47 protein-coding genes (1 of these 47 running past the window's edge) are annotated in these 57671 nt (G+C 44.1%); 21 read left to right on the top strand and 26 right to left on the bottom strand.

Annotated elements, in window-relative coordinates; translation table 11 throughout:
• From QUA13_RS00935 to QUA13_RS00895, 9 genes are all read right to left on the bottom strand, one after another.
• Nucleotides 1–2018, bottom strand: partial view of an ATP-binding protein gene (locus tag QUA13_RS00935; RefSeq protein ID WP_333195913.1) — the 5' portion only. It extends 313 nt beyond the left edge of the window; the window shows 2018 of its 2331 coding nt (coding positions 1–2018); its start codon is at nt 2016–2018; its stop codon lies beyond the left edge, outside the window.
• Between the two features lie 698 nt (nt 2019–2716).
• Complete coding sequence (locus tag QUA13_RS00930; protein WP_333195912.1) at nt 2717–3520, bottom strand: hypothetical protein; 804 nt, start codon at nt 3518–3520, stop codon at nt 2717–2719.
• Nucleotides 3521–3629: 109 nt separating this feature from the next.
• Nucleotides 3630–5660, bottom strand: coding sequence for a hypothetical protein (locus QUA13_RS00925; protein ID WP_333195910.1), 2031 nt, complete (start codon nt 5658–5660; stop codon nt 3630–3632).
• Between the two features lie 173 nt (nt 5661–5833).
• A complete protein-coding gene (locus QUA13_RS00920; protein WP_333195909.1) occupies nt 5834–6547 on the bottom strand; it encodes a hypothetical protein in 714 nt (237 codons plus the stop codon).
• Nucleotides 6548–6604: 57 nt separating this feature from the next.
• Complete coding sequence (locus QUA13_RS00915; protein ID WP_333195908.1) at nt 6605–7690, bottom strand: hypothetical protein; 1086 nt, start codon at nt 7688–7690, stop codon at nt 6605–6607.
• A 23-nt stretch (nt 7691–7713) separates the two neighbouring features.
• Entirely contained in the window at nt 7714–8709 is a 996-nt protein-coding gene (locus QUA13_RS00910) for a hypothetical protein (RefSeq protein WP_333195907.1), read from the bottom strand.
• Nucleotides 8710–8723: 14 nt separating this feature from the next.
• Nucleotides 8724–11927, bottom strand: coding sequence for a hypothetical protein (locus tag QUA13_RS00905; RefSeq protein WP_333195906.1), 3204 nt, complete (start codon nt 11925–11927; stop codon nt 8724–8726).
• Between the two features lie 65 nt (nt 11928–11992).
• The gene (locus QUA13_RS00900) at nt 11993–12619 is read right to left on the bottom strand and encodes a hypothetical protein (RefSeq protein WP_333195905.1); all 627 of its coding nucleotides are present in this window, start codon (nt 12617–12619) and stop codon (nt 11993–11995) included.
• Nucleotides 12620–12882: 263 nt separating this feature from the next.
• The gene (locus QUA13_RS00895) at nt 12883–15333 is read right to left on the bottom strand and encodes a hypothetical protein (protein ID WP_333195903.1); all 2451 of its coding nucleotides are present in this window, start codon (nt 15331–15333) and stop codon (nt 12883–12885) included.
• Nucleotides 15334–15700: 367 nt separating this feature from the next.
• Between QUA13_RS00895 and QUA13_RS00890 the strand changes: the two genes are divergently transcribed.
• Together QUA13_RS00890 and QUA13_RS00885 are read left to right on the top strand one after the other, a co-directional pair.
• A complete protein-coding gene (locus QUA13_RS00890) occupies nt 15701–15877 on the top strand; it encodes an element excision factor XisI family protein (RefSeq protein WP_333195902.1) in 177 nt (58 codons plus the stop codon).
• Nucleotides 15835–16038 (top strand): element excision factor XisI family protein, encoded by a 204-nt coding sequence (locus tag QUA13_RS00885; RefSeq protein WP_333195901.1) that lies wholly within the window; start codon nt 15835–15837, stop codon nt 16036–16038. The genes QUA13_RS00890 and QUA13_RS00885 overlap by 43 nt, the downstream gene beginning before the upstream one ends.
• Before the next feature lie 170 nt (nt 16039–16208).
• On the opposite strand, the gene QUA13_RS00880 is transcribed toward QUA13_RS00885, so the two are convergent.
• Nucleotides 16209–19742 (bottom strand): hypothetical protein, encoded by a 3534-nt coding sequence (locus QUA13_RS00880; protein ID WP_333195899.1) that lies wholly within the window; start codon nt 19740–19742, stop codon nt 16209–16211.
• Nucleotides 19743–20263: 521 nt separating this feature from the next.
• Here QUA13_RS00880 and QUA13_RS00875 point away from each other — a divergent pair.
• The gene (locus QUA13_RS00875; RefSeq protein ID WP_275526104.1) at nt 20264–20476 is read left to right on the top strand and encodes a hypothetical protein; all 213 of its coding nucleotides are present in this window, start codon (nt 20264–20266) and stop codon (nt 20474–20476) included.
• Between the two features lie 69 nt (nt 20477–20545).
• On the opposite strand, the gene QUA13_RS00870 is transcribed toward QUA13_RS00875, so the two are convergent.
• Nucleotides 20546–21190, bottom strand: coding sequence for a siphovirus Gp157 family protein (locus tag QUA13_RS00870; RefSeq protein ID WP_333195894.1), 645 nt, complete (start codon nt 21188–21190; stop codon nt 20546–20548).
• A 247-nt stretch (nt 21191–21437) separates the two neighbouring features.
• Between QUA13_RS00870 and QUA13_RS00865 the strand changes: the two genes are divergently transcribed.
• Both QUA13_RS00865 and QUA13_RS00860 read left to right on the top strand, forming a co-directional pair.
• Nucleotides 21438–22466: a hypothetical protein gene (locus QUA13_RS00865; RefSeq protein WP_333195892.1), complete on the top strand. Its 1029-nt coding sequence runs from the start codon at nt 21438–21440 to the stop codon at nt 22464–22466.
• Nucleotides 22467–22537: 71 nt separating this feature from the next.
• Nucleotides 22538–23584: a Fic family protein gene (locus QUA13_RS00860; RefSeq protein ID WP_333195890.1), complete on the top strand. Its 1047-nt coding sequence runs from the start codon at nt 22538–22540 to the stop codon at nt 23582–23584.
• Nucleotides 23585–23653: 69 nt separating this feature from the next.
• Here the strand turns inward: QUA13_RS00860 and recG are convergent, their stop codons facing one another.
• The 5 genes from recG to QUA13_RS00835 form a co-directional block, all read right to left on the bottom strand.
• On the bottom strand, nt 23654–25738 hold the full coding sequence (recG, locus tag QUA13_RS00855; RefSeq protein WP_333196067.1) for an ATP-dependent DNA helicase RecG: 2085 nt from the start codon (nt 25736–25738) through the stop codon (nt 23654–23656).
• Nucleotides 25739–25816: 78 nt separating this feature from the next.
• Nucleotides 25817–27415, bottom strand: coding sequence for a Bro-N domain-containing protein (locus QUA13_RS00850; protein WP_333195889.1), 1599 nt, complete (start codon nt 27413–27415; stop codon nt 25817–25819).
• Between the two features lie 138 nt (nt 27416–27553).
• Nucleotides 27554–29263, bottom strand: coding sequence for a relaxase/mobilization nuclease domain-containing protein (locus QUA13_RS00845; RefSeq protein ID WP_333195887.1), 1710 nt, complete (start codon nt 29261–29263; stop codon nt 27554–27556).
• 29 nt (nt 29264–29292) lie between these two features.
• On the bottom strand, nt 29293–29616 hold the full coding sequence (locus tag QUA13_RS00840; RefSeq protein ID WP_333054935.1) for a plasmid mobilization protein: 324 nt from the start codon (nt 29614–29616) through the stop codon (nt 29293–29295).
• 51 nt (nt 29617–29667) lie between these two features.
• The gene (locus QUA13_RS00835; RefSeq protein WP_333195885.1) at nt 29668–31425 is read right to left on the bottom strand and encodes a hypothetical protein; all 1758 of its coding nucleotides are present in this window, start codon (nt 31423–31425) and stop codon (nt 29668–29670) included.
• Between the two features lie 1833 nt (nt 31426–33258).
• Here QUA13_RS00835 and QUA13_RS00830 point away from each other — a divergent pair.
• Nucleotides 33259–33444, top strand: a complete 186-nt coding sequence (locus tag QUA13_RS00830) for a hypothetical protein (protein ID WP_333195883.1) — start codon at nt 33259–33261, stop codon at nt 33442–33444.
• 374 nt (nt 33445–33818) lie between these two features.
• Nucleotides 33819–33977: a hypothetical protein gene (locus tag QUA13_RS00825; protein ID WP_333195881.1), complete on the top strand. Its 159-nt coding sequence runs from the start codon at nt 33819–33821 to the stop codon at nt 33975–33977.
• A gap of 582 nt (nt 33978–34559) precedes the next feature.
• Here QUA13_RS00825 and QUA13_RS00820 read toward each other — a convergent pair.
• Together QUA13_RS00820 and QUA13_RS00815 are read right to left on the bottom strand one after the other, a co-directional pair.
• Nucleotides 34560–34799: a hypothetical protein gene (locus tag QUA13_RS00820; protein WP_333195879.1), complete on the bottom strand. Its 240-nt coding sequence runs from the start codon at nt 34797–34799 to the stop codon at nt 34560–34562.
• A gap of 266 nt (nt 34800–35065) precedes the next feature.
• On the bottom strand, nt 35066–35314 hold the full coding sequence (locus tag QUA13_RS00815) for a hypothetical protein (RefSeq protein WP_333195877.1): 249 nt from the start codon (nt 35312–35314) through the stop codon (nt 35066–35068).
• A 506-nt stretch (nt 35315–35820) separates the two neighbouring features.
• Here QUA13_RS00815 and QUA13_RS00810 point away from each other — a divergent pair.
• The 8 genes from QUA13_RS00810 (at nt 35821) to QUA13_RS00775 (ending at nt 41749) form a co-directional block, all read left to right on the top strand.
• Nucleotides 35821–36330: a hypothetical protein gene (locus QUA13_RS00810; RefSeq protein WP_333195876.1), complete on the top strand. Its 510-nt coding sequence runs from the start codon at nt 35821–35823 to the stop codon at nt 36328–36330.
• Nucleotides 36320–36634 (top strand): hypothetical protein, encoded by a 315-nt coding sequence (locus tag QUA13_RS00805; protein WP_333195874.1) that lies wholly within the window; start codon nt 36320–36322, stop codon nt 36632–36634. The genes QUA13_RS00810 and QUA13_RS00805 overlap by 11 nt, the downstream gene beginning before the upstream one ends.
• A 460-nt stretch (nt 36635–37094) precedes the next feature.
• Nucleotides 37095–38534: a ParM/StbA family protein gene (locus tag QUA13_RS00800; RefSeq protein ID WP_333195872.1), complete on the top strand. Its 1440-nt coding sequence runs from the start codon at nt 37095–37097 to the stop codon at nt 38532–38534.
• Nucleotides 38527–39057 carry a hypothetical protein gene (locus QUA13_RS00795; RefSeq protein ID WP_333195871.1) on the top strand — a complete coding sequence of 177 codons (531 nt, stop codon included), beginning with the start codon at nt 38527–38529 and terminating at the stop codon, nt 39055–39057. Before QUA13_RS00800 ends, QUA13_RS00795 begins: the two co-directional genes overlap by 8 nt.
• 73 nt (nt 39058–39130) lie before the next feature.
• Nucleotides 39131–39685 carry a hypothetical protein gene (locus QUA13_RS00790; protein WP_333195870.1) on the top strand — a complete coding sequence of 185 codons (555 nt, stop codon included), beginning with the start codon at nt 39131–39133 and terminating at the stop codon, nt 39683–39685.
• Between the two features lie 83 nt (nt 39686–39768).
• Complete coding sequence (locus tag QUA13_RS00785; protein ID WP_333195869.1) at nt 39769–40080, top strand: hypothetical protein; 312 nt, start codon at nt 39769–39771, stop codon at nt 40078–40080.
• 106 nt (nt 40081–40186) lie between these two features.
• Entirely contained in the window at nt 40187–41245 is a 1059-nt protein-coding gene (locus QUA13_RS00780) for a DUF6753 family protein (RefSeq protein WP_333195867.1), read from the top strand.
• Between the two features lie 216 nt (nt 41246–41461).
• Complete coding sequence (locus tag QUA13_RS00775) at nt 41462–41749, top strand: hypothetical protein (RefSeq protein WP_333054956.1); 288 nt, start codon at nt 41462–41464, stop codon at nt 41747–41749.
• Nucleotides 41750–41881: 132 nt separating this feature from the next.
• Here the strand turns inward: QUA13_RS00775 and QUA13_RS00770 are convergent, their stop codons facing one another.
• The 3 genes from QUA13_RS00770 to QUA13_RS00760 all read right to left on the bottom strand — a co-directional run bounded on the left by QUA13_RS00770 (nt 41882) and on the right by QUA13_RS00760 (nt 43947).
• Nucleotides 41882–42403: a hypothetical protein gene (locus QUA13_RS00770; RefSeq protein ID WP_333195865.1), complete on the bottom strand. Its 522-nt coding sequence runs from the start codon at nt 42401–42403 to the stop codon at nt 41882–41884.
• A gap of 181 nt (nt 42404–42584) precedes the next feature.
• Entirely contained in the window at nt 42585–42944 is a 360-nt protein-coding gene (locus QUA13_RS00765; RefSeq protein ID WP_015179737.1) for a hypothetical protein, read from the bottom strand.
• A gap of 283 nt (nt 42945–43227) precedes the next feature.
• Nucleotides 43228–43947: a hypothetical protein gene (locus QUA13_RS00760; RefSeq protein WP_333195864.1), complete on the bottom strand. Its 720-nt coding sequence runs from the start codon at nt 43945–43947 to the stop codon at nt 43228–43230.
• A gap of 162 nt (nt 43948–44109) precedes the next feature.
• Here QUA13_RS00760 and QUA13_RS00755 point away from each other — a divergent pair, with 162 nt between their 5' ends.
• Nucleotides 44110–45849 carry an ATP-binding protein gene (locus QUA13_RS00755; RefSeq protein WP_333195862.1) on the top strand — a complete coding sequence of 580 codons (1740 nt, stop codon included), beginning with the start codon at nt 44110–44112 and terminating at the stop codon, nt 45847–45849.
• Nucleotides 45850–46001: 152 nt separating this feature from the next.
• Here the strand turns inward: QUA13_RS00755 and QUA13_RS00750 are convergent, their stop codons facing one another.
• The 3 genes from QUA13_RS00750 to QUA13_RS00740 all read right to left on the bottom strand — a co-directional run bounded on the left by QUA13_RS00750 (nt 46002) and on the right by QUA13_RS00740 (nt 49004).
• Nucleotides 46002–46235 carry a hypothetical protein gene (locus QUA13_RS00750; protein ID WP_333195861.1) on the bottom strand — a complete coding sequence of 78 codons (234 nt, stop codon included), beginning with the start codon at nt 46233–46235 and terminating at the stop codon, nt 46002–46004.
• Nucleotides 46236–46428: 193 nt separating this feature from the next.
• Entirely contained in the window at nt 46429–48207 is a 1779-nt protein-coding gene (locus QUA13_RS00745; protein WP_333195859.1) for a bifunctional 3'-5' exonuclease/DNA polymerase, read from the bottom strand.
• A 212-nt stretch (nt 48208–48419) separates the two neighbouring features.
• Nucleotides 48420–49004 (bottom strand): class I SAM-dependent methyltransferase, encoded by a 585-nt coding sequence (locus QUA13_RS00740; protein WP_333195858.1) that lies wholly within the window; start codon nt 49002–49004, stop codon nt 48420–48422.
• A 201-nt stretch (nt 49005–49205) separates the two neighbouring features.
• Between QUA13_RS00740 and QUA13_RS00735 the strand changes: the two genes are divergently transcribed.
• The 3 genes from QUA13_RS00735 to QUA13_RS00725 all read left to right on the top strand — a co-directional run bounded on the left by QUA13_RS00735 (nt 49206) and on the right by QUA13_RS00725 (nt 52313).
• A complete protein-coding gene (locus QUA13_RS00735) occupies nt 49206–49427 on the top strand; it encodes a hypothetical protein (protein WP_333195856.1) in 222 nt (73 codons plus the stop codon).
• A gap of 182 nt (nt 49428–49609) precedes the next feature.
• Complete coding sequence (locus QUA13_RS00730) at nt 49610–51709, top strand: hypothetical protein (protein WP_333195855.1); 2100 nt, start codon at nt 49610–49612, stop codon at nt 51707–51709.
• A 28-nt stretch (nt 51710–51737) separates the two neighbouring features.
• Entirely contained in the window at nt 51738–52313 is a 576-nt protein-coding gene (locus QUA13_RS00725) for a hypothetical protein (RefSeq protein WP_333195854.1), read from the top strand.
• A 193-nt stretch (nt 52314–52506) separates the two neighbouring features.
• Here the strand turns inward: QUA13_RS00725 and QUA13_RS00720 are convergent, their stop codons facing one another.
• Nucleotides 52507–53595 carry a DUF5895 domain-containing protein gene (locus QUA13_RS00720; protein ID WP_333195852.1) on the bottom strand — a complete coding sequence of 363 codons (1089 nt, stop codon included), beginning with the start codon at nt 53593–53595 and terminating at the stop codon, nt 52507–52509.
• Nucleotides 53596–53840: 245 nt separating this feature from the next.
• On the opposite strand from QUA13_RS00720, the gene QUA13_RS00715 reads away from it, so the two are divergent.
• Together QUA13_RS00715 and QUA13_RS00710 are read left to right on the top strand one after the other, a co-directional pair.
• Nucleotides 53841–55805: a type IV secretion system DNA-binding domain-containing protein gene (locus tag QUA13_RS00715; protein ID WP_333195851.1), complete on the top strand. Its 1965-nt coding sequence runs from the start codon at nt 53841–53843 to the stop codon at nt 55803–55805.
• 337 nt (nt 55806–56142) lie between these two features.
• Complete coding sequence (locus QUA13_RS00710) at nt 56143–56901, top strand: response regulator (RefSeq protein ID WP_333195850.1); 759 nt, start codon at nt 56143–56145, stop codon at nt 56899–56901.
• Here QUA13_RS00710 and QUA13_RS00705 read toward each other — a convergent pair.
• The coding region (locus tag QUA13_RS00705; protein ID WP_333195849.1) for a transposase at nt 56862–57671 on the bottom strand (810 nt) is incomplete at its 5' end. The genes QUA13_RS00710 and QUA13_RS00705 overlap by 40 nt on opposite strands.

The following is a 57671-nucleotide window of genomic DNA, read 5'->3' as shown; positions in this document are numbered from 1 at the left end:
GGTTTGGCAACAAAATCATCAAAGCCTTTCGACATGGCGAGTTCCTGGGTTTTAACAAAAGCATTAGCGCTCAAAGCAATAATTTTAGTATTAGAACCGTCAGGCAAAGCTCTAATTTTTTGAGCAGCTTGAAAGCCGTCTAGAACAGGCATCCTCAAATCCATCCAAATTAAATCCGGATTGTACTTTCGCCACAATTTAACAGCCTCAATTCCGTTATCCGCGAAGCACACAAGAAAGCCAGCCGACTTCAATATCTGAGTTAGCAGCAACCGATTTGCCGACTCATCGTCCGCTACCAGAATGCGATAATTTTGTTGGTTAGGTGCCAACCCCTTCACTCGTTTTTGCGGCTGTCTGTCATAAATTTCGCTCTCAGTTGCATGACTGACTTTAATGTAAAAACTAAAAACCGTTCCTTTCCCCACAGAACTTTTGACCTTAATCTCGCCACCCATCAGCTTCACAAAAGAGTTACTGATTGGCAATCCCAAACCCGTTCCCGTTTGCGATTTTCTGCCAGCATCCGCTTGCACGAACGGCTTAAACAAACGGCTAACCTCATCAGGCGCAATGCCTGGGCCTGTATCCTTCACAGAGAATTGGAGAAAGAATTTGGGTAAAGGTTTTTTAGCCATAGACTGAAGGCATTTTACAGTCAGCTTCACCCTACCCGTCTCAGTAAATTTAACAGCATTACCCAACAGATTAATCAAAACTTGGCGCAGCTTGCTTTCATCAGTTCGGACGTATTGCGGTACATCTGAACTGCGTTCAAAAACAAGTTGCAATCCCGACGATTGAGTTTTGAGTTGGAACATCCCTTCTATGTCCGAGAGCAAACTGTACAGGTCAAAAGCATTTGATTCGAGGGTAATTTGACCAGCTTCAATCTTAGACAGCGACAAAATATCGTTGATTAGTTTCAACAAATGCTCGCCACTGCGATTGATAATATCTAAACTCGACTGCTGTTCCGGTGCAGTTTTTTTAGAGTTTACAAGGAGGTGGGCAAAGCCGATAATCGCATTCAGAGGCGTTCTCAGTTCGTGGCTCATATTAGCCAGAAAGGTACTTTTAGCGCGATTGGCACTTTCGGCGGCAATTTTAGCTTGTTTTAGTTCCTTTGTTTTCTGTGCAACTTGCCGTTTTAAATCGCCAGAATATTCTTCTAACCGCTGGCGAGATGCTTTTAACTGGGAATTCATGCGCTTGAAAGCACAGGCTAGGGCTTCGAGTTCGGCAACGCCGCTACCTGAAACTGTTGAGTCGAAGTCGCCGCCAGCTATCGCCTCTGTTGCCGAAATTAACCGCAGCAGCCGCTGTTCTATTCTTAGGGAAATTGACAGCAAAAGGCAGATAGAAAGAACCAAAGCCAGCAGCACGAGCAAAATAGTGTTGCGAGTATTGGCCTGAACTTTTTGGGTGAAGTCGGTTTCGGGTACAACTGCTACAATCAGCCAGTTTAAGCTTGAAGAGTTTTCAAAAGGTCTGACTTGCAGTAAGTATCTAGAGTTGCTGGCAGTAAAGTTAAGATTTTGGCTGCTGTTAATAGCAGCGAGGCTGCCATAATGTTTAAGCAAATACTCTGTGGAAAGCTGGATTACTTGTTGTTGCAGAGCTTGGGCGCGAATTCGCTGCTGGGAGTCAACAGAAATAGACGGTTTTAGTTCAGTTACCTCGTTCCAAGCAACTAAGTGTCCCGAACGGTCTAAGATAAAGGCTTGACAGTTAGGGCTGATGTGGAAATCGTGCAAGTTGAATGTTGAGGTTGGGGTGGGAAAAGCAGAATTTGTTTTTTGTTGACGGAATATTGTTTTTGGAGAGTCTGACTCATTTGGTTTGATTGTGACTCCGGCTGTTTGACTTGGGCGAAGTTGGTTCACCGAACCAGTTTGCATTTTATTATAATTCCCTTCTCCTTTCCCAACCCCAACCCGTTCTTTTAAGTAGCTGTCAAGGCGGTCCCAGATGCGGCTCGTTGCTTCGGACAATAGCTGTGCAACTAAGTCATTCATTGTCTGCCGCCCTGTTTGAAAAGAAAGCCATCCGGTCAGACATAGTAAAGTCGAAATCAGGAGAGCGTTGGGAACTGTAAGCACAACACGCAGCGGGAGGGCAGACTTTTTTTGAACTGAGCTTTTTGGACGGAACATTGGTTAAAAAAAGGGAGTGGGAATGAGGAAAAAAACGTTCTTCCGAGAAAGTATTACTGCCGAACCGTTCAAAAAATATCTATTTAAGATGTCTATTCAAAACTGATAACTCAGCTTCGCGTTGAGTAGGAAGTAGAAAAGTTCTCCCATCCTCACTCACTATCCCTGCTCACTTTCATTATGCTGTTTGACTAATTGCTATTATTAATAGCGCAGCTTCAAACCAATCAGAATCAGTCAAAAGCCATAAGTTCTCAGAGCGAGCGGTTAGCGACACTGGCTCCCGCCTGACTCAGCGCGGGCAGTATTGAGGAGAGGATTCGCATCTCAACTTTTCGATAATCGGATGGGTAATAGGAAGTTATGAGATTGCCGAGAGCCTCCCCCCAAGCGCTCTTCGGTTATGAGTTATGAGTTAACTACCTTTTTCCCAATTACCTTTTCCTCAACAATTTTGATGAAGCGGAATTTGGAGTGAGGAGACAGTCAGTCAAATTCTCTCCCATTCCCTACTCCCCATTCCCCATTCCCGTTACCTATTCCCGCAGCTCCGGCTCCAATCAAAAAGCAGAGCGACTTTTAAGAAGCCGAGTAGTTTGGGCTGTTGGCGGTTGTGGCTGTTGAAATCTTGTTCCAGGGTAGTTCAATTCTTCTTGTGCAATGAGGCTCAGCTCGACAATTACAGACAAGTCTACTCCGGCTCGTGCAGCAGCATCGGCCGCCGATAGATTCTGATTTCTTACCAGAGCTAAAAATTGTCGCACGCTGTAGACTACTGGGTCGTTGGCTGCCGTGTAGCCTTTTTGAATGGCAATTAGCAATCCTTTTTCAACATCTGATGCAGAGGGTGCGCGACCTCTATCAACGTTCACAGTCGGCGACATTCTTGGGGTGACGGGAGCGATGCGAATTCCTAAGTGTTCTGGTTCTTTGTTGGTAGGAACGATGTTGAAGTTGTAAAGTCGCTGTTTCCCTTTTGAATCTACAGTTTTGATTGAGAGGTTGGTGATGGTAGCTGTGGTAGCTCCCGGAAAATTGAGCGCTTGAATGGGACGCAAGAAAACAGTTTTGGCTTGGCCGCTTGCCAACTGTGCGTCGGTGCTGAAAACTATTTTTGAGGGGTCGGCAATTAAAACGTAGGCGACAGCTTCATCGGTTGAGCTGAAGTCGATCGCACTTGCGCGACCGGGATAGACTAAAATATCGTGAGCACTATTGACGGCAATATCTCGACCCACAGTTTGATAGCCTGTTACTCTTGATTGAGCAAAAGCACAGTCGGGGTAGCTTGCAGCGGCGAACACTGCTGTGAACAAAAGCCCTCCGAGGGAAAGCATTATTGGAGATTGGATGCGATTCGTCATGGCAGTTATCGGTTGATGTTGAGAAAATTGTTGACACTAGAAACGGGGATTTTATTTACTAATCGCCGCAGTCGCGTTGGGGCGACTTAACCGTTTACCAACGCCTCGGTCAACGGTAAATGTTGAGAAAGCTGTTAACAGTAATAGAAACCGGGGTTCCTTTATTAACCACAGCTACATTAGGGCGGTTTAAAAGTTCTTCAGTTGCTCTATCTGAGCGGCTTTCCATCCGTTTTGCTAGGGGGCTGAAGAAGCCATCGAGGACGGCTGACCAAATTTGGGGGTCTCGACTTTCAACGGTGGTTGTACTGCTCCCAAACCTACCGCTAATACTGCTAGAGCTCCTGACTTTAGGCTCTGCGAACACTTGACCGACTCGTCCAACTCCCGACAGCACTGCGGTAAGGATATCCTGTCCGGCAATATCGGAACCAGGGTCGAAGTAACCTGAAGCAATTAGCGGTTCTCCGCCCTCTCCTGCAATCAAAATTGCGCCTTCTGGAATGGGCTGCTGTTTAATCTGACCGTTTCTATCAGAGTAAACGAGTGCCACAGCAGTAGCTTGTACCATCCGATTGCCTTTGCTTATGGTGTTGGCTTTGGCAATGACAACCGTACCCGCAGGAAAGGCAATAGAGCCGTCAGTTGCCGTGAAGTCGGCTGTGAGGGTGATGGCAAATTTGTCGTAAAGCTGTTTGCCTGAGCCTTCATCCCACAACAGGGGAACCGAAACTACGCCGTTGGCTGTGGTTCCAAGGGGAACCTGAGCTGTTTGGGAGGTTGAGGAACTTTGGGGCGTGCGGTTGAGAATGCCTTTTGCCCCTGGGGAATTTACTTGTTCTAGGGTTGGGGAGTTTGTTAAGGCAGAAGCCTCTGGAGCAGCTTCTGGGGAAAGGGTTTGAAATTCTGTATCAGGCAAGGATGTTCGGCTCGCGCTCAGTCGAGCCGCAGTCTCGATTGGGCTATCGGTAGAATCGGAACTTGTTTGGGGGGAAAGGGCAGCCGGAGTTAATTGGTTAGTCGAGTTTTGGGAGTTATCAGTGGTTTCGAGGCTGTCCTCTCCTGCGGGAAACTCCGGGTGTAGCCTTTCCCCGGTGGCGTTATTTGGGCGGTTATAAAATTCTTGTGGGATTTGTTCCAAAGAAACGTATGAGGGTTGCGACTTTTGGTTGCCGATATTGACTGTTAGGAATTCAGTTGTGGGAGCTGGCTTTGTCAGAGCGGCGGCGGTAGCGCTTGTTGTCGCTGGAGTGCTCGGTGTTGCACTCACGGCATTCGCTATTCGGTTAGGGTCAAAATTTCCCCTAATTTGTCCGAGTTGGGCGAGTTGGTTCCACCGCTCAAACGGGTCGATTTTTTCTTCTCTTGGAGTTGGAATTAAAGGTGGGGGTACTAACGGTTTGAGTATGGAGGCCGGTGCAGGTGTTCTTGAGGGTACTCTTTGAGGTATGGGTGCGGGTAGTGTTACCGTCCGCACTACTGTTCTGGGTACGGGTAGGGGTTCGCGTAGAGGAGTAGGTGGCGGTGCAGCGCTCCGGGTAGCGACTAGACGCGGAGTTCGCGGAGTTCGTGGGGTTCTTGACGGTTTGGGCGACGGTTCTGTTTTGGGTTTTGCGGTTTGTTGCGGTTTTTCGGCTAACAGTTTTTGTTGGTCTTGGTAAGCTAATTTAGCCAGCAACTCCGGTTTTTCATCTTTAATGGTGCCAGAAGAGCTTTCTTTTGGTGTTGATTGTGCGATAGGTTCGCGAGGTGATTTAGGCTTGATAAATTGCCAAATCAGCAGTCCTAGCAATAGTATTCCCCCAGTCAATAGCAGCATTGTCACTGCTCTAGGAACGCCTCTTTCGGAAACAGGCGGCGGCAGTGGTCTTTCCTCATCTTGAGCGAGTTGATATTGAGTTTCAAGTGTTAGGGGTGCATTGGGGTCGAAATTAGCAATGAAGTTCTCGTCAATGTCATCGTCAGAAGGGGAAGGATTGGGAGAAGGGGAAATAGGGGAATTGATGTTGCCACCATCATTATTTGGGGTGTACTCATTTGATGAACTTGCATAGTTCATATTGGCTGTACTGGTTAAGTTACTATTATCAAGACTGGTATTATTTGAATTGTGGGTCGATCCCTTCGTTTGGTTGTTCATGGCTTTATAATTAATTGAATTTGTTGTGTTTAACCGTACAAAAAAAAGAAAAGATAGAATACTTTAAGCAAAGGGATGGAACCTACTAAATGTTTAATTTATTTAGTTTTTACGGAAGGTTTTTAAATTTACCTACTTGCCGGTTCGTCCCCTCTCCAGGTATCTTTCCTCTTCTATGGTTTGAATTCGACAATTCGGGAAATTTCTAATCCGGCTGCTCTCAAAGAGTGAATAGTCTTCTCTAATTCATTAGCGTTTTCTTTGAGAGGCGATTTGGGAATTTCTACGGCTTTGACGGTGAAAGTTCGATTAAACTGTTCTCGGCTTTCTCCAATGCCTTGTTCCAGCACGACGCGAGTAGCAATTACATCTATTTCCCAAACTCCTCTTTTTATTTCTCTGGGTTCTGAGATGTGAGAGATATAGACTCCAGAGCGGGTTTTTCCTGAATAGATGGTGTTAGGAACGAGTTGGGCAAGTTCGACAAGGGAAGCTTTTCCAAACTCTGACTCCATCATCAATGAACCCATCCAAGCAGTTGTAGGAACTTTGGTACTGCCTTTAACTTTAATGCCGGGGTCGGGGTCATTTGTGCCGGGTATTTTGCCTGACCAAGCCCAGGTTAAATTCACCCAACTTGACACGAAAGTTTGGATAGTTTTAGGCTCTCTGTAAAATTCATCTTGTTCTGCAATTCGGGCTGCGGTTCCGTCTTTGAGCTGAACAAATGTAACTTTTTTTTGAGATAAAGCTCTCAAACTAACTGTGTTAACTAAAACAGCAATTGTTAGTAAAAAAACAAAGCTGGTTAGCAGGATAAAACACAAGGCTAAGGTGTTTTTAGATTCGGGAAGTAAGGGTTGAGATTGCTTAAGTTTGACATTCATAAATTCTAATGTTGAGTAGTGGTGAATTTGAACAATTTTGGGTGGACGAATTCAGTCCTAAAGGAGTTTTCCGGCAACAAGACCAATCGCGTTACTGGCAATGTCTGTAAGCTGTTTAGTGCTATTAGCGATCGCACTATACAAAGCGGTTCCTCCACCCTTGGCAATTAGCACTGCAAGAGTAGGAGAAAACACAGCTAAAAAGAATAAAAAGGCGATGTCTGTAACTAACTCTGCATCGGATTTGACAATGACTACGGCGACTAATCCAACGACGATGTTGTAGCCCAATTGCACTCCAAATAATGACATAAATCCGATTAACCAAGCCCAGATGGGTTTTCCTTGCAGCGGCAATAGTGATAAACCCATTGCCAGAGGTCCGAATAAAGCTGTTAGCAACAATGCTGCTTCTAAAATGTTGACAAATGCCCACTGTACCGATCTAAGAATTAAGCGAATGATAGGTAAGATAGTAGACCTAAAAACTTGCCCTGCAAAATCGCCATTTCCTATATCTTGAAGATTGGCAACATTGCCTAAGTTTTCAACAAACCGCTGCAAGCTTTTGAGGGGGCCTCCATTTTGCTGTTCCGCTGCCTGGAGAATTTGTTGAGCAGGCTCTTTTTTGCTGTTCCAGCATTGGACTAAAGCCTCTCCAACTTTGCCCTGGCATTCGCTATAGAGTTTCTCAATCTCTTCTTTGCCAGCACTGGTGAGGTTAACGTCGCTCAGGGCAGTTCTGAAGGTCATTTCTCCGACTTGAATCTTCATAATTTCCTGAACTTGAGTGCTACCTACAGCTTTAATAAATTTGATGCTTTCAGCTAAAACTTTGCCGTTGTTACTGAGAAATACTACAATCACAAGCGGCCAGATAAACATGGCTACTAACTCAGACCAAGACTGTTTTTCGATGATTTCTTTGCCACTGGTGACAGCGAGGTAAGTAACAGATATTCCCGCCAGAATTAGTCCTAGTTTGACTAAGGCAATCCAGAGAGAGGATTCTTGAGTGTTGAAGGTGTTAAACCAAACTAAATTCCACGATTCGACGGTTTTTTGAGAGACTTCTATAGCGTCAGATAGAGTGTCCAGGGCTTGTCCTGCTGTGCTAGTTTGGGCGATTAGTTGTGTCAGCATCGCGGTGTCTCCTTGTTGTGATTTCAGTCTTCGCTTGCCCCCAGGGTTATGCCTCCCGGCATTTGAAACAGTCCGGCTTGAGTAGAAGAAGCGGTAGCAGCCGCAGCATCCTGCCGTCTCTGGGCGGTGTTAATTTCGTTAAGTTCTTCTGCCTGTTGAGCGTTGAGAATGTTGGCAAGACTGCGGTCAATTTGCGCTTGCTGGCCCTGCATAACTAAGGCACTTTGATTTTCTGCTGATAAGGCTGCTTGCTTAGCTGCGATCGCACTTTGTTGAGATATATTTCTCATAATGTTCTGGGTGACATCTTGACCTTCTGAATCAGCACCCAATTCCATTGAATTTTGGCTAATTTGACCAGTTTGCTCTACGTTTTGTTGGACAATTTCTTTCAGAGTCGCTTGCTTTTGTTGAGCATCTTTACTGAGAGTAGCTTTATTGGCTTCACTTACAGCACTTTCTCTTTCTGCTAACTCTGCGTTGTTCTCTTTGAGGCTGTAAGAATCTTGCGGTTTCTTCTCTAAAGCAGCGGATAGTTTTGTCCCTTCGCTTTCGGAGGTGTTGCCGTCCATTATGCTTTTAACTGCTTCTTTTAGGTCTGGAACTTTCAATTCTCCTAGGAATGAAGAGAGGGTTGACTCTATTTCACTGCTAAATTTTTCGACTTTATTTAACAAATTGTCCCAGATGCCTGAGATGCTGTCGGAGATGGTGGAGATGGTATCTGAAATTTCGCCTGTTATGCCCCTAATTGTGTTTTCTATACCTCCTATTTCTTTCGGGTTGCTCAAGAAGTTATTAGCTGATTGTTGGATTTGGCTTTCTATTTGTTGATTGGGAACTGTGAAGCTGGAGCGGTTGAAAGTGCTGCTGTTAGGATTGCTTAAGCTTGGAAGCTGTGTAGCAGTCGAATTGCTGTCAGATGTTTGAGCTTTTGCTTCAACAGAATTCAGTATTAAGCTCAGCCAAATTGCAGGAATACTGAGGGCAAGTTTGACAAGAAATTTCGGTGATTTCATCGGTTTTTCTCCGTCTAGCTAGCAATAAGGTCTTGATGAGATTTGTGTTCCTTGATATCTGTGACTGCATTCTTGCCAATATTGGCTAATGAACGCCCTTCTTTAACGGCTTGTACATATTCCGATGCAAATTGTTTGAGTGCTAGCAATTGCCCTTTTAACGTATTGGGATATTGAGCCATCACTCGCGCACGAGCCATCAATTCAGCTTGATTGTTAGCCACACTTGCTAATATCATTTCGCCTGGATAGTATCGGCTTTGCCAGAAACGACCTCCTTTTTCAATTAGCCAATTGGAATAAAGGTCGGCAGCTCTGGGAAGGAAAGCTTCTGTGGCATTCTGGCTAATAATTTCAGCCGGATATCCCAAATTTTTGATCCAAGAAGTGGCTCCGTTTGATGTCAATCTTCCGGTAATTCGATACACCATGTTTTGCATAATCATAGTTCCCGCACTACAATCGCAAATACTGTCGATATCTTGGGATAGCAAGAGTACTGAAATGCCATTCTTTCTACCCACTGCACAGAGCTCGCCTACTACTTCAGCAAATCCGTCTTTCTTAAACAAAATCGAAAGTTCGTCTCCGATAAATAGGCTTTTAGGGTGAGAAAGTGCGTTGCGAATGCAAGCAGCGTGGGCGTTAATTGCCATTAAATACTGGTCTTGTTCGTTACCCAAACCGCTAAGGGCAAAAAACTTAACAGCGGGTTCGGGTGAAAATGTACTCGGTCTGCCAATTGCTTTCCCTAAAGGTGAGGCTAGTAATGCGTTGCATTGAGTGATAATTTGGTTGATGGCAATGCGGTCGAAGTCGGTAAAATTTTGCAGGTTTAGTTGCTCTTTTGTGCAGAATTTTAGGAGGTTTGTGAGGGTTGGCATTTCTTGCCAAGCGGTCGATTTCCAGCCTTTTTCAAAGGCAGTATTGTAGCGCTCGATAATGTCTGGGTCTTCCAGAAATTTTTTCAGAGTTAGCAGCAAAATGGCATCGACTCGCTGCGCTAATTTTGGGTCGCGGACTTTGCCCATGCTGATAATAGTCAGCGCTTTTCTGATAAACTCTTTCCATTGGTCTAGTCGGCGCGATCGCTCTTCTCTGTCAAAACGCCTCAAATCGGGTATTTCGAGTAGATTCGAGCTGCCAGAGGTGATGTCGTAGTAAGCTCCATCATCGCCTAACAGTTTCACTGCTGTCTCAAAGGTACTGCCGCTTCCTGCTGAGATATCCATGCCGACGACTGGGATATTGGCGGCTAAAGCATCGACGGCAAATCGCCATCCTACAACGCTTTTACCGCAACCGGATTCACCTGTTATAACGGCGCGGCTAGTTTGGTTGTGCATGAGGTCAACGTAAACCGGTTTGCCGCCTTTGGTGATGAATTCAACTCCTTTTAAGTCGATGTCCCTTACAGCAGTTAAGGGCAAAATACCGGGGACAGTTTCGGTGTCTAAGGTGAGGCGGCGTTCGTTAATTAGCGAACTGCTGTGCAACAGCCAGCTTACAGTAATGGGCAAAGTTTCTAGCCACAGTTGCCAAGCAATATTGCGCTCTCTTAATACCTTGGCAGAGCCGAAGCTGTGGGAGAGCATTTGGCAAGCGTGTGTTAGTTGCTCCGGGGTTGGTCGGTAGACTAAGAAGGTGATAGCAGCGTGAATTGCTCTTGCACCTTTGTACATTTTTTTCTGGGCTTCAAAGGATTCTTCCTGTTTGACTTCTGCTCCTACATCGCGACCTTGACCTTTTTCTAAAGCGCGTTTTTTGGCACTTTTTGATTGTTTAGCTTGCCTTGCTAAGTTGTCTTGAATAATAAAGTTGGGAGCGGCGCTAATTTCGACAACGGCTTCAGTATCGCGGACGTAGCTGTTGCTCATAATTTTCCAGAGCCATTGCAGTTGCTCTCTGGTATTGAGCCAGCCGCCGGGGCCCTCTTCCATTGTGAGCACGCCGCATTCTGCGTTTCTGCCGGGAAGCAAAATGCGTGAGCTAGCTTTTCTGTGTTCCGGGCAGCTCGAACGGCCGCTCATACCTTCAATTAAAATGGTGCAGGCGTGTTTGTGACTGTTGATGGTTTCGGTTAGTTTGTAGTCCGACGCGGTTTCTTTTAAGGTGAGAAGTTGGGGGATAGGGGGTACGGGTGCGCTGTTGAATTTTTGCCACAGCCAGCCCCATAGTATTTGGGCATTCATGGGTTGAATTTCCAGTCCGATTTTGGTGTTTAGCAAGAGTTCCCACCGGATGTAGCCTTGCTCGAAAGCGTCGAGCAGCAGTTGTTTGTAAAAGCGTTCAGAGTAGATGCGCTGGTTGCCTGTAAATTGTGCAGCAACGCTGTTGGCTGTGTTGACAATTCCATTGATGAATTTACTCAGAGGGTCGTTGGATTTGGAGCCAGATTGAGCGTTGAATGTCCAAGTGCAGAAAATAGTTTGGTTCCACAGTTGTCGGGTGCCTGCTAAGTTGAGTTCTTGAATGCGTTTCTGTTCGTTACGAACGAGTACAGAAATGGGTTTGAGGTGACAGTTGTCAGCCAATTCAGTTAACTGTTGCTGGCGAAGGCAATCGCTGCTGTAGCAGCCGGTGTGAAAGGTCATTTTTTCGCCTGGGGCAATGTCTTTTAGCCCCTCTTCTAAGGCGGTAGCTGCGTTGTTTACTTCCTGGCGGTACAGGATGTTGTGAAAGCCAGCCGTCTCGAATCCGAATACAATTTGGTATTGACTGCCTTCATTCAGTAAGTAACCAGAAACTTCTCGACCATCCTTTTTGATAGTGACTAAACACAGGAGGTTTTGGTAGTTTTGGAAGGGCATAAGTCGGCTGTTACCTCCTTGTTGATTGGGAGCAAGTTTGGGTTTAAGTTTGACTCGGACTTGTGAATCGCTGATTCGGTGGCGAATCGGGTTTGGTCGGTGTTGGGGAAGGGGAGAAAGGTATAAAAGATTACCGTTGTACCACTCGTTCCCCGGCGGAGGTCTAAACCTGTCTACAAAAAGGTGAGGTTTGTTACCTGTCAGGAGCCACCAGCTTACAATTAGCCAGAAAGTAGTGGTGAAAAACCAAGGCATTCCTAAGCTGAATAAGCCGTTGGTGAGGATGTAGGAAATTACGGTGATTAGCATCCAGGGAATTAGCTGTTCCGCTGGAATGATGCCGATGCTGGCTTGTTTGCCAAGAATTTTATTGACGGAAATAAAGTCTTTATCGGGATCTTTGAGCATAATTTAAACGGGTTTAGATTTGAGGTTGAGGTTTGGGGAAGAGAAAACCCCTCCCCTTTAGATAATTAGGCTCCACCCCCGCCTCCGCCATTGCCAACGAAGAGGAAAGTTATTACATCAATGGCAATTACAATGGCAAAAGCTAAGGCAACTTGGGTGACAATTGGTCGCCAGTCATTGCCTTGTTGCGCTTGGTTGTAAGCAAAAAGAGACGCGGATGCTACTAATAAAAGGAAGGCTCCGCGAATTAAGTTGAAAATCAGTTCAATGACTTCGGCATCAATAGCTTCCCCTCCTGCTGAAGAGGCTCCTTCTGCGAGTTCTTTCATAAATTCTTCTAAGCCGGAGAGGAAGATGGCGTTGGCTGGGGAATCGAGTACGGAGCAAAGTGCAGTAGAGGTGATAATGGCTGTGGCAATGTGCCAAAAGCGGATTTTGCAGCCGATATATCGCTCTACAAGGGGAATAGCTCTAGTGATGTGCCATAAACTTAAAAAGAGTATGCTGGAGCAGCCTAAAGTCGCAATTAAGAGCGGGTCATGGATAGTAAAATAGACAAGTGAGGCTAGGCAAATCCCGATAAATAGGAAGTCGCCTGGGCGGATTTTGTGTTGTTTCAGAAATTGAAAGGCGGGGCTTTGTGAGCCTTTTGCCGTTGGGAATAAATAGCGGGATGAGGAACGAATAGTCATGCAAACCTCTCTATAGTGTAGTTATTTTCCTTATTACTACTCTAAGTTTTGCCACTAAGCTTTGACATCACCAAAGGCGGTGTTTTTGAGTGACTAAGCTGGATCGATCCATTGGGAGGGGGTTGTCGTTGAGAAAGCAGAAGGTATAGCAACCCCCAAGGCGATTAGGACTTTCTAAATTAACGTGAGTTCGATGGAGTGCGATCGCACTATTGGTTTAGAAAAGGCGATCGCGCCTCACCAAAATTCACGATCGGACTTCTCTAGATTTGAACTTCTCGATTAGCTTTGTCAGTTTCTCGGTGGGAGTTAGAAGTCGGCGTTTGCTGAAGTCTTCGTTCTAACCAACTTTCTAGTTCGTTGGCGGGGATGTCGCATTGTAGTACCTCTACCTGGTCGGGTTGAAGGATGGCTTCATAAATTACTTCGCCGTGTTCTGTATAGCCAGTCACGATTCCCTCTCCGGCTTCAAACTCGAATTTGTTGCCTTGAGAGTCAGTTAAACTGATGGCATCTTTGCCCCTTTCGGCTACTAGGAGAGCGAGGTGTTCTTGGTTACTGACTTGTTGGAACTCTTCTAAGCTGTGAGGCAATTTCAAAATTTCTTGTTTGTCTTTAGGAGTCAGTTTGTTAGCGGTAACGTTCCATTTTCTCGTCTCATCTGAGGTAGCCTCGAAGACTTCAAAGCCATCTTTGGTTGCCAGGGTGATAGTAGTCAATTCACCTTCAAGAAAGACGTAAAGTTTGGTATTTCCCAGGTCAACACCACCATTAGCTGCTGCTGGGGTAGCTTGAGAGCGATCGCCTTCATATTGAGCAGCTTCTTCAACAGCAGCATGATAAATTTGCACCAGTGCTTCAGCAATCAGTGCTTCATCAGTTGAGGGAAGTCGCTCACTTGGAGGGGTAGAATTTTCTGTAGCTAACGGATTTCGACCTTGAGTAAAAGCAGGTACTCTTGCGTCCACCCTCTCGTTTTCTGGGGAAGGTGAGCGTTTGCCTCCGTTAGCAGGTTTGGCAAAATCATCGCTATTTTCTTCTGGCATAACTTCCGCAGCAGGCGGTGTTTGGCTCAAAGAGTGCTGTTGAAGTGCTTTTTCTAAAGTTTCGATACGGCTTTCTAGGGTATCCAGTCGTTTTTCTAAGCGGTCGAGGGCTTGATTAATTTGTTTGAGTTGCTCTTCAAAACTCGCGTTTGTATTAATCTCAATTGGGTTAAGTTTTTTACCTTCATCATCTGGTTGGGGGATGGTTTTAAGTTGGTGGGTAACTTGATTAACGGCTTTGGCTAAGATTGCTCCAACCGACTCAGATGTTTTCGTTTCAGTTTGAGATAAGGATTGATTTTCGAGTTGAGGTTCTTCTTTGGAGAGAGGAGGCAGGGGTGTATTTTCTGATTCTTGTTCATCAATAGGTGCTTCTTTTTCATCAATGAATTCTGGTAAATGATTGGCTCGTTCAGTTAGCCGATCGGCACGCTGGCTTTGAGATTTAAGCCTTTTGATGAGTTGAGTAACTTGGCGTTCTTGTCCAGCTTCCCTGGCTGCACCAATAACTTTTTGTGCTGCATCAATGCCTACAAGGGTGGCTAGAAATGCAGCTTGAGCACTCAGTCCAGAGAGGGTTGTACCGTTTATCTCATTTCCTGAAGTGGCTATTCTCTCGCTGGTTTGTGCGCCTGTTTTGAGCAGGCTATCAATATCCAATTCGTTGGATTTCTTGCGGCGTTGGGTTCTGGGATTGGCATCGGATGGCAAGGATTGTGTTGTAGGACTTTTGGTTAGGGTGTCCTCAAGTAGGTCGTCGATGCTATCAACTGTCTCAAACTGGTTTTGATTAAGTTTTTTACTACGAAATTGGTTGTGGGATTCAGTTTCACCGGCAAATTCTTCTTCATTTTGGCGGGATTTTGGTTTAACTTGTTGCGGGAGTACAATTTTTTCGTCTTCATCAATTTCAGCAGTGACAAATTTTTCTACATTTTTAGTTTTAGGCTTAGCCTGAGATTTAGTTTGGGGTATACGTTTTTTATCCTCTTCCTCAAGGTCATCTACCACAAATTCTTCGTCAACTTCAACTTCAGTGATTTTAGATTTAGCCTGGGACTTAGAATGACGGCTGTCCGCTATTTCCCAATCGTTATTGCTTTTGGTTTGAGATTTAGCTTGAGTTTTGATGGTTGGTTCGCTGCCATTAATTTCATCGAGAAGGTCATGATCTTCATCGAATTCGTCTAATTCCAGTTTTTTCTTAGCATTGGAACTAGCTTTTGACGCTTGCTTGGGTACTGAATCAGTTTCCTCAATTTCGGAGAGTAGTTCGTCTAAGTCTGAAGGCTTATTTTTCCTCTGAGATTTACTCTTTTCTGGGGTGAGGGTGGCTTTAATGCCGACGGCGGTGAATCGGTTGTCATCTGGTTCTCCCAGGTGTTCCATCATGTATTTGCCAGTGGTAGAACCATATTCAGGTCGGTCTGTGAGGGAGAGGACGAAGCCACCTTGTGTGACTTTAACGCTGATACCTGGTTTGCCGTCAGCTTCAGTCAATTCTTCGACAGCTTCGGCAAAATCTTCAACAGCAGTCAGGCCTTGTTCTTGGCAGTAATTTAAAGCCTTTTCACACCGACTTTTAAGGTACTTTAGTATTTTTTCTCCCTGTTCTGTTTCAGCCGTGATGTATTGGTTTGACTTTTTTTTGTGGGCGTAAGTAACCATTGAATTTCTCCTTGGATAGGGAAGGGGAATGGGGAGAGGGGGAGAGTGGGAAGGCTTTGCCGTACAGTTAGACAAGCATTCGTAGGAAATAAGTGTCAAATTTTCCTATTCTCCCCCACTCCCCACTCCCCTCCCCTTCCTTTTTCAAACCTAAATTATTTCCATGAGTTCTGGCTTCCTGACAACAGGTGTTTTTTACTGGTTCAATTGGATCGATCCAATTGGGGGTATAGTGTGATGAGTGCAAGGGAGCAATTGCGTAAATCCTGAATGTATTTGTAAAATTCCTGGGCTTTTTGCACATTTAATAAAACTTTACATTTGACCTGTATTGTGAGTGGAGAGCAAGCCAACAGGAGATTGTTTTATGGAAGGAATAAACTATTCAGAGTTAGTCCAGACTGTCTTAAAAAGACATACAGCCAATCATTTATCTGAAGATACGGAAAAAGAGTTAATTTTCGATAAAGAGAGCGATCGCTATCTTTTAGTTCATTTAGGTTGGGAAAACCAAGAGAGGGTTTATGGTTTTATGGTTGTGTAGTTCATGTAGATATCAAAGATGGAAAAATTTGGATTCAGCGCGATTTAACTGAAGCAGGAATTGCTAACGAATTGGTAGAATTAGGTGTACCAAAAACAGAGATTGTTTTGCAATTTAGAACGCCTTATGTGCGGCAATTTACTGATTTTTCAGTGGCTTAATAGCTGATGTGGGTTGGGGTTGGGGTGCGAGCGCAGATTTTTTAGAGAAGGCGATCGCACTTTCTCCTCAATCAAGCTAACTGATGCTCACATTCCTGACAATCCCAATACGATCAACTGTTCGTACTTGGGGAACAGGCGATCGCACTGGGACATCGGCTGGTAAACAGCTAAAGTTCGACAGTAGCCGGCAAACGGCTCTTTTTAAAGCGTTTAGGAGTGGTGTTTTCTAAGATTTCTGCGACAAACTTAGCGCTGTTCTCTTCAGATAATCCTTTGATAATTCGCTCACTTTTTAAGTCAGCCGCAAAAATAATAGCGCCACTTTCATCCTCAACGGTACATTTTTGGGTTTTGCTGTTGACGAATACACCCCAAGAACCAACTGGAAATTCAATAGCGCCTGTTTTCTGATAGGCATTGCCAATCGCAGCTTGCATTAATTCAGAAATAGTTGCGGAATCGCAATTTTTTTGTTGAGCTTGAGACTGTTGCTGTTGGGAAATTTGAGATAGCGATTTCCCCGGTCGAATGTCTTCGCCGAAGCCCTCTCTATTGGGTGCAGATTTGCCTTTTACTGACAGGATTTCCACTTCAGCCGCTTCTTCAATTAACCTCAGCGATGCCGGATCGATGTTTAAAATGAGAGCACTGCTTTTGGGTGAAGATTCGATAGTTGCTTCAAAGGTTGCACCAATAGGCAGTTTAGGAGAATTAGGCGAAAACATGGCTAGTTGACGGTCGTTGAGCTTGACAATTGGGCTGCCATCTCGGTAATTACCAGTGTCGCTTTTAAAAGCATCGACTTCAAAACTCAATCTTTTTCCCTTCCACTTCTCGGTGCTAAAATCAACATCTTTGAAATCGTTGTACTTTTGACCAATTAGTTCAACAGTTTCAAACTGAAAAGTCTGCAATTGCTGGCAAATTTCATCGGAGAACAAGTTAAGAACCAATGCAGCTTTGGGAGTTTGGCTGTCTTTAGATTCAACCCAATTGTAGCTGGCAGGAGCTACAATACGCGAATTGGCAGTTTGGGTTCGACCCAAGCGATCTCGGTAAGTTAAATTGAGAGAGTCGATGTCATTTTCATTGTTGCCAAATTCCTGATCTAGGACTTCTACCAATTTCTCATTGGGGTCGAGCAAGGCAAAGTTAACCATCGGCAAGCTGGGATGTAAACTAGCTTCGTATTTAATGCCTTTATTGTCTAGCTTTTCCTTCCATTCACCAGCTAAGTCAGTGCTAATTGGCTGTCGCTTGCTATTCCTTTTAATTTGACCGCTTCCATCTCTTGCTAATTTTTGAAAAGGGACGCTCAAAATGTAAGTATCCTTGGGCAGAGCTTCATGTAGCCGCTCATAGTCAGATTCGAGGTGGAACTCAATTTTCAGTTGGCGCGACAGTTCAAGACAAGCTTTGCGAGGCACGTCTAAATTGGGATTTGTAGTTTCTACGTGCCACAATGCGCTAGCAGCTAACATCCGCTCTTTGGGGTGAGGAAATGCGTCAGCTACGTCAGTTCTTAAACTCTCATACAATTTGCCAACAGCTTCTCTAATAGCTTTGAGGTCATCGCCTTGTTGCTCGTAGATTTCTGCCATCCGTTCTCGATATCGCTCTTTAGTATCTTTGGCCCATGTCACGTAGTATTTCTCCCAATCTTCTCTCTCATCTAAATCTTTAGGAGAGGGGAACAGGTAGCGAAATTCGTCGCGGTGGCGGCTGGTTAAGCGGGTGGGTTCCCACTCAGGATTAACCGCACTGCGAGCGATGCAACTGATGGCAGCGTTGTCTTCTGCGGGCAGTGGTACTGTTTTGTAAAGCCGGGGGTCGTCTTTGAAGTCAAACAAGTAAGAGGGGTATTCGTTTGACCATTGTTTAGCAAGATTTAGCAAATTGGGGTGGTAGTCTTCTGTGCGAGTAGCGCTTTTGGGGCTGTCCACTTCAATTTGTAGGGCATCAAACAGTTGACCGAGTAGTTTCTGCTTCTTGTGGTTAAATAAGTTTGTAGGTTGTTTTGGTTGGGGTACAGAAGACTGTACTCGTCCAATTAAGGTAGCAACCCAGCCGATTTTGTTGTGTGCGATCGCTACGGCAATTTGCCGCAGTTTGGTATACTTACGGTTTCCCTCTTGATCAGTAGCTTTGGTGTAATCAATTTTGCTACGCTTGGAAACAGCTTCATACTCGTTTTCTTCATTTGCGTGTCTGGTTTCAGAGGCAATATTGGGCAGTTTTGAGGCGGGAGTAATTACTAATTGATCTCCATCAAAATCGCACTGGTGGTGCTGCATAGCTTGGTCGGGACGAATGAAGGCGCATCCTTTGTACTGCATTAATTCGGGATGGCTTTTATTGTCTACTGTGTAGCGGCGGATGTTATCTTTACTGACAATTGGGTATCGGGTAACGATGACTTCTGTGCCGTTTTTCAAGTGGGGGGCCACAATTGTACCGGGTTTTAGGTCTTCGCAGGGTTGAGCCATTGCTGAACCATGATGAATTGCTCCTTTAATTGCTAAGTCTCGCCACTTCTTAGCTAGTTGTTCTTGCATGAAATCGACGACTTTGGGAAAGTCAAGGAGTTGACCGAGTTTGTCGTTTCTCAAAATAGAAATTAGCCGATATTCATTGCGTTGAGCTTTTTCATCGGTTTCATCTTCTAATCCGTTGTTGTCTTCGTGAATGTTAGATTGAAAAGCCACTTTCTTGTCATGTTGCTCTACTAAGTATTTAGAAAGTTGCAACCGATTGTTTTGCAAGTCAGCTAACTTTTGGGCTTCAAGTTTGGTGGGGGTGGCGATGTCAGTCTGAATAGCTGATTCGGAGTACCAAATCGAAAATTGCCAGGAATTTTCGTATTCAGTTACTTTGGCATTGCCTCGATTTCCTAGTACCGCTTTGGGAAATTCGTAATCTCCGCAAGGGATTAATTCAGCTAATTGCAATGCGGCAACTCCTTTGATGGAAGAGCGATCCATAATGATATCATAGCCTAAATTATCAGTTAATTGGGAATCGGGAAGTAGCGTTCCTTTAGCAAGGAAGTTAATTTTGGGAGTGGCACAATTCTCTTGTTCCCAGTCTGAAAGCCAAGCAAATCGAAATTGAAAAGGGCGGTTGTGAATGCCATCTAATTGTTGGGCTAATGTGGGTGAAATCTTGCCGTGACAGTCTCCGGTTTGATATCGTTGAGCTAAAGCTTTTTCAGAAGGGTCATCACTTTGGGAATCAACAATTTTGACTCGCAATGTTTCACCACTAACAGAGCAGTCTAACAACTGGACTCCTTGAGTGCAACTGCTTACTAGCAGAGAGCCGTAGCGACAGGAATGATCTGGTTGAGTTGTGAATACGCTTAACAGTTTGGCTGAGAGTTCTTTGTCAGCAAAGTACACATTTTTGCCAGAACTAAAGGCAACTCTTCTAGCAATACCGTCTCCGAAGTCGATGTTTTTGAGAGGGTCAAGGCTGCTATCATCTGGGTCTGGTTTGACGATGGTTAGTGTTGCTAATTCTTCGGGTTTAAAGAGTAGTTCAAGCATTGAATTTCGGAGGATTTCCGGTTCTATTTGGTAGCGTCCTTTTTCTTTGCCGTTCTCTAAGGACATATCAAAGACAGGGATTTTTAGCCCAACTCCTGCTAGAAGCTCAGTATACTGGCAGGTAGGCTCTAGTGATTGAGAATGCTTTTTGGTCATTATGAGTATCTCCTGAAACCTGAAAAGTTAGTTGTGATGATTGATATCAATTCCGGTTGTACCGGAATAATGGGGAGTGGGGAATGCGGAGTATGAAAAGGGAATGGGGAATCATTGACCTCGACTTGAGAATTTCGATGCTAATGGATTGGATAGGGTTAATCAATGGAAGCGTGAAACCATGAGTGAGAGTAGGTAAATTTATGTCTTTTTGCCCACACACTCAATTTCTTTTGTACAAGTTTGGAAGTGAAAAGACATCCGATGATTGAGGGATAGTTACCCGCTCAATTGGAGGGGGAGAGTGGGGGAGTGGGGAGTTGGGGAGAAGGGGAGAGTGGGAGAGGATTTGACGAGTTTTTATCTGGCATTAAAAAATACCAAATTTTAATGCCGTACAGTTTAGGAAGTAAGCGTCAAATTCTCCCTAACTCCCCCTCCCCCACTCTCCCACTCTCCCCAACTTCCCACTCCCTATAAAGTGGGTTAAACTGAAGGTAACAATTAGGTAGGGTTAAAGAATGCAAGAGAATAAATTTGAATCACAGTCCCCTCAATGCCTTGATAAAATTGAGCTGGGTGATAATTGTTGGCAGGGGTCTAATCCGCCTCAGTCTGATGCCGATAAGCGGCGGTTAAATAGCCACTTATTTGAGCGAGCTATGAGGTGGATTAATACTTTTGGTGCAACAGAAGAGGAGCTTGATGATTTGAGCTATTGGAGCGAGGTTTAGCTGAGGAAAGGGAAGAAAAAGGCGCAGCGAATGAAATTTCTGTGTCCTCCTAACTTCCCATTTTCCTATCTAAGGAGAGTGGCGCTTTTGGCGTTTTGCTTTTGGTTGAGTGGTCGATGCTGCGGCTGGCAACTGGGAGTTTAAATTAGCTGGGTAGGCATTCAAGTTATTGCCTTTGAGTAGGCTATAAACAACTCGGCGTTTGCGGAAAACCCTAGTGCCATCTACAGGCATTCCTTGTTTCCAAGCATCTGCTATCGCTTTTTTGTCAGCCGAGATTACGATTTTTGTCTCAGTGCGGCGATAGGGTTCTGGTAGTTGAGAAGCGTCAACTAAAACTTCACAGGTAGGCGGATTTTCCTTAACAGTAATGCGGTGGTGTTTACCGATAATTTCTGAAGTTAACACGCCGCACTCGTTGAAGTAGAGAACGGTTTTGTCTAAGCGTTCTCTCCACCCTTGGAGTTTGTTGATAGCTGTGGAATGCAGTTCTATCAAATACTGCATTCGAGCCTTGATTGCAGCAATTTCGGCATCAATTTGGTCAGCTAAGTCCGCGTGGGTGTCAACAGCAAGTTCTTGGCTTTCTTGGGTTTGCCAAAGGGATTGCAGCAGTTGGTCAATTTCTTCAGGAGTTTCTACTGATTCTAGTTGATGCCAAAGTTGAGCAGCAGCTAGGGAGGTTTGAGCGAGAGATTGAGTAGCAAGATTCATCAATATCGTCCGTTAATGCAGGTGTGGTAGTAATCATGTCGAGCTTCAATTTGAGTAATTGAAGCTATTGTTTCTGGGTCAAATTCAAGAGCAAGATGCCTATCTTGTTTGTGGTTTTTAATCTTGATGACTGGTGGAAAATCAGTTGTTTTTTTGGAATTTGATGCTTGTGGTTTGGGCATACAGGTCAAAAATATTTTCTAACAAATAGCGCGATAGCGCTCTTAAAAAAAGAGGATTTAAAGAGATGAATTACCCCATAGTTTTTTACCCCAAAATAGTAATGCAGTTCTGCCATCAATATCCTTTGTCGGAGGTAAATTCTAGTGGTGCTACCTCATCCCAAGTTCAAGAAACTCAACAATTCCGACAACCTGTTGTTTTGCTGACTCCGCCTCAACCGCCTGTAGTGTTACCTGTCAAGCTACTGTGGTTAATTTGGGTGTTTTGGCTCTATGGTGCGATCGCTCTCCCGCTGTTAGCTATTTCTTGGGGTTGGCTGTGGTGGGAAATGCTGTTGATAGTGGTGGCTTATTCATGTTTAATTGCGGCTGCTTATAGTTATGTGTTTGGTTGCCGTCAAAAACTGTTATCTAGATATAAGCAGCAGGTTTTGGAGTATAAGCAACAAGAGATATTATCCAAAAAGCAGCCGGAATTTTCTAGTTTTAAGCTGGAAAAAGAAGGGTTGCAGACAGTTTTAAAAAGCGTAAAAGTTGACTTTGATTCCAGAAATAGATTGCTCAAGGATTTGATGTCACTTCGGGTTAGTTATATTGGCTGTTCTCAAGCTCGACAAGGGGTGAGTGAAGAGCGCTTTTTGCAATACTTACAACGGTATTTTAAGGAAGTTGTCCAAGCAGCAGAGTTTAAAATTCCGTCATCTCGAAGAAGCTATTCAGCAGATTTTATTGTAATTCACACTCCATCGGGGATAGGAATTGATGTGGAGATTGATGAACCTTATGCAGGTAAATCTAAGCAGCCGACTCACTGTTGCGATGCTGAGGGCGATGTCCGCCGCAATCAATTATTCTTAGAGTGGAATTGGATTGTGGTTAGATTTACTGAGAAGCAGGTAGTACAAGCGCCGTTAAGCTGTTGCAAGTTTATTGCTTTTGTCATTGCTGAAGTAACGGGCGATCTCTTTTCCTATAAGCTGTTAGAATCTGAACCTGATTTGCTTCCGGTTAAACCTTGGACAACAGCAGAAGCTAGGAAAATGGCTAAAACTAATTATCGCCTTAGCTATTTACCTAATTCTAAGGGGAGTTGATAACTAGATAAGTAAGCCTCTACCAAAACCTTTTTTATGCGGTATACTTATCAAAGTCAGGTGAAATTAATATGCAATCATTTGAAGAAGGTTTAATAGAAAAGCAACCCCTTAACCAACGGTTGCTTCAAACAATTCGCCTAATTGGAGAGTACAAGGGAAAGCAACAGTTATTTAAAGAACAGGCCCCACAAGTTTTAGGCACTTTGCGCCAAGCGGCGGTTATTCAGAGTACCGAATCTTCTAACCGCATTGAAGGTATTACAGTACCACTGGAACGGATTAAGAAATTAGTAGCAGAAAAAACAACACCGCGCGATCGTTCTGAACAAGAAATTGCGGGTTATCGGGATGTGCTAACTACAATTCACACCAGTTATACTCATATTCCTTTTAGTACAGGAGTCATTTTACAACTGCACCGCGACCTTTACCAATTTGCCGTTAATACAGGTGGACGCTGGAAAACAGTGGATAATAAAATTAGCGCTACTTATCCTGATGGGACTAAATTGGTGAGGTTTCGACCTACTCCAGCTTATGCTACTCCCGCAGCAATGGAACGTTTGCAAGAACGGTTTAATCACCTCTGGGAATCTGGTGAGATAGAACCTTTATTGCTGATTCCAACTTATATTTTGGATTTTTTGTGTATTCACCCATTTTTAGATGGAAACGGCCGGATGGCAAGGTTACTCACTTTGTTGCTGCTATACAAAGCTGGTTATGAGGTGGGGCGATTTATTAGTTTGGAACGGATTGTGGAGAGAACAAAGGAAAGCTATTACGATACGCTTTATCAATCTTCCCAGGGATGGCATGAAGGGCAGCATAATTTATTACCTTGGTGGGAGTATTTTTTGGGGGTTATGCTGCTATCAGCCTATCGAGAATTTGAGCAACGGGTGGGATATGTTACTTCTGCAAAAGGAACTAAAACGGCAATTGTATTGGATGGGATTAACAATTTGCCTCAAAAATTTTCTGTTAGGGAATTGCAGGAACGGTGCCCGACAGTGGGAATTGATTTGATTCGTCGTCTATTGCGACGGGAGAGGGATGCTGGACGTTTGCAATGTCAGGGACGAGGGGTTGATGCACATTGGCGAAAGCAATAGCGGGGAGTCGGGAGTGGGGAATAGAAAGTAAGCGTCAAATTCTACCTCTCTCCCACTCTCCCCTTCTTCTCAGAGGTTATTAACCTGTTGTCGCCGGAACAATTCTTTCGATAGTTCAGGCCACCGTTTCAAAGTAGGGTCTTTTTTGGTAACTAATTGTGCTGCTTTCCTAGCTTGTTCTAGTATTGCTTGGTCTTTGACTAAATCCAAAGTAGCAAATTTAGGAAGACCGGTTTGCTGAGTACCCAGAATTTGACCAGGGCCTCGCAATCTCAAATCCATTTCAGCTAAGAAAAAGCCGTCTTGCGAAGTCTCCATCACCGTAAGTCGCTCTCTGGAATTGCTAGACTTGGCATCACTTACCAGTAAGCAGTAAGATTGTGCAGTACCTCGTCCTACCCGACCTCTGAGTTGATGTAATTGCGACAGGCCAAATCGTTCCGCGTGTTCAATTAAGATGACGGTGGCGTTGGGGACATCAACTCCTACTTCAACGACGGTGGTGGATACTAGAATTTGAGTGCGATTGCTGTTAAAATTGGCGATCGCTGTTTCTTTCTCTGCTGAACTCATGCGGCCGTGCAGTAGCCCGATATTAACATCAGGAAAGACATTTTCACTCAATTGTCGGTGTTCTTCAATGGCTGCTTTGAGGTCAAGCTTTTGAGATTCTTCGACAAGCGGCAGAATGATGTAAGCTTGATGGCCGAGTTGGAGTTGTTGCCGAATGATTTGATATGCTTGACGGCGAGTTCTACTTGTAAATAGCCGAGTTTGAATTGGCTGTCTCCCCGGTGGTAGTTCATTGAGCAAGCTGATGTCTAAATCGCCGTGTAGTGTCAGTGCTAAAGTTCTGGGAATGGGTGTAGCTGTCATTGTCAGGATGTGAGGGCTAACGCCTTTTTGCTGCAATTTGAGCCGCTGCTGGACACCAAATCGGTGCTGTTCGTCGATCGCAACCATTCCCAGTTTCTTAAAGTTCACGGTGTCTTGAATCAGTGCATGAGTACCGATTAGCAAGGAAATTTGCCCTAATTCTAACTGCCTCAGTTGGTATTGGCGTTGTTGAGTCGGAGTAGAACCAGTGAGTAGCGCGACTTCTATCCCCAATGGTTCTAACCACTGCCTAATTTTGCGGTAGTGCTGCTGCGCTAAAACTTCTGTTGGTGCCATGAGTGCTGCTTGGTAGCCGGATTCAACGGCAGCTAGCATAGCAACTGCGGCTACGACAGTTTTGCCAGCACCCACATCCCCTTGCAGCAAGCGATTCATGGGTACAGGGCGTTCCATGTCTGTTAAAATCTCAAGAATGGCTCGTTCCTGCGCTTTGGTGAGGGCAAAAGGTAACGTTTTGTAGAAATTGCCTAGCAATTCGACTGTTGCAGACAAGGGGCATCCCGGCTGTTGCTGCAAGGCATATCGGCGCTGCAACAGTCCTAGTTGCAAGTAGAAAAATTCGTCGAAAGCTAAGCGCCGCCTTGCACTTTCTAACGCCTCATTGTCAGGGGGGAAGTGGATGTACGCGATCGCTTCCTTCAAAGGGGTAAGTTGTAAGCGATCCCGAAGTTTTTTGGGTAGCGGATCGGTAATTTTACCAACGCAGTTAATTGCTATGCGGGTACATTTTCCGATTGTTTCTGACGCAATCCCTTTGCATTGTTTGTAGACAGGTACAATGGAAGTTGCGCTGGCTTTGGCATCACTCAGACTTAATACTTGAACAGTAGGATTGTTGATGTTTTTGCCATAGCTGTCTTCTTTAATGAGGCCAGTCACTACTACAATTGAACCAGGAGCGTAAAGTTCGATTTGTTCGGAACGCCATGCGAGGGATTGGTAATAGCTATGGTGGTAGAATTGAGTGCAGGTGATTCGACCCGTTTTATCGCGAATAATCCACTTTTGTAAGGTGAGTTTGGGGTTTTTTCGGCAGTTGAAGATGCTGTGACTGACAATTTTGCCTGCAATTGTTACGTAACTTCCTCCTACTGCTTCAGTAATGCGAGTGCGTTTATAGGTGAGATGCTTTGTGGGAAAATAGTAGAGTAAGTCGCTAATGGTGCGAATTCCAATTTGGCTCAGTTTTTTAACTTCAGTGGGACTAAGACCGGGAAGGTGTTTTAGGGTGAGGGCTAGGTTCATTTCCTGATGGATTGAGTGAACTCTACTAAGCCGCTGAAAGCGGCTCCCTCACCGACATGGACAGCGGTTTTTACAATTACCCTCAATATCTCATAGGCTATTTAAAAGAGAGAATATGTGAGTTGTTTCTTGAACTAAATGGTTAAAAGAAAATTTGGTTCGCTCGATTGACCGTCTCAATTTGTAGCTTTCTGCTTGATATTGTTTGATTTCATGCTTTGCTCTCTCTAAGGACTGTTCCAGTTCAGAGAATTCAGAATAGTCGTGAGAGCGATCGGTACTATAGTAGCCTATTTTGCGAATAGCTGGTAGCACTTCGTGGAAAACCCATCTTTTAAACCGCTTTGCTATTGGCTTGCGAGATTTTAAGAGCAGTCTGTACATTCCCGGTTCGGTAACAGTTAGCATGGGCTGTAACCGTTGTTTTCCAGTGATTTCGGTGATGTGCATAGTATGCACGCCTCTCTCATCTTCATCAAAATCCCGCATTGAGGATCTGGCTTCAGCAATCCCTAAGACATCGCAAACATCTTGAGCTATCCATGAAGGGGTATCCGGCGTTCCTACCATCCGTACTTGTTTTCCTTCAAACTTAAATTGCTGCCATTCATGGATTTCCTGAGTTTGGCTTGTTTGTTGAACTGGAGGATATTCAGGTTTGTCAATGGCTGATAATGTGACTATTTCTGAATAGCTAGATTGGGGAGTTAAGGCGTTCTTTACTTCGGTTTCAACAGTGGCCTTAAAACTAGCATCAGCTAATTCCATGAGTCGTTCTAAACCATTGTCTCCTAAAGCTTCCATTAGTTCGATAGCTGGAAGCTGACCGTTAATAGCTTGAACCTTCCAGTAAAGGTAAGCCATGTCTAAAGGAACAGGTTTTATGCGATTATTTCGTTCAACTTCTAGGCGGAAATTGATTAAAAAATATTTAGGAGGCGGACAACAGAGTTTTTTGATAATAATGAATTCCGGTAAGGTTGAGTGCCAAAGTTTAAATCGTCGGAGGCAATATTCTATGTCGGCTCCCGCAGGTGATTTGTCGATGGTCTTAAAAACTTCTTTTTGAGAAAGGCAGTAGATGTTATGGAACTTGAAGATTTCTATCTCAAAGTTGTAGAACTTGAGTAATTTACCACAAGGAATTTCCTCTGTATAGTCTATATTTGTGAAAGCCACTGGTTGTTGTGTTTGAATTTGGGTTTCCGTTTGCGAGTGTGTTGGCGCGATATTTTCTGGCTTCAATGGCAGATTACTTTGGTAGGAAATAGGGGGTTGCGATTGTTCAGAACTGCTGAAAGCACTATCAACAATTTGTTTAAACTGTTCAAGACCATTTTCTCCGAGTGTTTCAATTAGGGCTTTAGCTTGGGGTCGGGTTTGGGCTTGAAGCTGCCAATATAAATAGACCATTTCGAGAGGGATGGGATGAATGGTACGGATTTGATCGAGTTTGCCGTTGGGGGCTTGCTTTTTAACTTTGAGAGAGTTATTCCAAGGTGATTTCCACAGTTGCGCTCGTTCTAGCTGGTATCTTAAAGTAGAGTTATCTTGTTTGCCAATAGCTCGTTCTGCTTGAGTCTGAGATAGGCAATACTCGTCTTCTAGTTTGATAATTTCGATTAAAGATTCGCCAATTTGGAGGGAACGGTATGGGGTAATTATTGGTGTAATTTCTGATGGTTTCATGGTAAAATTTTGCAGCGTAAATCGGAATAATTTGTTGGCAACTTTCGACGATCGTAAAATATTAAAGGGATTTTTGCCTACGGCTAAGAGAGTGAATATTAACAGTAAAATCGGAGCGCTCCAATTGGAGGGATAAGTTCAGTCGAGTTCAATTTGTTTGCGGCTAGGCGGTTGTCGCTGTAGCTGGTTGGATAAACTTTTTTGTGGTTGAGGTGCTTTGTATGGTAATTGCTCCTGCAATTCTTGGCGCAAAGTTTGAAAGTTTTTCACATCTTCTGGTGTAACGGAGCAAGCTGGTAAGTGATAGGTTCCGTCGTCTTCAAAACTGGCTCGAAGAATCTCGCCTCTACCGTCAGAAACGGTTATGGCAAGTTCTAGCTCTTGGCGATTCCAGGAGATGCGATACTGGTTCCAATCTATTGATGGTTCTGGTGTTTTAGTAGTAAGTAGTGTGTGCTCTAATGCTGCTCCTGCAATGGGAACGATCTCTTCAGCTATGATGCGGTTTTGTAGGTTTTCTTGTTGAGTTTCCCAAATTTGCTGTTGCGGTGTTTGTTGCTGTTGTAGTTGTTGCTGCTTATCCGACAACTGCTGGTCAACGGCCTGAAAGTGTTCTACATCCTCTTGAGTTAGCAGGTTGTGCCAAACTTTTAGTCCTTTTTTGGAGTAATTAAAACCTAGTACCTGTGTATGATGCGGTACGGGTTCAAGAGTATCTACACGCTGAACTACAACATCGCAACTTTCGGGAAGCCGATCGATTTGATAGCGTTTGTTGTTACTTTCAAGACTATCTGCTTGATAAGAATCAAGGAGAGTGAGTACAATTGGGGCAATTTCATTTCCCCACAACTGGTGGCGTTCCTGTTGTTCTTGCTTCTGCTGTTTCTGAGACATTTGTTCTTGCTTAGGTCGTGCTTGGCGATTGGTGCGAGTTTGCTCCCAACGCTTTTTAAAAGCTTCTCTAATAATGGGCTGTTCTTGGGTATCCGCTGATATTTCTAGGGGCGATGGAAGCGATTGAGTAGTGATTGATTTGTTGCCGAGTTCTAAATCTAGGATTATCCCCCGGTAAGCCAGCCCTGCCAGAGTACAAGCTCCTTTGCCCCTTCCTAATTTGCTTCCTTTGATTGCTACCCCATCTGCTAAGTAAGATATTCCTAAAATTTGACCGTCTGAATTAACTTTAAGGCGGGGGAAAATGTTTTCGTTCTTCAAGTCAGCAAAAAGCTGGTTCAGATTTTTTCCAGGTTCAATGCTAATCGCAATTGTGGCTTGGATTTTCTCTACAGCACTCGGAGTGGGGGGTGTTTGTCTCAAGCCTTGAGAGAATTCCTCCTTTTCTCTCCTTTTCCTTCGCTCTTGTCCCGTACTAGGTGCAGTGTGTTCTACTTCCCAACTACATTTAATTTTTTTGAGGTCGAGTTCTTCCTCTAAGGAGCGGAGTGTTTTCTCTAGGCGGTAAAAGTTGTGCCAGTCTGAAACACAATTACCTTCAACGTCAATGCGGGATGCGGCAAGGTGTAGGTGAAAGTGTTTGCGATCGCCGTGAGTGGCGGCAAAGTAGAGGCAGGAATCAAGACCTATCCCTTTGCGTGTCGCGTCCACGACTGTTAACAGGGTGTTGCTGGAAAGTTTGGGAGTATCTTCAATGGCAAAACTAATGCTTGTATGGCAAACGGGATATGAAACGTTAGGATTTAGCAGAGTGGTTGCTTCTAACTGCTGCCAGAATTCCTGCGGTGTTGACCCAGCTAGATTTGTGCAAAGTAGTTGGGATTTTTCTTTGCTTAAGATGTAATTAGTCAAACCTGCAAAGTCAGAACCTTTCGTAATTTTGCCAATCATGGTTTGTGCGGTCGTTTTGGGTTCTTGAGTTAATCTGTGGTGTGGGTTGAGAGTAATTGCAAGCGAATTTTGTCAATTGTTTTAACAATGTTGTTGATTTGACTAGCATTTTGATAGTCAATCTGGTCTAAAGTCTGGCTGATTTGTAAGAGGTTTTGGGCAATTTCTCCTAGTAATAAGTGAACTTGAAAGTTGATGCGTGTAATGGTCTTGATGTGACATCCTGCCATGCGCTTCCTGATGAGTTCTGCAATAGTTAATCTGGCGGATATCGCCATAGATGTCCAGGTTTCTTTTTCTTGAGGCGTTAGCCGTAGTAAGTAAGTTTCTGTTCGGTGGAGTTGGCGTGGCATGGTTTAACTGTGTCCTCCTCAGTTATAAGTTGGAGCTGCTTTTGATCCGCTTCAATGGATCGATCCGTTTGGGTGTGTTTGTGGCAAAGTGCGATCGCTTTCTGATTTGATGCTACTTTGATCGTTGGATTGACCGTTGGAGCTAAAATATTCTGGGGTTGTTCCTTCAAGTCGGTTGAGTTGCTGTAGCAAGTAATTAATTGCTTTGCAGAAGGTTGATTCTAGTTCAGAGTGTTTGTTGACCTCAACAATAGAGCTATAGTTCTCTAGCTGCTTCCGTAAATTTTGCTGTTGTTCTTGTTCTGATAGTTTGACTATAAAGGCTTGGTTTGCAACTTGAGTTAGCAATTCAAGGCAAATTTCTGTGACTAGGGTTTTGGCAAGCGGATTGCCAAGTTCGTACTGTCGTAACCAGTACAAGCTGACTATTTCTAAAGGCACTGCTCTGATTGATTCCTTTGAGCCGGGTGCTGTTATTTTAACAACTTTTGCTAACCCACAACGCTCACTGAGTAAGGATTTAATTATCTTTGATTCTACAAAATTGTTCAGAGACTGAGCCTCTTTTTCCATTGGCGTGGCAGCACTACTGAGGCTGGCATAGTAATCTCCTGAAGAAATCTGGAACAGTTCTAAATTAAATCCTGCAAATTCGACTATTTTCCTCAATGCTTTGTAGTCAGTTGAGGCTAAAATATCTTCGCTGCTGGTATCCTTACTATTCTCTGGATACAGGGATGTTTGGAGTTGCACTGTGTCGGGCATTTTAGAAGCGATTGCACTTATATCAGCAAGTAAGATCGGATTAGGTGTCAACTCTTGTTCTAAGGTTGTCAATGTTCGGTACAATTGCTCTTGGTGGGGCGAAATATAACTGAAATTTTGGAAAAGTACCTCAAGTACCGCCAACTTTTTTTGGACAAACCAACAAGCATCTGCGAGTGGTTGTAGGGCAGATGTGAAAGAGTTCTGCCAAAGTTCAATAAAGCTTTCTAGCTGTTCAGAGTAGGAGTCGGGAGCGATCTGGGTAAAAGTTGCTAGCACTAGGGAAAAAACTTCTGCTTTAATCCAAACTTTGCCGTCTCGATCGGTAGTAAACAGTTCTGGATATTCTTCGAGCGGATTGAAGAGGGATTCTAGTGACAAATTTTTGGCATTTGTATAGCCTCCTGCTGCCAGTTTACCTCTGAATTCCCAAGTTTGGCAACTGAATTTATTGAATCCTGATTTGAAGTTGCTCCAATTTTCTCCCAAACTTACTGTGCCATTTTCTAGCATGAACTCAAGGCCGTCTGGGTTGAGTGGTGTTACGATAGTGCCTTCCGGGATATCTTTTAAAATCCATTTTTTGTCGGCAAAAACACTTAGGTTGATAGTTGGGTCGTTCCAGAGATTGAGTGCTTGTTCGAGAGTTGCTTGAGTTTCGGGGTTCACCCATTTTGCTAGGTCGAGACCTAGTTTCCAATGTACCCAAGCTATACTTTTTTCTAAATAGCTATGAATAGGATAAATGTGAATTAAGCTTGGATAAGCTGTAGCTAGCACGAGAGAGGGAGGGGTATCAAGTGGGACTGAAGCTGGTTCAATTTGCAGAGATTGAGCTACTTCTAAAGTTAGTGTGGCTGTACTTTTTCTTTTGAGCCAATGAGTTATTTTTTGCTCAACGGGGAGCATCAAGTTACTGACGAATGCGTCTTTTAGTCTGATTTCAATGGTATTCGTAGATTGGGGGTTCTTAAACAAATCATAGTAGCGAACAGGCAATAGGAAAGAGCTAGGATATTTGAGAAAATCAAAATTTGATTCCATGCTGTTTACACGGGCTATAAGTGTTGGTTAACTATATGGTATTTGTTGGATTTATTATTTGACTTCACCACAACTGGTAGTTTTTGTTAGCTCACTTGGAGCGCTCCTTTTGGAGGGTTCACCTTAAGGCTGAGTTTTGATTTATGGCAATGCCTTCGGTCGGCTCCGCGATCGCTCATCCCGGAAGTCGGGATTACGGTATCTCCATCAATTCTGATGGCGATGCCTTCGGTGGGTTGTGCGATCGCTCATAGGCAGTTGCTTCAAAAACCGTTTCTTCGATCGCTTGGTTTAGAGCGCTGTCTCCAGACTTCTTAATTCTCGTTATTTCTTGAGGGAGCGCGATCGCTTGTTTGCACCTTGCAGATTTTTCTGGAAAGTGGCATGGGAAACACGGGTTAGCGCGATTTCGTTATAGTTCAGTATCAAAACAGCAAGCTCATAAATAATAGAGCCGCTGCTTGCACAAACCCTCCGCGATTGGCGATCGCTTCAGTTGGTGCGATCGCGAGTGATTGGCATTGATTACCGGTCAATTTGACCTAATTGTTTTCCCTATTCGCTCCCCCGCATTTGCGGGTAGTCATTGGCGATCGTTTCAGTTGGTGCGATCGCAGGAATTGGAATCAAAGCTTATCCGATAGTAGTTCTAGCAGTAACTATAGTTGAACTTGCATGAACAAACAGGCTCAACCCAACCACTAAGAGTCAATATTCAGGTTATCCGTTGGAATACTGCATCGAAAAGTATTTGTTGAGCCGGCTAATTCTGCTAAAACTACGAGGGCGATCGTTTGCCTAATTGAATTTTTGTTCAATACTGAGCGTGTTGTGGCTCTACAATACAAACGCTCCTCTTTATTGGAGAAGTTTTTTATATTTTGGTATAAATATATCTCTGAACATTGCTATTGCTATCAGTGATCCTGCTTTTTGTGCAAGCTTCCTCTCTGGCATAAGTTTGAGTTCTCATGCGGTTTTTGTTGCTAACAAGCCCCCAAATTCAGCTAACAATTAAGCTGAGCTTGCACAAGTTTACTCGCACATTCTCAGAAAAAACAGCCAAAAACAGCCAAAAACTCACGAAAACTCAGTCCTAAAAAGTTAATTTTGAGGTTTTTTCCTGTCCCGGTACACTTAATATCAATTTAATAATTTAACAGCAAGCTCTACACTCCAATTTTAGGCAAATGTAGCAGAGGCTCAAAAGTGGTAGCATTTATAGCAAGCTGTACTTTCACAATTGAGCAAGCAAAACTAATTGAAAAGCTGTTAAGACTGCCTAAAAAATAGCGGCCTCGTTATTAGCCATTCAGCTATTGCATATTAATGTATCGGAACAATGGCGGTAGCGTTTTTCTCTTTTTGAGTTGCAGTTCAGTTTGTTTGGCTTTATTGAAGGCAGTGCTACCGCACGGTTGTACTTGATTTCAGAGAGAGCGCGTGAGCCTCGCGTCTCTAAGTTTAAGGCTGTACCGATATGAGTTTTCACGCGGCATTACATAATCTTGAACCAGCATGATTGGTTAACTTGAGAACTCAGGGAAGCGATCGCGACCCATGCTACCCAGGTGTGACGGGGCAATTGATGCCAGTGTTGCCAGAAAAGTCGCCACAATAGTATGAGCAATCGGCACAGTTGAAGAGCGGGTAAAAATTAAGTCTTGTGACACACTGGGCTAACATCGCATCAGTGGTATTGATTGGGAGGCACAGTTGAAGAGCGGGTAAAATTAAGCCCCTTGACACTCCACCCCTAGTTTTTAGGTAGTTGTGGCGATAGCTGCACGGCGATCGATTCAAAGCCAAACCTTTGTGGTGATTTGAATTATTTTGACTTTAAAAACTACAACTCGCGACTCGACTCCGCTGCCCTTACTCGAATATCCGAATCTGCCGGATTGTCGCTACCACTGGCTCACCATTGACCCTATCAAGTCGATGCTCGCTGTGATTATCGTTCGTCCGACAGCGAGCATCGACGCGATCGCCTTGCACTTAGGATTACCGCATTCATAAAGGTGCATTGTTTTTGTTTCTGCGCGTAAAAGTCAGGTTTGCGATCGCAAAACCATTGCTTGCTACCAAGAAAGAACAGCCATAACCAGCCTCAACAAGCAAAGGCAGTCCTTGCACAAAAAAACAGCAATTTGACCGAAAAAATCAGGCGTTTGCAGGATATTTTCCGGTAAATACAGGTAAAATGCAGCCCCTACAAATACCTGCAAATACCTGATTTTGTACTGCAAACGCCTGATTTTATACTGCAAACGCGTGACTTGAGGGCACACAAAAAATCAGCTAATTTTTTTTGTGGCGGCTTCGATCGACGGTGCGGGGAGTTCGCTAAAATATTTTGGGCAACGCGCGACCAATTCCTGAAACTCTAGGAAGTGCCGATCGCCCACAACCGCCACCACATCCGCCGCTACCAATTCGCCAGCGTCGATCAAAGTCGCCCAATCGCAATCAATACCCAGGGCAACTCCGGGCGAATTCCAGCCGATCGCCTGTTTGATTCTGTTGGCGAAGTGGTGGGCGATCGGGACTAGCAGTTCTTGGAATTGCTGCTGTTCGGTTTGGGTGAGGTCGGCCCAGATTTTTGCGCGATCGACATACCCGTGCTGATAGGGGGTAAATGAGCAATCGTACAGATAGTTACGCTAAGGCTGTAACTCTTACTGGATAAGCCTTATATCAATCTATATTTTTGGCGATTCTCAATGTACCAAATAATCTATAGATTATTTGGTACAGCTTTTTTGTACGGCACAGTAAGGATTTGAGGCTTTTAAATTTCAGACAGATCAATTGGTACAGGTTTATAAGAGGCGAGCTCAGTATTCAAAACGACTAATCAATTCCTTAGCGTAAGTTTCTGTACGACTGCTCATTTCACCCCGTAGTTTGCTGACTTTTGCCCCTAATTTGCTAGAATAGGCAACTATTGGGGCAAAAAACTCCCTATCAGGGATTGAAACATTGTTGGTTTAGTTGACAGCCCCAAAACCCCAAAACCTTATCAGGGATTAGCTTTCAGGGATTTAGTTTTTACTTTTGCTAGTTTTGATGCTGGCAAAACGCTTGACATTTGGCGGTTTGGGGTTTTTATACGCTGTCTTTATTGCCAAAGCTCAACTATTCCGGGCTGCGATGGAGTTTGCAAGAGGGTGAGTCAACCACAACCCCCAAAATCGATCCTGCTCCTCCGGGCTAAGCTCGGCCCAAAGTTGCTCCCCCGAATCTTCGCTACTATCGCCAAAAATTTTGATAACTGCCGCCACATTTTTGGCGAAGATTGGATCATCTTTATAAATGGCCAAGCGAATAAATTCGAGGCATTCTTGCTGCGTAAGTGGATAATGATGATTCATGTTGCACCTCACCATTTTTTGCGGGTTCGGTCGGGTTGTCGCAAACTACGATCGGCTGCGCCGACTAAGAACGAACTTTCGGTTGCTCCGATTTTAGCAGCGATTGAAACTGCGACCGTTCATCTGCCGTAAGCTGAGCCCAGATTTGCTCCCGATTGGCTTGGCCGGATGCACAGATTTCCTTTATTTCAGCGGCTAGTATACTGGGGGTAAAGACAAGATACGCGCAAAATTTATCACGACGTAAAGTTTTGTAACAAATTTACTCAGAAACCTAAATTTAACGTTTCCTCAAGTGCTGGTGGAATCGCATCAAGATCAATCAGATAATCACCAAAACGCTTAATATGACTTGGCCCATGCCGAAACATCAGTAAAATAATGGCTGCATCTCTAACTCCGTGCCTTCCAAATGAATGCGCTGCTTTGATCATCGCTTCCACTTCCAATGGACGCAAATATTCCCGCTCTCGCTTTGACGCTACTTTTACAGGGGGAGGAGGGTGAGAAATCATCTTTGCCGAAAAGGGAAGTTGAGGTGGTTGGGTAAGAATGACTGAAAGCCTTATAATCTGTTGCTCTTTTCATTATACATTGCCTAAAATGACTCAAACTAGGCAATGTATTAGAAGTATAAATATTTGACTACTTTACGAAACTTTACATGGTGATAAATTTTGCGCGTATCTTGTCCTTACCCCAAAGTGAACCTCTCCTGCTGGAGTATCTTTCAAGGCATGACTATGAATATAGTTGGCTTTTGTCAACGGTGATGACTGCTTGAGGATAACTAACGGGACTTAGACAAAAGTTAGCCGGAAAACAGGCTTAAACCCAGTCATACAAAGAGTTTGAGATCGATTTATGATTTTTCTGGCTGTGACTGGGTTTGAGCCGGGTTTACCCCTTCTAAGCTAAATCGCTTTGCCAGAGAGGGATAGAGCATGATTTTGCCTCCAAATTTGTCTAAGTCCCGATATGACCATTATAACCCCCCAAGTCAGCTTAGAAGTCACAGAAGATGGCTCTCTGTGTCCTTCTCAACGAAAATACGGTGTGGTCAAAGTATATTTTGGGACGAGAAGACGACGATGCTTTACCCTCCGATAGTTATGACGGCGCGAATGTGGGGGATAACCGTTCCTGGGGAGTGGTGGATGACAGTTGCGATGCCGTTATTGAAGCTTACCTAGCGATCGCCTCCGAGCGCTACGTTGCTACGGCGCGAGTCTTGGTGGGCCCACCGGATTTTGCTCCGGATCGCCGTCCCTTTTACTCGATCGCCGATGACCTCGCCGACCGGGATCTGGATTCAGTACAGGTAAATAAAGACACCGAGCAAGTAACGGCAGAAGAAATTCAAGATTTATTCCACCGCATCTATGAAACCGTAAGCTTGATGAGTCTGGATTCAGCACGCACCCGTTCGATTCGGGAAAATGATTCAAACGAGCAAAAGCCTAGCTTTCCGGGTATGCCCCAAATCGACAAGCGCAGTTTGTCGTGGGAAGATGTTCCCTATGTTGATTGATAAAAGCCCAGATTTGCTGATTTCTTCAGTCCCTCAAGAGGAAAGCATTAGCGTTAAACGCGATCGCTTGCCCTATAAAGATGTAGCTCACTTCGTTCACACGCCCCTCACCGATTTACCCAAGTTTTTCTACCCTTTCCTTGGCAGTGCGATCGCACCATCCACTTCAGAAATTAGGCTATTAATTTTCTATCCCAGTATAAATATATCTCTGAACATTGCTATTGCTACTGCCCATTCCTACTTTTTTCAAGTACGTCTATTTTTCCGCAAATGTGAGATTGTACCTTTATTTTTCATGTAAATGTGAGGTTTTATGCACAAAAACAGTATCAACAACACTCTAGGTTGCTTAACACTGTGTGCAAGAAATAGCAAGGAAGCTCACAGCTATAAGTACCGATAGCAAAATAACTCAGAAAAACTCATACTTTTAAAGTTAAGAATTGTTAAATTTTGCTTTCTTTTCTAATTCGGTACACTTCAGATTTATTTAAGGATTGAATTAAATTTATTTGAACGTAATAAATACCTTCCTTAATTTGACAAGGCTGAAAGTTGAAAAAATTGTCAAAAAGCGGGCTAAGAATAGTTGAGTTGCTCTACCTCAACTTTTGCGCTGCTCAATCTCAAATCAAAAATTGGCTAACCCTCCCAAAGGATCGCCCCAAACGGGCTAATAAAAACCACTGATTGTGGTGATGTCAAATAAAAAGGATAGTCCCTAATATGGCGTGTAAAGCACACGATAGGCACAGAATATAATGCCAAGAGTCAAGAAAATATCAAATCCGAATGTCATCCTGAGCATAGATTTTGGCGGTTTATCAACTCGCGCCTTTTACCGTAAAGGTTCAGAGATGCTGGCTCATTCATTAGTAATGGAATCCCAAGTTGGCACTATCAGCCAAGACACAGCCAATGCCTTCACGAAACCTAATTTAACATCGGCAGCCCCCGAAAATATTGCCTGGGTTGCCATTGGTGATGAATGCCGCGCTGTAGGCTACCTAGCAGCTTCCCAATTCAACGCTCACATCGGCTTAGCCGGACTCAAATACAGTACAGCTTTATACAAAGCACTAGCAGCTTTGTGGGTAGCCTCTTGCAAACTAGATTTGGGCAATCAATTCAGCGCTGCGCTCTCCGTCTTCTTACCTCCAGGCGAGTTCAACGACTCCCAGCAGTTTTTTACACTGCTCAGACAAGCTGCTAACGCCTTTGAAACGCCTTCCGGTACGATGCAAGTAACGCTAGACAAAACCCAGGCGCTTCAAGAAGGAGGCGGTATTTGTATTGCTTACAACAGTAAACTGGGGGCAGCTTTCAAGCACCAAGTAACAGCTTTCGTAATGGTAGGTTTCCGCAATGCCTCCGTCATTGTTTCAGCACGGGGAGCCGTAGGCAAAGGCAAAACCTCCGATTTAGGCATGGTGCGGTGCTGCGAATTAGTGCAAGAGCGTACCTCTGGCTATGATTTATCTCGTTTAGCAACAGCCATAGCTACATCAGGCGATCGCTTTAACCGCCCTCCCTTCTACCGCATTGCTCGCAATCATGACGCAGGAGCGCGGGATACCGAAGTTGACCGTTTGGTTGAAGCAGTGAAACTGGCAAGGAGAGACTACGCTCGAATCCTCACCAGTTGGCTAGATGAAGTGCTACCACCGGATCTAGATGAAATAGTGTTCTGTGGCGGTACTTGCGGTTATCTGGAGCCGGAATTGAGAGCATATGCCCGCGTTGCCTACTCTTGGCACGCCGGGATTACAGTACCACCCAACCTAGACCCTCAAGGCTTGGGATATCGGTTAGCGGACTTATGGGGGCTATGGAGCTATTTCAGTTCTCAATTCGCTACAACTTCCGACTCTGGGAACCAGAAAGTGAATTTAGCATTGGATGCCACTAACAGCGTTCAATCGGAAAACAAGCAAGACAATGACTACTTAGAGGTTGCTGATACCAACTGTTCTAGCGATCGCGCATTCGGACAAACCTTACCTACTCCTGTAACCGAATATGACCGCTCTAGTCTACCGCTTTTAAGTGCGGAAAGCGTAAGAGAGGGCGAAGTCTCCGCAGTAGCAGGCCCCTATCGATCGCCAAAGTTCAAGGAGCGTAATTGGGGAGAAGTAACATCAGTGCGATCGCCTATCGTGGGACAGTCTAGCACAGCAGTAGAGGAGGAGAGACATGGCTAAAGAGCGAACGAACTATTACCTGCGGTGTCAACCCTACGCTGACTCCCCCGACGGCATTTTACTCAATTATCTCCTGCACCATCCCGTGTACGACTCAAAGCGAGCAGCATTTGAGGCATTCGAGGCATTTTGGAAAGCTTTGGCGTATCAGGCGCAAAGTGCAGGTTCAGAAGAAGAAGTGCGGATACTAGGCTGGGATTGCATCAATTCTTTGCTCAATCAAGTTGATTACATTCGCGCTCGCCTCGAACTCGAAGGTTCGCAACTTGGAGCCTTACTGGTTTCTCGCGGGTGTGCTCACCTCCCCGGCTACCTCCCTAGTTTTGTACCAAGTGCAGGTTTCACCACAGCAAGCGAGTCATTTCCCTCTAAACCATCTCGTCAATCTTCAAGAGCGCCACAAGCTATCAGTTCGACTTTAGAGCTAGAACAGGTGACAGACTCAGAAGCCGACCCCAGCGAGGGTGACACAGTAAATCTAGCAGGATTCGATCCAGCCATGTTAGGGCCCACCTTTAGCTAGGGAATCTAAGGAATTGAGATGGTTTTTACCTTCTCTAAGGTTTTATTTACGAGCAACATTGTGGAGATTTTTTATGACTAATACGATTCATTTAGTTGATGGAGAAATTGGTGGTGTTGGTAAGTCTATGTGGAGTTGCCTTCTCGTAGAGTACAACAACAAGTACGACTTTCTTTATACCTTAATCGATGGTGATGCTGGCAATCCCAACGTGCAGCAGCGCTATCCAGAGTCCGCGAAGATTATTACTTTGGCGGAAGATGAAGAAAACTTTGAGGCAGACATCATTTTCGAGACAGCTTTGCAGGCTCCTGTCATTGTCAATTTACCGGCTCGTGTTTCTTCTATCATAGATGGCTGGATTGAGACGGCTGGTTTGTTAACTGCTTCTTTTAAAGAAAAGTCAGGGATAGATGTTTGCAAGTGGTTTTTGTGCAGTGGGCGTGCTGATAGTATCGAGATGTTTTTGGAATCAGTTAACCGCTTTCAAGGCCGACTGAAGCACATTTTAGTCCGCAATTTTGGGGTGTGCAAAGATTGGTCTCACCTCATACCAATTCACTATGAAGATACACTAATTGAGGCTGATGTCTTTCTGGTTGGAACTATATCCTTAGCGTTATATTAAATGCAGCTTCATAGTGAATTGGTATCAGCAGCCATAAACACCTAAATAAGCTGCTTGAAGAACACAGCATTTTAGTTGTTGACTTGCCTAAACTCAGTGCTTTAGAACGAAGGTTGCTCGACACTAATAAAAGCCTGTCTCTAACAGGTGCGCTATCACATCCCAGCTTTCATTTACTCAACCAACAGCGAATGTACACTTTTCTAGAAAATACTTGTGATGCAATTGAGGCAACGAGAATTTTCAACCAAGCTCCTTATCGACCTAATCTAAAAAGCGAGAATCATTCGCGGTCAGTAGTGGTACAAGATAGTAAGAAACAGCCATCCCATGAAGCTGTGTTAGATACGGAGGAAAATCAGTCGGCAGAAGCCGTACCAGATTCTACCAATTGAACTGAGAAACTATTGACAGAGTTTGACCGCGCCGTAAGCATCGCCCTTTCAGGAGTCGAGAGGGGTGGGAGTGTCACTGTAATTTCAGGGATTATGAGAGGAACTTATGTCAGATGATGCAACCGGAGTTAGCGATAGAAAGATTGAAAATTTGTCAGAAGTTGAGCTTGATCATGATTTTTCTGAGGAGACTGTAGAGCATTTAGTAAATGATGAGAATTTGGAGGGTGAGGAAGATGAAAATAGTGACTCATATTTGTGGCAGCAAATAGACCAGGAGTTAACTACTGCTAAAACTTCTGTGGGAGATAACTTATTCAAATTAGCTGCACCGCCTGCTTTTGAGCATGAGCGTGAGTCTCTTATCAGTCAGGCACTCAGGGGGAAAAGTGCTGAATTTCGTTCCGAAGTTATTAACAATGCTTACCGCTACGGTTTGGATAAAAATGACCCTTTGTTTATTGTGCTTCTAGCAACGGGTCAGCTTGAATTGCTCCTCGAAAAAAAGCCTCAAGAAATCGATAGGTTTTTCAAAACTTGGGAGTCAAAATGGCAAACGGAATTGAAAGACTCTGAAGCTGTTATCTCTCAAGAACTAGACCAAGTACGGCAGCTAATTGATAACTGGGAACAGGATAGCCGGGAGTTTTTAGAACGACAGGGTAAAGCAGCAGTCAACGTACAGCACCGAAAGATTGCTAGTTCAGTTAAAACGTTAGTTCAGCAAGCTGCTTTAGAGAAAGTTGCTCACGATATTTGGTCAGTAATTTTTGGAAGTACAGCCGTATTAGGGGCAATAGCCATCGGCGTGTTTATCGGGTTGGCAATTCCCAAGTTTACTCCAGCAACACCCCTCGATCCAAAAGGGCCTCGCCAGTTAACTCTCAAAGAAGCTGTGGCAATGAATTGGGGGTTGAGTGCTGAAGGACAATTTGCAATGAAAAATGCAGAAGCTATAAAGTGGGCTATGAGTAGTGAGGGAAAATATGCTCAACAATTTATGAGTTGGAATCAAGCTTTGTTGAGTGAAAAAAATGGAAAAATGTTGTGTGAAAGTGAGGTGAATCGATTGGGAGTGACGCTAACTGTAGAAGGTAAAGCGGCGACAGATGGCTTCTGTACTTTGTGGACGAGAAATCCTAAAGAGCGAATTTTTGTTCCCTAATGAAGGGGAAGAGGAAGGGGAAGGGGAAGGGAGTAGGGAAAAAGTACAAAGAGGCAACAAACAAGTAGGAAGGAAGTAAGCGTCAAATTCTCCCCTTCTCCCCCTCCCCCACTCTCCCTTCCCCTCTTCCTTCCCCTTCGTTCTGTAACAATTGAAGCAGGTCAATTTGTGAGTCAATAAGCAGATTTGAACGTATTTGTCACGTAAGGAGAATTTATGAAAAACCCAAAGTATATTCAGCAGGATGCTAATAAAAATTTACCCGAAGTCTCTATTCCGATTGATAATTCACTTGATGCAATGGTGTGGAAATACTGTGCCAGCCGAAATTTTCCAATTCCCGAACACATAAAAATCGTTCTCAGTTCTTTCTGGGCTCCTTTTGCAGCAAAGGCAGCAGGCAAATCCCCCGAACGAGTCAAGGCAATTGCTCTTTATTCGTTGAGGCAATTATCATCTCAACAGCAATTAATCGAGTCAATATTTGGGGTTAAGCAGGATTAAAAGCAGGGGAAGGGGAAGGGGAAGGGAAGATAGATTTTTGCTTTTCTTTCTTTAATAAAAGCTAACAATAGCCTGCGTTTTTCCTTCCCTTCCCCTTCCCCTTCCCTTTCATATTGTCAAAGTCCCGTTGAATTAGCCGACTTTCAAAACATCCTCAATGATTAGCGAAACCTGCTGTGGTTGATTCTCAAGCTGCTTTTTAATTTGTGTTTTCAACCAATCTGTGGGTGCGTCTTTTTTGTTAAGTTTAAGACGAATGGGATCGCTTTTAGACAAAGTTGAATTGAGTGCTCGAATAACGGTGCGGCATTGTCGAAGAGTGAGGCTATCGACTTGAATGAAGGGTTGATTTAATGGGTCAGCATCGAGTTGAATATTAGAAGCAAATTCGGCTTGAACTTGTAGCGAAGAGGTGAGGCGCTGTTCTTCTGTGGGTTCTGGAGTTGCTGCACATTCGGCAACAGCAGGAAAGGAAGCAATTTCATTGAGAAGAGGCACAAAATCTGGGGCAAGTTCTGCTGAGAGTTTTTCAGAAGGATTCATCCGCTTCGATGCTAACAGCGTAGCGATATAGTGAACAATTAAGCCACCGTAACCAAAAATTACCACAGTTTCAATTGCGAGGGTGAGAAAATGCTGAATAGGTTGATACATGATTATAAATTGCAAGTGGAACATCTCTAAAACGCGCTCGCGTTTAATATCAAAACCTTACTAAAGTCTTCTGAGAATGCGATCGCAAATATCGCAAAGGGAACTGGTGCGGTGGGTGGGCGGGCAAATAAAATCCTGCTTGGAGCAGGATTTTATCCCCTTTATCGGGGGTCGTCATTGATTACTTGACAAAATCATCAATCTCTTCATTATCGTCAGTTGCCTTTTTCTTATGAGAAGCTTTGACTGCCGATTCGATATAACGGAAGTGCAAGTCAATCACTGCTTGCTCAGATGAAAGCCAGTAAACATTGCTCAAGATTTCTTCAAGCATCTCGTCAGCCGAGTAGCCTTCATATTGCTTGTTAAACCAAGTATTGAACGCTTCCCAGTCAAGAGCTTTACCTTTCTGCAACTGTCGTTGTTTGGCACGTCCCGTTAACTCGCGGGCAACGTGCAAAAACATCTCGAAGCGCTGTTCTTCAAGAGTTTCGGCAAATTGCTTCTGCATCGGAGTTGGAGCGGATTTGCGATTAGCCATGATTAACACTCCTTGTGTTTTTTATTCACAACTAAAGCGACGACAGTTCGCTAATTACAATTAATTCAAAAAAATTAGTGGGTGGGTGGGTGGGTAAAATCCAATTCACAACCAAGGTCAAAATTTCCTTGATTGTGAATTTGTTGGGTCTGCTTCCCAGAGCGTCCTGATTCGGACGGTGGCGACAATCATTACCCTGAATCGCAATTCGTGGAAAAGGCCTCGATAGAGGCAAAAAAATGCTCTGCTTTTTCAGCAGAGCATTCTAATCAAACTTTAGCGATTATTCGTCGTCTTCCTCAAATTCCTCGTCTTCGTCTAGACTAAAATCATCCTCCTCATCGTCATCCTCATCGCCTTCTTCATCGCCTTCATCGTCTTCCTCGTCTTCATCAATTTCATCGAGTATGTCATCATCTTCATCGTCATCATCGTCATCCTCATCGAGTTCTTCAGTATCTTCTTCAGAGGATTTAGCTAACTCGTTGCGACGCTTTAAGCTTTGAGCATTGAACTCCATTAAATCGGCAATGGCAGCTTGTGGATTGTCAGCAATTGTATCGTAAAGTTGGCTCATCGCTAAAGCAACAACTTCGACATCATACTTGAGTTCATCGGGCCGGCCAACTAGCTTGGGAAACACAGTATTGTTCCACTCTTGCCAGTCGAACTTTTTACCATTGCCATTGCCGTTGCGCTTGTTCAACTGAGCTTGAATATCCAATCCCAGTTTTTCGCGAATTGCGTGGCCAACCTTTGTCGAAATACGGCTATCGCGACGCTGAATTGTCACACCGTACTTCTTATGAATTGTATTGCGAATCTGTTTGACTAGCTCGCCAGCAAGTTGCTCGGAGCTGAGGTTAGGTTGAGGTTTTGATTTAGCTCCATTGTTACTGCCGACTGTTTGACTGTTCTGTTTTTCAGGCGGTTTTGATTTAGCAGGCACTGGTGACTGAGAGCGATTTGGAGTGGCTGCGGTTTGTTTTTTAGTTGTGGCCATGATTGACAATTTAACTTACATAACATCAATTTATGAGTGCCGTTAGGCACAATTACCCCCTCCAGTTGAGGGGGAGAATTTCGCTCATTAGCAGGAAGTTAAATTTTAATTACATTAGTTAAATTTTAGGTTAAATCTCCTGTAAGTAGTGGTGTATAACGCATGAAGATTTTCAATAACTGGTCTAACTTAAGAGTTATTCAAACTCCCATTATTGCCCTCGAATATTACAGTGCCGATCGCCAAACAATCTTGTCATCATTTCATCAGTACGCTAATGAGTGTTGTTTACCTGTTTATTATTGGAATCCGGGCTATGCAACTCTTCAACAGGTGCAGTCAACTCTTCAACAGGTGCAGTCAACTCTTCAACAGGTGCAGTGTTTCGATAAACATCTCCCAAATTTAGGTTTTCACTCAAACATGACAAGCGTTTCAGATGCTTTTTCAGAGATGTATAATAGTGAATGCGTCCTCTGCAAAACTGAGCTATCTGTCGAAAGCGATGTCCTGCAATTTCTGCTGGAAAATGACTATCCCGGTATCTTTTTGTTAGAGGATATTTTGGAGTCAGGCAGTAGCGAACAGCCTCTTGTCCGCCGTTATTCTCAATTAGCTAACGCATTTTTTGAGCTGAAAGGGCGTTCAGCCGAGCTGAAAGGGCGTTGGGCCAACCAATATTGGGTACTGCTGGGTGAGTACATCCAACTGCCATCAAAGCTAAGTCCATTAATTCCTCTACTCAAATGTCCGTTACCCGATCGCTTTGAAGTCGAAGTTCTTGTGGATAATTTTTGCGATCGCAATTGTTCCCTTGATTTTGGTTCAGATGCGGTAGCTGCTAAAAAACGGCTGGCTGTTTCTAGTTTAGGGCTACCAAGTTCTGAAATTGAATTAGTGTTAGATCGATCGCTCTGTGTGACCGCTTCAGTTGTCCAAATCGCACAGTTGGTATTAGAGCATAAAATATCGCAACTTCGAGACCAGGGGTTGGAGTTCATTGCTTCTCCAGACGTGCCTCATGCTGGCGGTTTAGATTTATTAGACGCTTATTTGAGCGAAGTCGTAAAGCTGTCAGAAGCTGATGCCAAGAAATATCACCTCAGACCTCCCAAAGGAATGCTGCTGTGGGGGCCGCCGGGGACGGGCAAAAGTTTGAGTGCAAAGCTAGCTGCTAAGAAGCTAGGTTATGCGCTTTTAGCAGCAAGTTGGGGCAATATTTTAGGTTCCTCTAATCCCGATCGCGCTCTCAACAAAATGCTGGATACAGCCGATAATTTGGGCGGCTGCGTGCTGTTCTTTGACGATTTTGACAAGGGTTTTTCTGGCTGGGAATCAAATGCTGATGGCGGTGTAGCTAGACGGCTGTCGCAGAAATTGCTCACATGGATGCAGGAGCATGAAAGCCCCGTGTTAATGTTAGCTACTGTTAACCGCTTAGAAATGCTGCCGGCTGAACTTATCCGCAGATTTGACGACGGCGGAATCTGGTTTGTGGATTTGCCACACAGCGGCGCTCGCTATGAGATTTTCAATTTGCACTTAGCTAAGTATTTCCCAGAGCAGTTTGGGGAAGGAAAAGAGAATCTTTGGAGCGACAGGCAGTGGTATTCGCTACTATCTGATTATGCCGGAGCAACGAGTGCTGAAATTGCGATCGCAGTTAAACGCTGTGCTGAGCGAGCTTATTGTGAAGGGCGACCTGGTAAAATTGAATTGGCCGATCTGCGTTATCAGAGAACTCAGTTTGTGCTGTCGTCTGAGCGTTCTTCTGAAGATATCCAGGGGATTCGCAACAAAGCGTCCTTTGCTCGACCTGCAACTGGTCGCGATCGCTCTTTGTTTGCAGCAGGAGAACAAGAATTGTTTGAGTACCGGCCACCTGCTTACGATCCAATTTGATTAAGGATTAGACTCTCCGTTTAGTGATATTGAAATGTCAAACCGGGATACAGGCTGGATACACCGTTCTAGTAGAATCGTCCAGCCTGTATCTCGGTTTAATAATAACCAGTACATCCGGTTAACAACAGATGCACTGGTTATCGTATAAGCTAAGACTTAACTTGGACGTGGTAGCCGCAATTTTCAAGGCATAGTTTGACTCCCTGCCAAGTTAATCCAGTTTCTGCTTCAAGCGGAACCGTTAAAGCATTGGTCGTGTAGCCGCGATCGCCCTCCTGCCTGATAACGCTATATTCAGCTTGTTGCAGCATAGCAATGGCATATTTTGATAGTTTACCAACAATATTTGCGGCTTTGTTGCTAACTGTGAGAATTACATTCATTTTGATTTGAACTCAAATCTTCACTTGCACCACAACAATCGTTGTTTATGGGTGGGAGGTTGGGTAATATCAAATTTGCTTACATCGGAATTAGTCCTCTTTTTCTCTTTCTCTGCGTTCTCTGTGCCTCTGCGGTTTTTTAATGATTAAATGTAACCAAAAACGAGATCAAAAATCGTCGCCCCTTAATCTATTACCCTCCCCAACTTTCAATCACATTAATTTCTACTTGGCAAGGAATCGGAGAAAGAAACTTATTCCCGGCTCTCACCATACATTTTTCAAGCATTGCTTTAACTGACGACACTTTTTCAAAAGGACACTCGATTAAAATTTCATCGTGAACGACACAAACCAGTCTCGCCCCCGTGTAACTTAGAGGCTTAAACAATAGAGCAAGAGCGAGTTTAGTAATGTCAGCACTCATCCCTTGAATGGGGTTATTTAACATCTCATTAAGTAACGGCTTAGTCTCTTTTGACCATAATCTCCTTCTGCCTAAAACGGTGCGACTTTCTCGAATACCTCGGCTCCATGCGCTCCGAACTTTGGCGTGAAATTGTTTGATACCTGTATAGGATTCAAAGAACTTCTTACGAAAGTACGAAGCTTGTTCCAGCGTTAAAATGACTCCATGCTCTGCTTGAGCCATAAGCTTAAATTTCCTAACTCCCATGCCATAAATTAAACCGAAGTTAATAATTTTGCCGAGTTGTCTATCTTCGATAGTAATTTCAGCTAAAAGTTTTCCCAACACCAAGGAAGCTGTCAAAGAATGCAAATCTTCTCCTTGAGAGTAAGCTTTCACCATCCTAATATCCCCTGACACTTTCGCCATAATTCGCAGTTCAATCTGGCTGTAATCAGCTTTAAGTAAGACGTAACCGGGTGCAGCTTTAAAACACTGCCTGGTTTCTTTATCTCTGGGGATATTTGTTAAATTAGGCTTTCGACAACTAAACCGCCCTGACCTAGCACCAATCTGAAACCAATTAGGATGAATGCGCCCTGTAATTGGGTGAATATGTTCTGGTAAACCCAGAGAAAAAGTGTTGATGCGAGCAAATAAACTGCGATATTCTAAGAGTGCTTGAATAACGGGATACTCGCCCTGCAAAGGAATTAAGTGTTGAGAATTAGTGGAAGTAACAGGAATGCCTTTCTCTTGCAAAGCCGCTAATACTTGTTTCGGAGAACGAGGATTAATTGTATCTGTAAATTCTGGCAGTAGAGAGATTTGTTTATGAGGGTTAGGTCGATGGAGTTGTGAATTAATTTGTCTTAAAAGGGAATCGCGCTTAGTCGCGAGTTTCTTTCCTAAAACACTCCACAGTTCTCTATCTAAAAGCATCCCATTAAGTTCCATAGAAGCCACCGCAGGTAAACAGGCAAATTCTAGTTTCGCAGTCTGCCAAAGTTCTGCTGAAAAAAGCTGGCGGTGAAGTACCTCACATAGCGGTAGTAAAATGGCAGCATCAGTAGCAGCATATTGCAGTTGAGTTGGACTCAATTCTCCTGACCAGTCGCTAACCTGCTGTGCTTTATCTAGCTTAACTTTCAGCAATTTATCAGCAACAGCTTCCAGGGAAGAAGTGCGTTTGAGTCCGGCTGTCAACACCCGGTAAGCCAGATAAGTATCAAAAAAAGGCTTGGATGGTGAAAGCCCAGCCCTAGTCAGCATCAGCCAGTCAAACTTGAGGTTATGTCCAACTTTGAGGGCATTTCCGGCTAACAGGGAGCGCAGGGGGCCGAGATCGGTGGGCGCGATCGCAAAGAGATCGACGATCGCTACTGGCATATCGGGAATAGCAAGCTGTACGAGGCGAACTTTAGCTCGGTATGGGTCAATTCCAAAAGCGGTTTCGCAGTCGAGTCCAAAGCATGAAGCCTGTTGAAATGGTTTAAGAGCTAATTCTAATTCTGAACCACTATTTAACAGTTGATAAGGAGTTTGAACTAGGTTAAGTTTCATTTGAGGGGGAGGGGGAAGGGGAAGGTTAAGAGAAAGGGAGGGAGAAGGGGAGAAGGGGAGAGGGGAGAGGGTGAGGAAAAATAAGTTATTTAGGGAAGGGAAAGGGGAAGGAAAAATCCAGTTTATTGTTAGTTTTTATTGAAGAAATAAAAGTGAAAATTTATCCTTCCTTACTTCGACTGGGTTCAGCAACCATCCCCTTCCCCTTCCCCTTATTTTTTAGCAATTACTAACCACGATTCGACAGTAACAGGTCTTAATGTTCCCCAAAAAGCTTCTAGGGGCAGTTCAATTAGTTGGGCATCAATTTGATTTAACCATCCCCTAAACCCTCTCGCCTTGGAACATTGGCTATGCTTGTGAGAAGCGCTGACAACTGAAATCAATCGCCCACCGGGTGCGAGAAATAGATCGAAAGCTCGTCTAATAATTGTTAAGTCAACTCCTCTTTTTAATGGACTAAATGAAAAAGGAGGATTGGCTACTAATACTCGATAGAGACGCTGGGGTTCAGTTTTCATAAAATCTGATCCAACCAAATTAAATCCTTGCTGAAATAAAATTTGTTGCAGCAAAGGATTAATTTCAATGACATCAACAACGGCTCCAGCAGATTGCAATTTTCTAGCAACAGCGCCTTCTCCGGCTGTCGGATCTAACGCTACAATGCCAGGAGTGACTTGAGCATATTTTAACATTTCTTCTAAAACAAATTCTGATGATGGAAACCACGAATAAGGTGGATTAGTTAATAGTTTCTCGTACAGGTTTGGAGGATGGATAGGTAAAGAATTCATAATCCCAGGAGTAGTTAATAGTTTGTTGGCAACCGCAATCGACAGCAAGCTATTGCTAAAGAAGGTTGTTGTTTACAGTTAAACCTATCCCCCTCCATTAGGATCGATCCAGTTGAGGTATTAAAGATTGTCGATTGTGGTGATGGCATTAGTTTTATCGTTAATTTAGGCTAGAAGTGTTTTCTAGTTTCATGTATTGTTATGAACCCTAATTACTCAGACGAATCCACATCAAGCTACAACACTTCTGGCTACCAGTCAGAGGGCTATGAATCAGCCGGCTATTCACTACCTCAGAAATCTCAACAAGGTAATTTTGAAGACGGCTATCAAGAAAATGTGTACGACGAGTCTAATCTAGCCGATCATGCTTGGACAGACACAGCATCTCATCCCAATCCACAGTTAGAGCTAGAAATTTAACAGTTGGGAGTGGGAAGGGCAGCTTTATGACACTCATAACATAGGCAACCCAACCTTCCCACTTATAGCAGTTTTCAATTGGGTAGGTACTGCTTTTAATTAGCAATTAGCAATTAGCAATTAGCAACTACCCTGTTATCAGGCAACTGAAAACCGCTCTACTTATTGGAACTGCCAATGCTATGAAAGTGTTAAATAATGTTCGCTTTGACCTGAATAAGTTAATTTGGCTCTTAATAACAGCTACAGCAATTGGGTTAATTTCTGTTGCACTAGCACTGGAATTCCCAGGGATTGCTAATGCTTCTGAGTTAAATTCCTTACCAGTTCGGATCTGGGAAATTCCTGGTAATGACCAACAAAAGTCTGCTACAAGAGTTTTATTGCCTGACTGGAGCCAAATTACTTTTAGCAACTTACCACCAGTTTCTAATTCATCTAGTTGGGGAGGCCGGAGTTGGTCACAAGGCAACACTCCTGACCAAATCTTGCAACTCGGAGACCTCAGCGAAGCTCTCAAACCAGAAATTCTTTCTCTTGAAAGCATTGAACAGTTAGCAACAGGAGGAACAAACCTAGAAAATATCTCTCTAGCAGCATTTCCACTCTTGGGCAGACAAAAGGTAGAGAAGCTCATCCAAATTGTGCCGAATTTAAGCTCTTTCAAATTGAAAGAAGTTGCCCCTCTTGCATCTTTAGCTTCTCAAACTTCGCTCATAAATACCTCTAATGCTGGCGAACTCCCGCTCAGTCAAGTTATGTCTAAATTTCCCCAGTTTGCAGAAGCTTCTCTCAAACAAATCGACCTTTCTGGGTTCTCTTTAACGGACATTCCCTCTTTGTCAAGTGTCAATTTAGAGCAGTTTGAGGGATGGATATCAGAGCGGATTGCTGACATTCCCTTACTCAATCAAGTGCCTTTGAGCAGTTTCCCAATTCCTGTGGGAGAACTGGGTTTAACTGCGATGCGAATTGACATGATCTATGGCACGGCTGAAAGTAAGCGCTCTAATACAATCTCAGGTTCTAACGTAGAAGGATTTGCGGTAGCGTGCGAGAAAGATTGCGCTTACATTGAACTTGATGACTTAGAAAACAGCGGTCGCAAGCTTGCATCAAAACTGGAAGGGAAGCAGTGGATTAGCGGTAAATATCAGGAAGTGCAAGGCGGTTCTGGCTGTTTGGCTGGTTGGGAGCCAACGGGTCGGCATCCCTTTGGAGATGCGTTTAAAGTAGTAGTAATGGAGCCATCAGAAACCAGCGATACTGTTGACACGGCTCTGTACTTCAGGTTTAGTTTGCCTTGTGGGAAATCGCCTTACATTATTGGTCCATTTCCGTTCTTGTCCTACCAAACAAATTCCCCTATCTTTGTTGGCAAAGTGGAGGGGGGTGCTTCTAACAGTATTTCTCGCCCTACTGATGCTGTATCCTCACCTAAACTTTCCCAACCAAAAGGCTCAAATCAACAGCCGTCTCAGCTTAAACAAAACCGTCTGCCCACAAAGAAGGCCATTCCCGAATCAAAGGGAGATTGCGTCCAACCTGCCACCTACATTAACAATGTTGATGTGGCTGCTTTATCCGAGGCGATCGCCAATTTGGAAAGTGCAGGTAGTGGTGACTACGAAGCAATCGGTACCGCTACCTGTGCAGATGGCGATCGCAACTGCGGGCGGGCATTCGGTCGCTATCAATTGATGAGCTACCGGGAAGATGTGCAGGAGGCGATCGCTTCTGTACCTGGGGGTGCGGAGTTCCTCAAGAAAGTTAATAGTGGCACCCAGCCTACTTCTGAGGAGCTTTTTCAATATTTTCCCCCAGCGGTTCAAGATCGGGTTTTGCAAAATTCTCTGGCTGAGAGTGTAGTTGGCACGCAGCAGGAAATTGACCCGAAAACTAGGCAGTTATTCAGTGGCGATCGCTTAATTGAACGAGTGGCACAAAAGCACTTTGGGGGTTCTGGTAGCAAGGTGGATGCCAGCTACTCGGACATTTTAGGAGGCTACTCGCTTAAGCAGTACGGAGAAAAAGTCAAAACGCTTTACAACTATAACCGCAACAATAGCAGTTGCATTTCGAGTTCTATCAGCAACCACTCTGGCGGTGAGACATGGACTTGGCGTACTCGTTGGTTGCCAATAGCCGCGACTATCAGCATGGTTTTAGGGTCAATACAGTTCTTTAGGGGAGAATTTTCAGTACGCCAGTTCAAATCATTCCTACTACAAGCCATTTTGGGTTTAGCAGTAGCAATAGCGGCAACTACACTCACTCATTGAATTTATTAGCATTTGAATAGAGGAAAATATGCAAGAGTTGAATGAACAGGTAGTCAAATACAGTCAACCCCCAGCTTGGTTGAATCGGGCTGGCTATTGGTTTCGCATTGGTTTAACAGTTTTTATTGGCTTAGCAATGCTATTGGGTACGGCTGCTTGCAGTGCGAGTAGTGATACAACTTTGTCTCAGTTGTCCTGGGAGAAAGCTAGTGGAATTGCTCCCGCAGAAATTTTGAGCGAGATTGTACAGTCTCATAGCAGTATTTTGGAGCCAAAAGAAGCGATCGCCACTATGCGTGTCCAACAAGTGACGGGTAAGAAAGGTCAACTGAATTTGTACGACTTTAACAATTCTAAGCTGTGTGGCAAGATGGGCTGTCTTTACGTTGGCTACTTAATTCCTAATGATAAAAATCAGGCTCAGAGCGAAGTTTTCACAGCTTACCTTAACCCCAATATTGCCCCAAAAACAGCTTTATTTGAAGTTGAAAGAGGCGAACAAGGTGACGTGGAATTGCCCTGTTTACTGGTCAACCAACTCGTAAAAAAAAGCCAACGCAGGCTGAAGTTTTGCTATAATGGGCTTGTCTATCAATTGACATAGAAAAGGGGAATGCGGAGTGCAGAGTATCGCACAGTTTTTGATTACCAACGACGACAGGATAAGAGTTTGAGAAAAATTACCACCAAGAGCCAATTAACCCTTGTAGTCATTTTCCCCAAACTTTCCGAAGTATTGATTGAAGAAAGGAAAGCTAAAATTATCTTTCCTTCCCCTTCCCTCTGTTCTTCAAAACTTAATCAAGGTCAGTTTCTCCATCCACCTCAATTTGAACCTCTGTCGGTTCTTCAAAGTCATCCAATTCGTCTAGTTCTGTATCAAATTCTGACTCAACTTGTGCTATTTTACGAGGTAGCTTGGATTGACTTTTCGCTTGACCTTTACGGTGGTCTGAATTTTTACTTAAAGCAGGCAACACCTGAACTTTAAGGGATGCTGAACGTTCTGGTTGGTTATCAGTATCAGCCGCTAAAGCAGGTAATTGAGCTTCTCCAGCTTCAAGAAAGCCACCAATGCTATTGTGTAAATTCCAAACCTCTTTTTTCTGCTTCGGCTTACCGAGATATAGTTTAGGCAAATTCGCCTGAGTTGGCTTAGTAATGCTGTAAGTTTTGCAGCAGAACGATTTATTTTTGCCTTCCCCTTCTTTGATAGCTCGGAAGTGAACATTCAAAACTCCTAATGAGCGCCATCGGTCATTTTTGCCACTGTATTCTACCTCAAAGTAATCAGCAAATGCCCTTTCTAAGTTGCGGTAAAACTCTTCTCTAGCACTCTTAAAGCTCCAAAGAGATACATTTTTGAACCGCACTACTATGGGGGATTTGTGCAATGGTAAATTCTGGGAATTTAAGAAAATGAGAGCGTGTTCTGAACAGACTTCCTGCATCTTTTTGTTGAAACTATGGCGGTATTCGTCATACAATCCAACAAATGCACCAGCTAATTCACCATTTTCTTCAATATCCTTGTATCGAATGTACTCTGGCATAAAAGCTAATACCAAAATTTTCACTTTTTGGAGCAGCAATCCTGTCACTTCTTCAGTTAACTCAACTGTTGTTAAGTCTGATTCAGACGGGATGGAGTACCACTCAGCTTTAATGAGTTGGTCAGTAGGAATTAAGATGCCAGCAGGGTTGTCATTTATGACAATACCGTAGGGTAAAGACGGTTTGCGTGCTTGATTGTATCCACTGCCGAATAGTTCTGGGTCAACTTGATATGCTTCAGAAGTTGTGTTTTCTTGAGTAGTTTCCTTTGCACTTCTAGGTGTTGATATTTTAGTCTTTGTTTGGGGTGTAGCGTTATTAGTTCTGACCATTATTTACTTATTTGAGTCGTTATCAACCCCAAGAGGCGATAGCCGTTCTTTGAATGTAGAAGGGGAGGGGAAGGGGAAGAGGAAGGATACAGCAGAGTGCAGGTTTGTAGATGACAGCTTAGTAGCCATAAAAGCTAACAATAACTTGTTTTTCCGTTCGGTATATCTCACGGCGCAGCCTTCTTCTTCCCCTTCTCCTTTCCCCTCCCTCAATAACCTAGTTTTTCCTTCCCCTTCCCCTTCCTATGAAAAATCTTCAATTGTTTTCTCAAAACAACCCAAAATTAGTGCTTCAAGTACAAACCCAGCCGGCAACTAAACGCCCGCTTATTGGCATAGACTTTAAGGGTTTGATTGGTCAATTTATCAATCCAGAAGGACTTTCAATGCTAGGCTTATTACTAGCTTTGTTTGTTTTCTCAAAGATAATTGGAAGTGGCAAAGGGAAAGTTACTTCAGGTCGGTTGTGCGGTACGGCTGAAAAGATGGCAGCGACAGGTCTGGCCCTCAAACAAATGAAAGAAAAAAAACGGCAACCCGTTACTTTATGGAGCGGCACGCCGACTTATTGGTTCAAAAATATAAAGGTATTGAGCGCTCAGTTACAAACGCTATTAGGCGCAAATCCTACTGTTTGGTTTCCTCATGCTGAACGCGGTACTTTAGTAATTGGTGCTCCGGGTTCTGGCAAAACCTTTAGTGTGATTGATCGGATGGTTGAGAGTGCATTTCAGCAAGGCTTTCCTGTGATTATTTACGATAAAAAAGGAGGCCAGATGAAGCTGCACGCGCCCCTGGCAGTGCGCTACGGCTATGACGTGCAAGTGTTTGCACCAGGGGAAGCTTACAGTGGTACTATTAATCCTCTGGATTTTATGAGGGATGCACAAGATGCTGTAATGGCAGCAGAAATTGGGCAAGTTATTGCTCGCAATGCAAGTCCGGGAGAGAGTAAAGGTAATGAGTTTTTTGAGAAAGCAGGGGAGTTAATGGCGAAGGGTTTAGTGCAGTTAGCAAAAGGCAGTCCTTACCCGGATTTAGCTTTTGTTTATGCGATTATTCAGCTTCCCGATTTAGTTAGTCGCATTCACCATGCTGTCCACCGCCCGGAGGGCCATCCCCTCAAAATGGACAGGTGGATTGCCTCTAGTTTTTCGCAGTTATTAAGTTCAAAAGATGCTGAAAAAACAGTGGCGGGTATCAAGGCAAGTGCAGAGGCAACTTATTCAAGTTTTATTCAAAAAGATTTGCTGCGGGCATTTATTGGTCACAGTACAATTCCCATTGTTTTGTCGGGCAAAAAGTGCATTATTTTTAAATTAGACGACCAAAGGCGCACTGTAGTGGGGCCGCTATTAGCTGCTGCTATTCACTTATGTGTAGTGTCTAATTTGAGTCGAGTACGTTCTGACCCATTTGTGTACTGTCTCGATGAGTTTCCGTCTCTCAAGTTCGATAGAATGGATCAGTGGGCTAACGAATATCGTTCGGCTGGTGGCGTGCCGATTGTTGGCATTCAATCCCTCAATCAACTCTATAATCTCTATGGGGATAAAAAAGGGGCGGCGATCGCAAGTGCTTTGTCAACTCATGTGTTGTTCAACCCCGGTGATTTTGATACAGCGGAGAAGTATTCTAAGCGGTATGGGGAAGTGGAAGTGCTGGTAAAAAATCGCTCTACAGGTAGCTCGACGGGGCAACAAACAAGCCGTTCTGTCAATTGGAGCGAGCAGTTGCAAAAGAAACCGCTTTTGAGTGCCGATGAGATTCTGAGGTTTCCGCAAGGGAAGTGCGTTATCACTTCACCGGCTTACAGTTCGGATTCAGAAGCTCTGTTTCCCTATTCCTTGAAAATCCCGGTTCGACAACGAGACTTAAAGCAAGCTAAAGAGTCAGAAGCTCTCTGGGACAGTCATATCTGTCCGCAGTTGTCTCAAAGAGCAGCCTTGCTGTCTGTTAACCGATTGACAGGACAATTAATTAATATCGATCAGGAATTGGAAAATCGGATTCGAGCTGCTGAAAAAATGCTGCCTCATCCCAATGACCCCGATGAACCAGTGACAACTGGAGAGGTGGAGGTTAGGAATGTTGCCAATTCTTCTAAGTCTCTGGCTGCGGAAGCATTAATTTTTAGCAGTCTTAGGAAGAAACTGCTAAATGCTGAGATTGGGAAAGAAGGGGAGGGGGAAGGGGAAGGGGAAGGGTAGAAAAAGCTGATTATTTGGGGATAATGTACCAATTGCGTAAATCCTGCTTTTATTGAATAAAGAAAAGCGAAAATTTATCCTTCCTTCTCCTTTCCCCTCGCCTTCTCAAAAGTACAAAGAAGTGAGTAGGAAGTAAACCTCTAATCCCCTCCCTTCCCTTTCTCCCCCCTTCCCCTTCCCTTCCCCTTCCCCCTCCCCCTCTTAAATTATGCAAATAAAAGCTGATATTTTGATTGTAGATGACAGCCGTGACAACATTCACTTACTGTCTAAAGTGCTGGTTGAAAGTGGCTACAAAGTCAGGAAGGTCATTAGTGGAGAGCGAGCGTAAAAAGCAGTGAGCCTCCAGCCTCCCGACTTAATTTTGTTGGACGTAAAAATGCCAGGGATGGATGGCTATGAAGTCTGCCGTCACTTAAAAGCACAAGAGAATACGGCAGAAATTCCGATTATTTTTATTAGTGCTTTGGATGATATTTTTGACAAAGTAAAAGGGTTTGAAACAGGTGGCGCTGACTACATTATTAAACCCTTTGAGCCGATGGAAGTGCTGGTACGAGTGGAAGCTCAGCTAAAAATGAGCCGATTGCAGCAGCAACTTCTTTGTGCTAACAAACAACTGGTTACACAAAATAGCCAACTCGCTCAGGAAATTCAGGAAAGACAACAGGCTGAAATGGGTTTGAAAGTTTTTATGCACGCTGTTTCCCACGACTTGCGAAATCCCATTACAGGAATGTCAATTATTTTGCAATGTTTCCTCAAAGAGCAGTCAGTTAAACCGAAGAAAGTGGTAGGAGAAAATGAAGTTGTTATTGATAAGTCAAGTTTAGAAAGTATCCTGCAAAGCTGTTTGCGCCAAATCAAACTGATTAATTCTCTGATTGAAATGCAGCAGGGTGATATTGTAGGTGTCCCTTTGGAGTTACAGCCAATGGATCTCTACAGTTTGACACGCAGCATTCTCTTAGAGTGGGAATTAATGTTGGCAAAACGCCAAGTTGTCCTCAATTATCAATTTACTCCTGACAACAGTTCGGACATATTTTGGGAGAGTCAGGCTCTGAGAGAGCCGTATTCTAGGAGTTTTCGGTAGTTTGGATTTAATTTAATCAAAGTTGGGTCCAAGCCAAACATGGTGATAAATAAGTCTAATAAATGCTCATTTAGGGCTTTTCGTTTGAACGATGCGATCGAAAATGAGACGACTTCGGGGGTGGAATCTCCCTCAATGGATAACTCCTGTCGAAGGGTCGCCTTGGCTAAATTTAAGGCCGTTAGACTTCCATTGACCTGAGCATCGATCGCCTCCAGATTGCGAGATTGGTTATGGACCATTCCGGTATATTGCCTGGCATCGCGAAAGATAAACTCAATCTGAAATCGAGCGCGATAATAAGCCAAGATATTGCTAGCACTCAGATGGACATCGGTAGAAAACAACAGAATATAGCGTTCTTTCCCATCGACCATCCGAACTAAGCAGACCAATCGAATTCTCCGTTCAAGAGAAACTGACCAGACTACGGCAGTCCATAGTTCGGCCCCATCCTCTAATGTCTGAGCTAAGGTGAAATAGTTGAGCGAGCGTTCCAAGGGATTAACCTTGCCGTCATAGGTTTTCTGACGACCGGGACCGGGACGACGGGGACCTTGATACAAATATTTTAAATTCGCATCTTGACGCAGTTTTCCAATGGCATTCCAGCCCAGTTTCACGACCCCATCGACCCATTTTCGTTTGCTGTAGAAACTATCCGCCACTACATATTCAACTCGGTTGGGCACATAGGTCTGACAATGGGCTAGGTGTCCCAAATAGAAATCGACTCGATTCCCACAGACTTTATTCTCCATCGCTGCGGC

The sequence above is a fragment of the Microcoleus sp. S28C3 genome (assembly GCF_036700785.1).
In the GTDB taxonomy this organism is placed as follows: Bacteria; Cyanobacteriota; Cyanobacteriia; order Cyanobacteriales; family Microcoleaceae; genus Microcoleus; species Microcoleus asticus.
This window is presented reverse-complemented; position numbering and strand designations above follow the sequence as displayed.

Excerpts from the sequence above, each read along its gene's own strand:
- QUA13_RS00730 (WP_333195855.1), top strand. The coding sequence starts at position 49,610 with ATGAAAGTGTTAAATAATGTTCGCTTTGACCTGAATAAGTTAATTTGG.
- QUA13_RS00930 (WP_333195912.1), bottom strand. The coding sequence starts at position 3,520 with ATGACGAATCGCATCCAATCTCCAATAATGCTTTCCCTCGGAGGGCTT.
- QUA13_RS00755 (WP_333195862.1), top strand. The coding sequence starts at position 44,110 with ATGAAGATTTTCAATAACTGGTCTAACTTAAGAGTTATTCAAACTCCC.
- QUA13_RS00890 (WP_333195902.1), top strand. The coding sequence starts at position 15,701 with ATGGAAGGAATAAACTATTCAGAGTTAGTCCAGACTGTCTTAAAAAGA.
- QUA13_RS00810 (WP_333195876.1), top strand. The coding sequence starts at position 35,821 with ATGGCTCTCTGTGTCCTTCTCAACGAAAATACGGTGTGGTCAAAGTAT.
- QUA13_RS00805 (WP_333195874.1), top strand. The coding sequence starts at position 36,320 with ATGTTGATTGATAAAAGCCCAGATTTGCTGATTTCTTCAGTCCCTCAA.
- QUA13_RS00920 (WP_333195909.1), bottom strand. The coding sequence starts at position 6,547 with ATGAATGTCAAACTTAAGCAATCTCAACCCTTACTTCCCGAATCTAAA.
- QUA13_RS00725 (WP_333195854.1), top strand. The coding sequence starts at position 51,738 with ATGCAAGAGTTGAATGAACAGGTAGTCAAATACAGTCAACCCCCAGCT.
- QUA13_RS00840 (WP_333054935.1), bottom strand. The coding sequence starts at position 29,616 with ATGCCACGCCAACTCCACCGAACAGAAACTTACTTACTACGGCTAACG.
- QUA13_RS00735 (WP_333195856.1), top strand. The coding sequence starts at position 49,206 with ATGAACCCTAATTACTCAGACGAATCCACATCAAGCTACAACACTTCT.
- QUA13_RS00760 (WP_333195864.1), bottom strand. The coding sequence starts at position 43,947 with ATGGCCACAACTAAAAAACAAACCGCAGCCACTCCAAATCGCTCTCAG.
- QUA13_RS00880 (WP_333195899.1), bottom strand. The coding sequence starts at position 19,742 with ATGACCAAAAAGCATTCTCAATCACTAGAGCCTACCTGCCAGTATACT.
- QUA13_RS00895 (WP_333195903.1), bottom strand. The coding sequence starts at position 15,333 with ATGGTTACTTACGCCCACAAAAAAAAGTCAAACCAATACATCACGGCT.
- QUA13_RS00790 (WP_333195870.1), top strand. The coding sequence starts at position 39,131 with ATGACTAATACGATTCATTTAGTTGATGGAGAAATTGGTGGTGTTGGT.
- QUA13_RS00915 (WP_333195908.1), bottom strand. The coding sequence starts at position 7,690 with ATGCTGACACAACTAATCGCCCAAACTAGCACAGCAGGACAAGCCCTG.
- QUA13_RS00720 (WP_333195852.1), bottom strand. The coding sequence starts at position 53,595 with ATGGTCAGAACTAATAACGCTACACCCCAAACAAAGACTAAAATATCA.
- QUA13_RS00820 (WP_333195879.1), bottom strand. The coding sequence starts at position 34,799 with ATGAATCATCATTATCCACTTACGCAGCAAGAATGCCTCGAATTTATT.
- QUA13_RS00815 (WP_333195877.1), bottom strand. The coding sequence starts at position 35,314 with ATGATTTCTCACCCTCCTCCCCCTGTAAAAGTAGCGTCAAAGCGAGAG.
- QUA13_RS00870 (WP_333195894.1), bottom strand. The coding sequence starts at position 21,190 with ATGAATCTTGCTACTCAATCTCTCGCTCAAACCTCCCTAGCTGCTGCT.
- QUA13_RS00800 (WP_333195872.1), top strand. The coding sequence starts at position 37,095 with ATGCCAAGAGTCAAGAAAATATCAAATCCGAATGTCATCCTGAGCATA.
- QUA13_RS00865 (WP_333195892.1), top strand. The coding sequence starts at position 21,438 with ATGAATTACCCCATAGTTTTTTACCCCAAAATAGTAATGCAGTTCTGC.
- QUA13_RS00905 (WP_333195906.1), bottom strand. The coding sequence starts at position 11,927 with ATGCTCAAAGATCCCGATAAAGACTTTATTTCCGTCAATAAAATTCTT.
- QUA13_RS00835 (WP_333195885.1), bottom strand. The coding sequence starts at position 31,425 with ATGGAATCAAATTTTGATTTTCTCAAATATCCTAGCTCTTTCCTATTG.
- QUA13_RS00780 (WP_333195867.1), top strand. The coding sequence starts at position 40,187 with ATGTCAGATGATGCAACCGGAGTTAGCGATAGAAAGATTGAAAATTTG.
- QUA13_RS00910 (WP_333195907.1), bottom strand. The coding sequence starts at position 8,709 with ATGAAATCACCGAAATTTCTTGTCAAACTTGCCCTCAGTATTCCTGCA.
- QUA13_RS00715 (WP_333195851.1), top strand. The coding sequence starts at position 53,841 with ATGAAAAATCTTCAATTGTTTTCTCAAAACAACCCAAAATTAGTGCTT.
- QUA13_RS00925 (WP_333195910.1), bottom strand. The coding sequence starts at position 5,660 with ATGAACAACCAAACGAAGGGATCGACCCACAATTCAAATAATACCAGT.
- QUA13_RS00850 (WP_333195889.1), bottom strand. The coding sequence starts at position 27,415 with ATGAAACCATCAGAAATTACACCAATAATTACCCCATACCGTTCCCTC.
- QUA13_RS00765 (WP_015179737.1), bottom strand. The coding sequence starts at position 42,944 with ATGGCTAATCGCAAATCCGCTCCAACTCCGATGCAGAAGCAATTTGCC.
- QUA13_RS00845 (WP_333195887.1), bottom strand. The coding sequence starts at position 29,263 with ATGATTGGCAAAATTACGAAAGGTTCTGACTTTGCAGGTTTGACTAAT.
- QUA13_RS00745 (WP_333195859.1), bottom strand. The coding sequence starts at position 48,207 with ATGAAACTTAACCTAGTTCAAACTCCTTATCAACTGTTAAATAGTGGT.
- QUA13_RS00740 (WP_333195858.1), bottom strand. The coding sequence starts at position 49,004 with ATGAATTCTTTACCTATCCATCCTCCAAACCTGTACGAGAAACTATTA.
- QUA13_RS00795 (WP_333195871.1), top strand. The coding sequence starts at position 38,527 with ATGGCTAAAGAGCGAACGAACTATTACCTGCGGTGTCAACCCTACGCT.
- QUA13_RS00750 (WP_333195861.1), bottom strand. The coding sequence starts at position 46,235 with ATGAATGTAATTCTCACAGTTAGCAACAAAGCCGCAAATATTGTTGGT.
- QUA13_RS00875 (WP_275526104.1), top strand. The coding sequence starts at position 20,264 with ATGCAAGAGAATAAATTTGAATCACAGTCCCCTCAATGCCTTGATAAA.
- QUA13_RS00900 (WP_333195905.1), bottom strand. The coding sequence starts at position 12,619 with ATGACTATTCGTTCCTCATCCCGCTATTTATTCCCAACGGCAAAAGGC.
- QUA13_RS00860 (WP_333195890.1), top strand. The coding sequence starts at position 22,538 with ATGCAATCATTTGAAGAAGGTTTAATAGAAAAGCAACCCCTTAACCAA.
- QUA13_RS00770 (WP_333195865.1), bottom strand. The coding sequence starts at position 42,403 with ATGTATCAACCTATTCAGCATTTTCTCACCCTCGCAATTGAAACTGTG.
- QUA13_RS00775 (WP_333054956.1), top strand. The coding sequence starts at position 41,462 with ATGAAAAACCCAAAGTATATTCAGCAGGATGCTAATAAAAATTTACCC.